This is a genomic window from Neobacillus niacini NBRC 15566, from assembly GCF_001591505.1.
GTDB classification, from domain to species: Bacteria; Bacillota; Bacilli; order Bacillales; family Cytobacillaceae; genus Neobacillus; species Neobacillus niacini.
In genome coordinates this window covers 1-57671 of record NZ_BCVA01000020.1, presented here as the reverse complement: position 1 = coordinate 57671, position 57671 = coordinate 1, and the positions used below count along the sequence as shown (strand labels likewise).

The 57671-nt window shown below is 37.5% G+C and carries 58 protein-coding genes (1 of these 58 running past the window's edge); 5 read left to right on the top strand and 53 right to left on the bottom strand.

Annotated features, from left to right (window positions below):
* The 6 genes from BANA01_RS15595 to BANA01_RS15570 all read right to left on the bottom strand — a co-directional run.
* On the bottom strand, positions 1-2608 hold the 5' portion of the coding sequence (locus tag BANA01_RS15595) for an AAA family ATPase (protein ID WP_034673890.1). The gene continues 530 nt to the left of window position 1, outside the view; only the first 2608 of its 3138 coding nucleotides appear in the window; it begins with the start codon at positions 2606-2608; the stop codon falls past the left edge of the window.
* Positions 2605-3750, bottom strand: coding sequence for an exonuclease SbcCD subunit D (locus BANA01_RS15590; protein ID WP_034673892.1), 1146 nt, complete (start codon positions 3748-3750; stop codon positions 2605-2607). Before BANA01_RS15590 ends, BANA01_RS15595 begins: the two co-directional genes overlap by 4 nt.
* A 360-nt stretch (positions 3751-4110) precedes the next feature.
* Complete coding sequence (locus BANA01_RS15585) at positions 4111-4311, bottom strand: cold-shock protein (RefSeq protein WP_007083969.1); 201 nt, start codon at positions 4309-4311, stop codon at positions 4111-4113.
* 250 nt (positions 4312-4561) lie between these two features.
* Positions 4562-6376, bottom strand: coding sequence for a TIGR04190 family B12-binding domain/radical SAM domain protein (locus BANA01_RS15580; RefSeq protein WP_063253721.1), 1815 nt, complete (start codon positions 6374-6376; stop codon positions 4562-4564).
* 147 nt (positions 6377-6523) lie between these two features.
* Positions 6524-6880: an ArsR/SmtB family transcription factor gene (locus BANA01_RS15575; RefSeq protein ID WP_063253720.1), complete on the bottom strand. Its 357-nt coding sequence runs from the start codon at positions 6878-6880 to the stop codon at positions 6524-6526.
* A 22-nt stretch (positions 6881-6902) separates the two neighbouring features.
* Entirely contained in the window at positions 6903-8651 is a 1749-nt protein-coding gene (locus BANA01_RS15570) for a SulP family inorganic anion transporter (protein ID WP_082799546.1), read from the bottom strand.
* A 330-nt stretch (positions 8652-8981) separates the two neighbouring features.
* Here BANA01_RS15570 and BANA01_RS15565 point away from each other — a divergent pair, with 330 nt between their 5' ends.
* Entirely contained in the window at positions 8982-9773 is a 792-nt protein-coding gene (locus tag BANA01_RS15565; protein ID WP_034673888.1) for a TIGR00266 family protein, read from the top strand.
* A gap of 52 nt (positions 9774-9825) precedes the next feature.
* Here BANA01_RS15565 and BANA01_RS15560 read toward each other — a convergent pair whose 3' ends face one another.
* The 7 genes from BANA01_RS15560 to BANA01_RS29925 form a co-directional block, all read right to left on the bottom strand.
* Positions 9826-11376: an ATP-binding protein gene (locus BANA01_RS15560; protein ID WP_063253719.1), complete on the bottom strand. Its 1551-nt coding sequence runs from the start codon at positions 11374-11376 to the stop codon at positions 9826-9828.
* 212 nt (positions 11377-11588) lie between these two features.
* Complete coding sequence (locus tag BANA01_RS15555; protein WP_034673875.1) at positions 11589-12188, bottom strand: short chain dehydrogenase; 600 nt, start codon at positions 12186-12188, stop codon at positions 11589-11591.
* A 124-nt stretch (positions 12189-12312) separates the two neighbouring features.
* The gene (locus tag BANA01_RS15550) at positions 12313-12804 is read right to left on the bottom strand and encodes a DinB family protein (RefSeq protein WP_082799545.1); all 492 of its coding nucleotides are present in this window, start codon (positions 12802-12804) and stop codon (positions 12313-12315) included.
* Between the two features lie 61 nt (positions 12805-12865).
* Positions 12866-14326, bottom strand: a complete 1461-nt coding sequence (locus BANA01_RS15545; RefSeq protein ID WP_034673878.1) for a DUF4153 domain-containing protein — start codon at positions 14324-14326, stop codon at positions 12866-12868.
* Positions 14327-14396: 70 nt separating this feature from the next.
* Complete coding sequence (locus BANA01_RS15540) at positions 14397-15035, bottom strand: HAAS signaling domain-containing protein (RefSeq protein ID WP_034673880.1); 639 nt, start codon at positions 15033-15035, stop codon at positions 14397-14399.
* Entirely contained in the window at positions 15016-15363 is a 348-nt protein-coding gene (locus BANA01_RS15535; protein WP_034673883.1) for a PadR family transcriptional regulator, read from the bottom strand. The genes BANA01_RS15540 and BANA01_RS15535 overlap by 20 nt, the downstream gene beginning before the upstream one ends.
* A gap of 108 nt (positions 15364-15471) precedes the next feature.
* Positions 15472-15639, bottom strand: a complete 168-nt coding sequence (locus tag BANA01_RS29925) for a hypothetical protein (RefSeq protein WP_169803701.1) — start codon at positions 15637-15639, stop codon at positions 15472-15474.
* A gap of 119 nt (positions 15640-15758) precedes the next feature.
* Here BANA01_RS29925 and BANA01_RS15530 point away from each other — a divergent pair, with 119 nt between their 5' ends.
* From BANA01_RS15530 to BANA01_RS15520, 3 genes are all read left to right on the top strand, one after another.
* Complete coding sequence (locus tag BANA01_RS15530) at positions 15759-15965, top strand: methionine aminopeptidase (RefSeq protein ID WP_034673885.1); 207 nt, start codon at positions 15759-15761, stop codon at positions 15963-15965.
* Positions 15966-16133: 168 nt separating this feature from the next.
* The gene (gene asnA / locus BANA01_RS15525; protein WP_063253718.1) at positions 16134-17147 is read left to right on the top strand and encodes an aspartate--ammonia ligase; all 1014 of its coding nucleotides are present in this window, start codon (positions 16134-16136) and stop codon (positions 17145-17147) included.
* Between the two features lie 81 nt (positions 17148-17228).
* Entirely contained in the window at positions 17229-17582 is a 354-nt protein-coding gene (locus tag BANA01_RS15520) for a hypothetical protein (RefSeq protein WP_063253717.1), read from the top strand.
* 58 nt (positions 17583-17640) lie between these two features.
* On the opposite strand, the gene aspA is transcribed toward BANA01_RS15520, so the two are convergent.
* The 38 genes from aspA to BANA01_RS29550 all read right to left on the bottom strand — a co-directional run bounded on the left by aspA (position 17641) and on the right by BANA01_RS29550 (position 55716).
* The gene (gene aspA, locus BANA01_RS15515) at positions 17641-19065 is read right to left on the bottom strand and encodes an aspartate ammonia-lyase (RefSeq protein WP_063253716.1); all 1425 of its coding nucleotides are present in this window, start codon (positions 19063-19065) and stop codon (positions 17641-17643) included.
* Positions 19066-19218: 153 nt separating this feature from the next.
* A complete protein-coding gene (locus BANA01_RS15510; RefSeq protein ID WP_063253715.1) occupies positions 19219-19830 on the bottom strand; it encodes a nucleotidyltransferase family protein in 612 nt (203 codons plus the stop codon).
* On the bottom strand, positions 19823-20875 hold the full coding sequence (locus BANA01_RS15505; protein WP_063253714.1) for an XdhC family protein: 1053 nt from the start codon (positions 20873-20875) through the stop codon (positions 19823-19825). The genes BANA01_RS15510 and BANA01_RS15505 overlap by 8 nt, the downstream gene beginning before the upstream one ends.
* A gap of 112 nt (positions 20876-20987) precedes the next feature.
* Positions 20988-22229, bottom strand: coding sequence for an MFS transporter (locus BANA01_RS15500; RefSeq protein WP_063253713.1), 1242 nt, complete (start codon positions 22227-22229; stop codon positions 20988-20990).
* A 4-nt stretch (positions 22230-22233) separates the two neighbouring features.
* Entirely contained in the window at positions 22234-23466 is a 1233-nt protein-coding gene (locus BANA01_RS15495) for a benzoate/H(+) symporter BenE family transporter (RefSeq protein ID WP_082799544.1), read from the bottom strand.
* Positions 23467-23558: 92 nt separating this feature from the next.
* The gene (locus tag BANA01_RS15490) at positions 23559-24806 is read right to left on the bottom strand and encodes an ABC transporter substrate-binding protein (protein ID WP_063253712.1); all 1248 of its coding nucleotides are present in this window, start codon (positions 24804-24806) and stop codon (positions 23559-23561) included.
* 13 nt (positions 24807-24819) lie between these two features.
* Positions 24820-25524, bottom strand: coding sequence for an ABC transporter ATP-binding protein (locus tag BANA01_RS15485; protein ID WP_063253711.1), 705 nt, complete (start codon positions 25522-25524; stop codon positions 24820-24822).
* 1 nt (position 25525) lies between these two features.
* Positions 25526-26275, bottom strand: a complete 750-nt coding sequence (locus BANA01_RS15480; protein ID WP_063253710.1) for an ABC transporter ATP-binding protein — start codon at positions 26273-26275, stop codon at positions 25526-25528.
* The gene (locus BANA01_RS15475; protein WP_063253709.1) at positions 26250-27239 is read right to left on the bottom strand and encodes a branched-chain amino acid ABC transporter permease; all 990 of its coding nucleotides are present in this window, start codon (positions 27237-27239) and stop codon (positions 26250-26252) included. The genes BANA01_RS15480 and BANA01_RS15475 overlap by 26 nt, the downstream gene beginning before the upstream one ends.
* Positions 27240-28094, bottom strand: a complete 855-nt coding sequence (locus BANA01_RS15470) for a branched-chain amino acid ABC transporter permease (protein ID WP_063253708.1) — start codon at positions 28092-28094, stop codon at positions 27240-27242.
* A 170-nt stretch (positions 28095-28264) separates the two neighbouring features.
* Positions 28265-30634: a xanthine dehydrogenase family protein molybdopterin-binding subunit gene (locus BANA01_RS15465; RefSeq protein WP_063253707.1), complete on the bottom strand. Its 2370-nt coding sequence runs from the start codon at positions 30632-30634 to the stop codon at positions 28265-28267.
* A gap of 19 nt (positions 30635-30653) precedes the next feature.
* Positions 30654-31130, bottom strand: coding sequence for a (2Fe-2S)-binding protein (locus BANA01_RS15460; protein ID WP_063253706.1), 477 nt, complete (start codon positions 31128-31130; stop codon positions 30654-30656).
* Positions 31127-32008 (bottom strand): FAD binding domain-containing protein, encoded by an 882-nt coding sequence (locus BANA01_RS15455; protein ID WP_063253705.1) that lies wholly within the window; start codon positions 32006-32008, stop codon positions 31127-31129. The genes BANA01_RS15460 and BANA01_RS15455 overlap by 4 nt, the downstream gene beginning before the upstream one ends.
* Positions 32009-32048: 40 nt before the next feature.
* Positions 32049-32804 (bottom strand): maleate cis-trans isomerase family protein, encoded by a 756-nt coding sequence (locus tag BANA01_RS15450; protein ID WP_063253704.1) that lies wholly within the window; start codon positions 32802-32804, stop codon positions 32049-32051.
* Positions 32805-32912: 108 nt separating this feature from the next.
* Positions 32913-33368, bottom strand: coding sequence for an SRPBCC family protein (locus tag BANA01_RS15445; RefSeq protein ID WP_063253703.1), 456 nt, complete (start codon positions 33366-33368; stop codon positions 32913-32915).
* Between the two features lie 167 nt (positions 33369-33535).
* The gene (locus BANA01_RS15440) at positions 33536-34516 is read right to left on the bottom strand and encodes a CobW family GTP-binding protein (RefSeq protein WP_063253702.1); all 981 of its coding nucleotides are present in this window, start codon (positions 34514-34516) and stop codon (positions 33536-33538) included.
* 16 nt (positions 34517-34532) lie between these two features.
* Entirely contained in the window at positions 34533-35015 is a 483-nt protein-coding gene (locus BANA01_RS15435; RefSeq protein ID WP_063253701.1) for an aromatic-ring-hydroxylating dioxygenase subunit beta, read from the bottom strand.
* Positions 35016-35037: 22 nt separating this feature from the next.
* Complete coding sequence (locus BANA01_RS15430) at positions 35038-36204, bottom strand: aromatic ring-hydroxylating oxygenase subunit alpha (RefSeq protein WP_063253700.1); 1167 nt, start codon at positions 36202-36204, stop codon at positions 35038-35040.
* Entirely contained in the window at positions 36201-37298 is a 1098-nt protein-coding gene (locus tag BANA01_RS15425) for a zinc-dependent alcohol dehydrogenase (protein WP_063253699.1), read from the bottom strand. The genes BANA01_RS15430 and BANA01_RS15425 overlap by 4 nt, the downstream gene beginning before the upstream one ends.
* A 55-nt stretch (positions 37299-37353) precedes the next feature.
* Positions 37354-37578: a hypothetical protein gene (locus tag BANA01_RS15420; protein ID WP_063253698.1), complete on the bottom strand. Its 225-nt coding sequence runs from the start codon at positions 37576-37578 to the stop codon at positions 37354-37356.
* Between the two features lie 127 nt (positions 37579-37705).
* A complete protein-coding gene (locus BANA01_RS15415; RefSeq protein ID WP_063253697.1) occupies positions 37706-38515 on the bottom strand; it encodes a DUF3891 family protein in 810 nt (269 codons plus the stop codon).
* An 11-nt stretch (positions 38516-38526) separates the two neighbouring features.
* Positions 38527-39222: an isochorismatase family protein gene (locus BANA01_RS15410; RefSeq protein ID WP_063253696.1), complete on the bottom strand. Its 696-nt coding sequence runs from the start codon at positions 39220-39222 to the stop codon at positions 38527-38529.
* A gap of 15 nt (positions 39223-39237) precedes the next feature.
* A complete protein-coding gene (locus BANA01_RS15405) occupies positions 39238-39606 on the bottom strand; it encodes a DsrE family protein (RefSeq protein ID WP_063253695.1) in 369 nt (122 codons plus the stop codon).
* 20 nt (positions 39607-39626) lie between these two features.
* Positions 39627-40223: a TetR/AcrR family transcriptional regulator gene (locus BANA01_RS15400; protein ID WP_063253694.1), complete on the bottom strand. Its 597-nt coding sequence runs from the start codon at positions 40221-40223 to the stop codon at positions 39627-39629.
* 232 nt (positions 40224-40455) lie between these two features.
* Positions 40456-41340: a YitT family protein gene (locus BANA01_RS15395; RefSeq protein ID WP_034674303.1), complete on the bottom strand. Its 885-nt coding sequence runs from the start codon at positions 41338-41340 to the stop codon at positions 40456-40458.
* A 176-nt stretch (positions 41341-41516) separates the two neighbouring features.
* Positions 41517-42464 (bottom strand): 5-oxoprolinase subunit C family protein, encoded by a 948-nt coding sequence (locus tag BANA01_RS15390; protein ID WP_235847161.1) that lies wholly within the window; start codon positions 42462-42464, stop codon positions 41517-41519.
* Positions 42461-43225, bottom strand: coding sequence for a LamB/YcsF family protein (locus BANA01_RS15385; RefSeq protein WP_034674305.1), 765 nt, complete (start codon positions 43223-43225; stop codon positions 42461-42463). The genes BANA01_RS15390 and BANA01_RS15385 overlap by 4 nt, the downstream gene beginning before the upstream one ends.
* The gene (pxpB, locus tag BANA01_RS15380) at positions 43222-43956 is read right to left on the bottom strand and encodes a 5-oxoprolinase subunit PxpB (protein ID WP_063253693.1); all 735 of its coding nucleotides are present in this window, start codon (positions 43954-43956) and stop codon (positions 43222-43224) included. The genes BANA01_RS15385 and pxpB overlap by 4 nt, the downstream gene beginning before the upstream one ends.
* A gap of 112 nt (positions 43957-44068) precedes the next feature.
* Positions 44069-45403: a Na+/H+ antiporter NhaC family protein gene (locus BANA01_RS15375; RefSeq protein WP_034674295.1), complete on the bottom strand. Its 1335-nt coding sequence runs from the start codon at positions 45401-45403 to the stop codon at positions 44069-44071.
* A gap of 144 nt (positions 45404-45547) precedes the next feature.
* Positions 45548-46177, bottom strand: a complete 630-nt coding sequence (locus tag BANA01_RS15370; RefSeq protein WP_052106330.1) for a TVP38/TMEM64 family protein — start codon at positions 46175-46177, stop codon at positions 45548-45550.
* A gap of 150 nt (positions 46178-46327) precedes the next feature.
* Positions 46328-48115 (bottom strand): oligoendopeptidase F, encoded by a 1788-nt coding sequence (gene pepF / locus BANA01_RS15365; protein WP_034674299.1) that lies wholly within the window; start codon positions 48113-48115, stop codon positions 46328-46330.
* A 130-nt stretch (positions 48116-48245) separates the two neighbouring features.
* A complete protein-coding gene (locus BANA01_RS15360) occupies positions 48246-48530 on the bottom strand; it encodes a hypothetical protein (RefSeq protein WP_034674301.1) in 285 nt (94 codons plus the stop codon).
* A 156-nt stretch (positions 48531-48686) separates the two neighbouring features.
* On the bottom strand, positions 48687-50618 hold the full coding sequence (gene ltaS / locus BANA01_RS15355) for a lipoteichoic acid synthase (protein ID WP_063253692.1): 1932 nt from the start codon (positions 50616-50618) through the stop codon (positions 48687-48689).
* Between the two features lie 201 nt (positions 50619-50819).
* Positions 50820-52700, bottom strand: coding sequence for an AlwI family type II restriction endonuclease (locus BANA01_RS15350; RefSeq protein WP_063253691.1), 1881 nt, complete (start codon positions 52698-52700; stop codon positions 50820-50822).
* 83 nt (positions 52701-52783) lie between these two features.
* Positions 52784-53689 (bottom strand): DNA adenine methylase, encoded by a 906-nt coding sequence (locus BANA01_RS15345; RefSeq protein ID WP_063253690.1) that lies wholly within the window; start codon positions 53687-53689, stop codon positions 52784-52786.
* 8 nt (positions 53690-53697) lie between these two features.
* Positions 53698-54777 carry a DNA adenine methylase gene (locus BANA01_RS15340; RefSeq protein WP_235847160.1) on the bottom strand — a complete coding sequence of 360 codons (1080 nt, stop codon included), beginning with the start codon at positions 54775-54777 and terminating at the stop codon, positions 53698-53700.
* Between the two features lie 86 nt (positions 54778-54863).
* On the bottom strand, positions 54864-55493 hold the full coding sequence (locus BANA01_RS15335; protein ID WP_034674318.1) for a LysE family transporter: 630 nt from the start codon (positions 55491-55493) through the stop codon (positions 54864-54866).
* Positions 55494-55542: 49 nt separating this feature from the next.
* Entirely contained in the window at positions 55543-55716 is a 174-nt protein-coding gene (locus BANA01_RS29550; RefSeq protein ID WP_157411803.1) for a hypothetical protein, read from the bottom strand.
* A 227-nt stretch (positions 55717-55943) separates the two neighbouring features.
* Between BANA01_RS29550 and BANA01_RS15330 the strand changes: the two genes are divergently transcribed.
* Complete coding sequence (locus BANA01_RS15330) at positions 55944-56456, top strand: DUF3231 family protein (RefSeq protein WP_034674288.1); 513 nt, start codon at positions 55944-55946, stop codon at positions 56454-56456.
* A 49-nt stretch (positions 56457-56505) separates the two neighbouring features.
* Here the strand turns inward: BANA01_RS15330 and BANA01_RS15325 are convergent, their stop codons facing one another.
* Together BANA01_RS15325 and BANA01_RS15320 are read right to left on the bottom strand one after the other, a co-directional pair.
* Complete coding sequence (locus tag BANA01_RS15325) at positions 56506-57363, bottom strand: manganese catalase family protein (RefSeq protein ID WP_034674290.1); 858 nt, start codon at positions 57361-57363, stop codon at positions 56506-56508.
* A 57-nt stretch (positions 57364-57420) separates the two neighbouring features.
* A complete protein-coding gene (locus BANA01_RS15320; protein WP_034674291.1) occupies positions 57421-57600 on the bottom strand; it encodes a hypothetical protein in 180 nt (59 codons plus the stop codon).
* Positions 57601-57671: the final 71 nt, after the last annotated feature.

Below are 57671 nucleotides of genomic sequence, written 5' to 3'. Positions count from 1 at the left end.
GTCCAATCAGCTGATACCGTTCCTCTAATACCTTCATTTCCTCATTGATTTTTTTAACTTTGTGAAAGATATCAAGGTTGTCCCGCCTCTTAACAAATAGATCTGTCCGTTGATTGTTTAGCTCTACAATTTCAAGTGCAAGCTTCTCTAATAATGCCTTTAACCCCTCAACATTAGGCGTCTTAACATCTTGTAAAAGCACAGTTAATTCAGTTAAACGGTCTGAAACAGAGCGTAACTCTTCACGATAACTGCGAATTTCACCTTCAAGAATCTGGATTTCCTTCTCAGTTTTCTTAGATGAATGATAGAGACTGTAATTTTCAAATCCTTGTTCTGCAAGTTTCGTAACAAATATTTCTCTCTCCGCTTTAAGCTCATTTTCTTTACTAGAATGGTGTTTAACTGCGTCTTGCAATCTGGCAGTTTCAGCGGATTGTTTCTCTTTTACTGCTTGTAATTGCTTTTGAGCCTCTTCTAGTCTTTTCACTAACATTTCATGCCTGTTTTTTGATGTTTTTAACGCCTCTTCGTATGCTGCCTGTGTTCGAAGGTTCTCTGGGATTACCTTCATCATCCTGGTTAGGTTCGTGTTCTTCTCCGTAAATTGTACAGTCATTTCAGTTACATGAACTGAAAGCTGTTGTATAGCACTTTTTAAACCTGATTTTTCAGAATCGCTTTTCTCAATGTGCTTATTAATCTGATCAAGCATTTTGAATTGTTCATTCAGCACTTTTTGGGCATTCTGTAGATTATTCTTGGCAACAAGAATCTCTGATTTTATTGCATGCAAATCGGTCTCATTAAAGTCAACACGATTGGAACGAATTTCTTTTAAAAGCTCCTCACAATTTTCCCGTTGTGTCTTTTCAATCGATTGACTTTCAAAAAAGAGTGACTCTGCTGCAGCTTTTTCTTTTTCCAATAGAACCGCATGTTGTTTAGCGGCTTTAAGATCTTCTTCATTTGGGATTAGTGCCTCGTCCGCTGAAGCTGGTGCTGGATGGTGCTCCGAACCACATACTGGACATGCTTCACCATTTGAAAGTCGTGCTGCTAACAGTGACGCTTGTCCATGCAGCCATTTATTCTCCAATTCTTCCACCAGTGCCTTGGCATCCAAATACCTAGCACTTAAATTTTCATATTTTCCAGCTTTCACTTTTAGATCCTTTAATGCATGTTGATGGCGTCCAAGGAAGCTTTCGTATTTTTCCATACGTTCTAACTCAGTTTGCATTTTTTCTAGCTGACGTTCATTTTCTATAAACTTCAGCTGGCCCTTTTCAATTTCTGCCTTTTTGTCAAGAAGTTTTTTCACCTTGTCTTCCAGACCCTGAAGATTATTTTCAGATTCTACTTGTTTTTTCTTTGCAGCTTCTAAAGAAGCTTCAACTGCCGCTGACTCCTTTACCAAAGCAGCAAAAGAATAAACATCGTCCTTCATATTAAGTAGTTGGTTAATCATTTCAAGTGCTTTTTGGCGCTCCCCTTCACGCTCGTATTCAGCTTGATACTGTTGTTCATACTGTTTGGAGAGAACCTCAAGTTTCTCGATTTCACTTTGTATTGAAGTAACATTTCCCTTTAATTGGTCCAACTCTCGCTTTAACCGGTGGCATAGTTCCTCTTGTTGGGCCAATAGTGCTGCTTTATGCGCAAGTTGCACTTGTTTTTCTTTTTCTACAAAAGTATCTGCTTGTGATTCAAGTTTACTTTTTTCCTCTTTTAAGGCTTCTCTTGTTTGGATTTGTTGTAGGATGGATTCTGCTTCAAATAGCTTGCCTTTTAAGATATCTTGTTCCTGTTCCTTTTCTTTCAAGGAGACGGCTAATTTTTCAAGCAGTTTTTCCATATCATTGATTTCTTCCTGTAAAAGAGGCATGAGGATTATATCATTTACACTGTCTGCTTCTAAATATCCTCTTAGCTCGTCATTGGTTACAGCTTGAATCCGGCGAAGATTTTCATTTCTCGTTTGAACCTGCATTTCAACCGAATTTTTTAACTCTGTAGATTCAGACTTCAGCTTTTCTTCGACCATCTTATAAATCTGTGTATGGAACAAGCGCTGTAAAATTACTTCTTTATCCTTACTATCAGATGTTAACAGTTTCCGAAATTCCCCTTGAGGAATCATTAAAATCTGACGGAACTGATTGCTGTCAATCAGCATAATTTCTTTAATTTTTTCTTCCACATCATTGATTTTTGTAGCGAGTAATTTCTTTTCTCCGTTCTCATCCCAGCTATATAATTCAGCCTTTGCTGGTAACGTTGTGTACCCTTCGCCCTTTTCTTTTTTCTTGGGCTGCTGCGGGAGTCGGGTGATTGAATAAACTTTGTTCCGGATAGCGAAATCGAGTGAGACCTCTGTGACCAAATCTGCTCGTGCAAATTGGCTTCTTAGTTCGGGGCCGTTACGGTCCTCGCCACTTGCTTTTCCATATATCGCATAACTAATAGCGTCAAATATTGTAGTCTTACCCGCCCCTGTTTTACCAGAGATGACAAACATTGTGCGATTTCCCAGTTGCGTGAAATCAATAGTCTCTATATCCGCATATGGACCAAAAGCCTGCATGGTTAGTTTTAATGGTCTCACTTAACTGCCTCCTCTCGTAACACTTTTTCAATCACGTCTGTCATTACTTCCTTTTTATCGGAGGAAAATTCAGCTGTTGTCATTTCCGTATAAAATTGCTCAAATAAGTCTAGCTCAGATTTTTTCTCATTTCGTGTGATATTGATAGACTGTTTTTTCTTCATGTCCGTTATATCTATTTTCCTTTCCAGGTGTAAGACGTTCGGATACACTTGGCGTAATTTATTGATTGGGTCAAGCAATGCACCTTCATCTAACAAGGTGATTTTCAAATAATCATGCAAACGTTGTTTTTCATAATAGAAAGGATCTAATAACTCATCTAGATGTCCTTCTAGTTCACGCATGTCATGTGTAGGATTCAGTGACCGATAACGGTGCGAAAAATTCCCTTTTTCATCCATTTCGATTATAGAAATCGATTTATTTTGTTTGGCTTCTGAAAAGGAGTACTTTAAAAGGGAGCCTGAATATTTAACTTTGTCGTGTTTGATGGCATCAGGGCTGTGAAGATGTCCAAGGGCTGTATAGGAAAATGGTTCAAAAACTTCAGCTCCTACACACCCTGATCCTCCAACAGATAAAACTCGTTCGGAGTCAGATGTCTGCCCCCCTAGCACAAATGCATGTCCTACCAGGACGTTGGGTTCATTAGGATTTAGGTTCTGCTCCATTTTTCCAATCAATGCCTTCATCGCGTCCTGATGGGAATGAATGGAATCATCCTCAAGCAGCTGCCGTACCATTCCAGGTTCTGCAAAAGGCACTAAATAAAAATTAACGCCGTTAACCTGTACCGGCTTAAAACTATTCGTTAGCTTACCAGATAAGTAGAAATGGCTGTGCTTATACCATGAGCTTCCAAATGACAGTCTTTCAGCACTGTCATGGTTGCCAGCAATCGCAACCACTGGCGTCTTCAACTCGACATTGATTTTAAATAAGATTTCATCTAATAGTTCAACGGCATCAGTTGGCGGTACTGAACGGTCATATAAATCGCCGGCAATAACGACAGCATCCGGCTTTTCCTCTGCGACTATTTCAACAAATTGATTTAATGCTTCCCGCTGGTTTTCTGTCATGTATACACCATGCACTAACTTTCCTAAGTGCCAGTCAGCTGTATGGATAAATTTCATGTAATCACCCCATCTTTATTCACTCATAAATACTATTATAGCAAAATACCATCTTTTGTGAGATTGGAAAACGTAGAAATAACAGGTAATACTGGGTGGAGGATTTTAATTTTAGCTGTGTTAGACTAGGCTGTTGATTTCCGCTACAGGCGCTACGCTTTCCGCGGGCTCGCCCGTGAGCCTCCTCAGCCGTTACCGACCCGCGGGGTCTCACTCAGCTCGTACATCCCGCAGGAGTCGAGCGCCTTCCGCTCAATCAACAGGTTCTTAAATCAGTAGTTTCCTTTAACACAGCCTAATTTATAACGCAAAAAACAGCCCGACTCTTTGGTCGGGCTGTTAAATCATTGGCTTCATGTATTACTTTTTAGTTACGTTAGCAGCTTGTGGTCCACGAGCACCTTCAACAACTTCGAAAGATACTTCTTGACCTTCTTCTAGAGTTTTGAAACCTTCTGTTTGGATAGCAGAATAGTGAACGAATACGTCGTTACCGTCTTCAGCTTCGATGAATCCGAAACCTTTTTCAGAGTTAAACCATTTTACTTTACCGTTTTTCATGTGAAAAAATCCTCCTATTGGCTTAGATCAAGCCATGTGTAAAATTCACCAAATTACAACGTGATAGCTTTACTTCCACTTTCTTATCCAAACTTCAGTTAAAACTTGAACAAGCTTTGTAACATAAATCTAATCTCGTGCAACGGCTGACTAAAATTTAACATTTTTTAGCTGTTCAGTCAATAAAGTATTATAGACAAAAGCCTACAAAATTCGGGGTTTGTAAGGCATTTACAACCAAATTCTCAGCTTACTTTTCGTGATGATTACCGCTCGAATTCGTGACCATAACTTGATTTCTATCAATCTTGCCAATTTTACATTTAATGTCTTTGGCGATGTCTTTAATGAGTAATTCTAAGCCAATGTAAGTTAGCGATGGGAAATTTGCAAACAGCTTTTTAACCTCCCATTTCAGTTCATTTTCACCGCAAATACTGTGACGGTTGATTTTTTCTACTTCATCCTTAATAATGGCAAGTTGTTTTTGTTTTTCAGCATTAGGTAACTGCTCAATCGCGTCAAGTCTGTTAAGAAACTCTACAGACTTTTCAATTTTCAGCCTCACCTCATCATGAACATCTTTTGAAATAATATGATTCTTGCATTTAAATTCATTTAACTTAAGGGCAGAATCATAGGTTGCTTTTACGATTTCCTCTCTCGTCATACTATTTGTTTCATAGCTAAGCATATTTTTCCAGGATGGCTGCTGCATAGCTGCACGGAAATCTTCAAGTTTATGGCAAAATTTCTTATAACCATATTTCTCTGGATTTTCAAAGGCAGGACTGCCCGGATCTAGGAATGGTGAAAGTGGCGCGACAAAATAAGATATTCGAGAATCCTCGCCGCATACTTTGTGAATATTTTCACAAAATTCGACATTTCTCATCGCACTTTCATAACTTTGATTAGGGATCCCTGTCATGAAAAACAAGTCAATTTTCGCACAGCCATGCTTTAATGCATATTGGAGCATTTCTATCACCTTAGCATTTGTACATGGCAGTTTTCCATTATATCTGCGAATGTCCTCATCCTCAGATTCAAGTGTAAGCTCAATACTATACTTAGGTATGGCCTTATTTAATCTTTCAAAAAATTTCTCATCCGCGTAATTAAACAATTCAAACACAATCTCATTCTTCAGCTTCATGTTTGCTAAACCATCAAGGAATTCATCAACGTACTCCTTACCACCCTGCCTTATATCGTTCAATAGAAAAATAGGTGCCCGTGTAAACCTTTGAATCAAGGCAATATCTTCAAGCATTCTCTTTGGCGACCGCATTACCAGCTTTTTTCGATTACAGTTTAACTCATATGCGTCCTTAGACCCCCCGCAGATTAAACAGTTATAGGTACATCCCTTTGAGGTTAAGATGGCTGTATTCGGATACTGAATCCACCCTTTATAAGGCAGTGGATCTAGTAGATTAAAGTACTTAAAGACAGAACCTATGATGTAGCGGTATCCGGGTAAATTAAACTCATCAAGACTGTCCGGTACATAGGTAAGCTCATTATAATAATATTGATTTTTCCGCTTCCAGGTTAGATTAGGTATACCTGCAAATCCCGATACATCCTTTTTCTCGAGCTTATTGAGTAGCATGAGTATTATTTTTTCAGTGGTGTCACCACGAACCACAAAATCGATACAAGGATATTCAATTAATTCCTTATGGAAATAGGTGCTAGATAATCCCCCGAACATAACAGGTATATCTGGGTGATATTTCTTAATGATTTTAGCTAATTCCACACTTCCATGTGCATGCGGAAGCCAATGTAGATCAATTCCAAATGCTTTTGCTTTAATATTTCGTATTTTCTTTTCAACATTAAAATTAGGATTTAACAACATCCGATTTGCAATATTGACGATCTTCACCTTCAATCCAAATCTTTCTAAATAATCACCAATACTAGTCAACCCAATTGGATACATTTCAAATACAGGTGATGATGGAACGACATCGCTGATTGGACCGGTAAATAGCATTTTTTTTCTGAAGTCATAAACGGTTGGCGGATGCAGCAGTACCAAGTCGTAAATCATTTGATCACTTCCTAAATTTTCTTAAATTTGATTACACCTTTATCGTAATATAAGAAACAAGGAAAATGTTGGGTTAATTATTACAATTAATTGATAATTACGAAAACATCATTAACCTAGAGTTAAACGTAAAAAAGCCGAAGAATATTATTTCTTCGGCATAGTCATTACTTCTTCATCTTCGTCTCTAAACTTATCTAAAATCGTAATCGTGTCAACTAAATGATTATTAAAAATCTGACGAGCCACTGCTAGTAATTCAACGATCATGGGGTCTTTAAGCGTATAAATGACTTTATTCCCTTCCTTTGTGCCAGTGACAATGTTTTTTGCTCTTAAAACTGTTAACTGCTGAGAAACAGCAGAGCCTTCACTGCCAACCAAGGTTTGAATTTCATTAACATTTTTATCCCCTTCAGCTAACAGTTCTAATATGCGGATTCTCAAAGGATGTGCAAGGGCTTTGAAAAATTCCGCCTTAAATTGCTGCATTTCAAGATTCAATCGATTCACTTCCTCATTTCATCTAGTAAGTAGCCGAGAGCTTCTGTTTGCTGCTATCCATAACTTCGGAAGCCGAAAGCTTCTTACATTCTTTAAAGGCGAAGTGTTTACAACCAAGACATTTATTTTGCTCCAGCTGTGATAATGCAAATTGAATAGCGTCACCTGTGTGTGCAAAGAAATGTTCCTGACCAATAACTTCATATAAGCCGGTACTTACCAAAACATTTTTTGGTTGTTCATTAATTCCAGATATGATAACTATACCATTTTTTGAAAAATGGGACACAATACTAGCCAAATTGGCCTCTCCCGTTGTATCCATAAATGGAACCCTGCTCATCCGCAATAACAGAATCTTAGGCCGGTAGTTAATGGTATTCATAATGGATGTTTCAAACGTCTGGGCAGCTCCAAAAAATAATGGACCTTCTACATTATAGATACTTATCTGAGGACAATCATGTGATTCTGATACAATCTGCGGCTCGACCTTTGCATGTTTATGCTGCAAGTTTGGCAATGCCTTTGCAGTAGTCATTAGATTGCTCATTCTCATTGTAAATAGAACCGCAGCCATCACCAATCCGACTTCCACTGCCGTTGTTAAATTAACAAAAACCGTTAATAAAAAGGTAACAACTAATACCAATGAATCAGTAGATTTTGTTTTTAAAATATAGGCAAATACTTTCCTCTCACTCATATTCCATGCAACCACCATTAATATAGGTGCCATGCTTGCCAGCGGTATATATGAGGCAAATGGAGCAAAAAACAGTAACACGAGTAAAACGACTACCCCATGAATAATACCAGACAACGGCGAAACCGCGCCATTTTTTATATTAGTAGCGGTTCTAGCAATGGCACCTGTTGCTGGAATACCTCCAAACAGCGGAGTAACCATATTGGCAATCCCCTGACCAATTAGTTCCTTGTTACTGTTATGCTTGCTGTTTGTCATTCCATCTGCGACAACGGCTGACAGCAAAGATTCTATCCCACCGAGCATGGCAATCACAAACGCTGGCTTTATAAGGGTAATAATCATCTCTACGCTTAAATCAGGTATATGCAGTTTTGGCAAAGTACTAGGAATTTCCCCATAAGCTGTTCCAATCGTTGCTACCTGATTGGGAAAGAACAGAGTTGCGATCATTGTTGAAACCACTAAGCCAATTAATGGTCCTGGAACCTTTGGAGCAATTTTTGGAGTCAAAATAATCGTTGCTAAACAAATGACTGCCGTTAAAATACTTAAAAGGTTAATACTGTCCAAGTGGATAATAATTTCTTTTAAATTATTAATAAATTCTTCATGTTTCTTAATACCTGTCAACCCTAAGAAACTAGCAATCTGCCCGGTAAAAATGGTGATAGCTATTCCTGTTGTAAATCCAATTGTTACTGGTCTTGGAATGAACTTAATTAACGATCCAAGTTTAAAGATTCCCATTAGGAGCAACATGATCCCCGCTAAGAAACCTGCTATTAACAGATTTTCATATCCGTACGTCATGACAATTCCAAATAGGATAGGGATAAATGCACCTGTTGGACCGCCAATTTGATACTTTGATCCTCCAAAAAGGGATATGAGAATCCCGGCAACAATTGTGGTGTAGATTCCATATTCCGGTTTCACCCCTGAAGCAATTGCGAAAGCCATTCCAAGAGGTATCGCAATTACACCGACAATAAGTCCTGACAGGACATCTTTTGGTACATTACTTAAGGAATATTGATGGAATCTTTTGTCACTAAACATACGAACCCTTCTTATCATTTTAAATTTGTATATCTGATTATTTGAATATATAGGAATACCAAATAATAATCAAGATTTTTGTTTTAAATAATTTTCCAGTTGCGTTGTCCGCACCTTTTGTGCTATATTAATTGAGCGATGAGCTGAGTTGTGTAAGTCGAGAAACATTCCTTTATGGAGCGCACTATGTGGAGTGTGGTTTTTCGCCTCAATACGCAAAAAGACGTCTTGCTATATGCAGACGTCTTTTTTATTTGTTTTTGGTAAAATTAGCACTTTTTTCCTATTTCTATTAAAATAGATTTATAAAGAATTAGGAGGGATATTAGCATGAATAACCATGAAATTGATTACAAAATTTATGGCGATGATATGCAGTTCGTAGAAGTAGAACTCGATCCTCAAGAGACGGTTATTGCCGAAGCAGGAAGCTTCATGATGATGGAAGATGACATACATATGGAAACGATTTTTGGAGATGGATCTGGCAATTCTAGCGGCGGCTTGATGGGTAAATTATTTAGTGCGGGTAAGCGGGTTATTACTGGAGAAAGCTTATTCATGACTGCCTTTACCAATCAAGGTCATGGTAAAAAACACGTATCCTTTGCCTCTCCATATCCTGGTAAAATCATACCAATGGACCTAAGTGAACTCGGCGGCAAGATTATTTGCCAAAAGGACGCCTTTCTCGCGGCTGCCAAAGGGGTTACGGTTGGAATTGAATTTCAACGGAAAATTGGTGCTGGATTCTTCGGCGGTGAAGGCTTTATTATGCAAAAGCTTGAAGGCGATGGACTAGCTTTTGTTCATGCCGGTGGAACTATTACCAAAAAAGAACTCCTTCCTGGTCAGACCTTAAGAGTGGACACCGGCTGCTTAGTAGCTATGACCAGTGAAGTCGATTATAATATCGAAATGGTGAAAGGCGTTAAGACTGCGCTTTTCGGAGGCGAAGGTTTATTTTTCGCGACACTAAGAGGTCCTGGTTCAGTTTGGATTCAGTCCCTGCCATTTAGCAGATTAGCTAGTCGTGTCTTTGCAGCTGCCCCACACCGTGGCGGCGGGAAAGATGAAGGCAGCATCGCAAGAGGAATTTTTGATATTTTCAATGGTGATTAAATTTACAAGTACAAAAGGAAAAGGGCAGAATTCATTGCCCTTCTCCCACTTTTTAGAGGTTTTTTTCCCCAAGGTAATCAGAAATGGCCACCTGTAAGGTTCCCTTTAACTCAGCAACGTGCTCAAAAGAAATCCCGGAGTTAATAACGAGCTTTACAATTTCCGGCCGTAGTCCAGTTATAACCGTCTTACAGCCCATCATGGAGACACCATTAATAATGCGAACAAGATGCTGGATGACTTCAATTTCCATCACTACTGCACCGGAAAGATCTAATATTAACGTATGAATATGTGAATGACCTATATCCGCGATTAATTTATCTTCAATCGTACTAGCTCTAAACCCATCAATTGAACCGATTAACGGGAGAATGCTGATATCGCGTGAAATTGGAATAATCGGTACAGAAAGATTCTCTACAAGTTTTCTCTGAGCATCTAACAATTCATCCTTGTACCTGCTATATTGGATAAAAAATGAATTCAAAAATTGATCAAATTGTCGATTGATGTTTTTTTCCAATGTGAAATAAAACTCTGAAGAATGATCGTTATTTTTATTAATGTCAAAATTATAGAGAAAATCCCACACTGTTCGTCTGATCGCTTGTATCCATTCCAATTTAAAAGCAATGGTTAATGAATATTTAGCCCACGCCATTCCTTCCTGCTTTGCGAAAGAGATTAATTCATGTTCCCTTTCGTCTACAATCAATAACACGAGTTTATGGGCATTGCTTAATAGATTGATATTACCAATTCTATGTATTTCATCAATCTTATCCTTCACATTTATAGCTTCTTCTAGTAGTCTATCCTCAAAAATATCTTTATTTGCAAGAAAATATTCCTTTATAGATAACGTTTCCTCATAGGTTAAATTCAACTTTTTTACACCTCTATTTTTAGGGTCATTTCTCACAGGTATTCTTAAGGTAAATTTTGTTCCTTGATTTACTTCACTTTCGACATTTATTCTGCCGCCATGCTGGTATATAGTAGAAAACACTTGGGTTAACCCCATCCCTGTACCGAGGTCCTTAGTTGAAAAAAACGGGGTACCCAATAAGGATAATTTTTCATTAGGGATTCCAACCCCCGTATCTTCTATACACACCACTACTTCATTTCCCTCAGCGAAATGGCTGATCATTAAGGAACCAGAATCACTCATGGATTCCAAAGCATTTTTTATTAGATTGAAGATTGCCTTTTTAAACTGACTTTTTTTACCATAAATCGGAGTATTTGTATCATAATAACTTGTATTTATATGAATATCATATATTTTATCTTGAAATAAATTTAAGGTAGATTCCAATTCAACTGCAATTAGAAAAGATTGTGGCTGCTCGTCTTCCTGGTCTGGTTTAGAAACTTGAAGAAGATCATTCAGTGTTGTTAACGCATTTTCTAATTCAAACTGAGCTATGTTAATGTACTCAGGATTACTTTCATGCTCTAGTAATTGCAAAAACCCTTTAACAGCGGTTAATGGATTACGAACTTCATGGGCAATCCCTGCTGCAATTTGGCCAACCGAGGCCAATTGTGTTAAATGCTTTTCGCTTTGACATGGGGCTGGATATAAACCTTTCACCGAAACAACCCTTTCTTTTAGAGTGTTTTTAAAATTATTTAGCCTCTCTAAAAACAGATATTACCAAAATATTCGAAAAATAGATAGGTAATAAAATACTAGACTATTACCAAATATAGGAAAATATCCTGCAAACCTTTGTAAAAAGTACTATTTTACAAATAATTTAGATTAAAAAAAGGAAATCCTTTAGATTCCCTTAAAAATAATTACTAATAAACAGTATATGTTTGCCCAGTTTGATTTCCTTCAACACTTTTTCGATAAGCTAATGCTACTCTGCTTGCTGGCACAGGATTGAAGCCAGGAAAATACGGGCCATACTTTTCTATCGACTCTTTCAATACAGTGGGACTTACGTTGTTAATTCGAACACCACGAGGCAGCTCAATAGCTGATGACTTTACAAATCCTTGAATTGCTCCATTTGCCATGGCTGATGAGGTCCCCCCGACAATAGGGTCATCCATTAATATCCCAGTTGTTAACGTAAAACTTCCACCATTATTCACATGATTAATACCAAGCAGGACCAAGTTGATTTGCCCTTTTAATTTACTTAAAATAGTTATCTCATTTTTTTCAGGTGTTAAATCCTGAAATGGTCCAAAGTATGAATTACCTGCTGTACAAACTACCGCATCTATTTTCCCTGCCGATTCAAACATACTAGTAATACTTTCTGGATTGGAAAGATCAACAAAGATGTTTGTATTATTTCGTCCGGCCGTAATAATTTCATGGCTAGTTTCTAATTCCCTCTTTACTGCACTTCCAATTGTTCCTGTTGCACCGATGATTAAAACCCTCATTCGTAACCTCCTAATTCGAAAGATTTAGCATTATCCTCTATATCTTGTATATTTATATGTTCTTTCAAAAATGACAATTTGGGAGATTTAGAATAAAAAGTAAGCTAAAACGGACTCTACTTATTTAGCTTAACCCTTGTTCTTTCCTCCATGAACCTTGCATTTTACGAATAGTAACGATTTGCCCGATATGATAAGCGTTATGAAGTGTGATACTCGATAATGATTCTAACCATGTTTCCTTCGATTGTTCGCTAATGTATTCATCAAACTTTGTATCTTCACTTTTCTGAAGCGTTTCTATCCAATCAGTCATTACCTGATTAAATTGTTGTAAGACTTGCTCCCATTCATAATCTTTTAAATAGCTAAAAGTGCTATCATTATTACCTTCCATTTTAGGGTTTTCACTGTTTTTAAAACGGTTCAAGAACCGTTGATTCCAAAAAAACAAATGACTAATAATTTCCCAAATAGAATTCTCACAATCAGACTTTTTCCAAAGGGCCTGCTCAGGAGTTAATCCGGCCACTGCTTTTTCAAACGAAACAAACCAATGGCTCTTTTTTTGACAACAAAGGAATTGTTCGAGTAATACATCTTTGCGATTCATCATGCATTTCTCCTCAAAAAAATTTTTATACTCTTTTAATTTCGACTAAATCAATTGATAACCTTTATTCCAAATGTAATTTTTTTAGTTCCTCATTTGCCTGCATACTTTTTAGGTTATAGGATTGCCATGGGATATTGTTCAGATTTGCTTCGTTTTTCCTATCAAACAAAATATTTCCTAAGTCCGGTAGCTGAGGATTTTTTTCATATAACTGGATTAACCCGAGGATGCCTGTGGAAGATAAACTATTTAGATAATGAATATCAATCTTCCCACTTTGTTCGTAGCGTTCAATGTTCTTTGTTACGATAATTTGCTCAACATTAATGACGTTCATCAGGGTGTAATAAAGCAAGCCACTAATAAAATAAAAGTGAAACAAGGACAGTTTTTCGATCCAAATTTTAATGAATGTATACATAAATATGACAGCAAGAAAAATCATAAACGAGTGGGCCATAACCCTGATAAAAGTAAAGCCATAGGCTTCTTCATACATGCCTAACCGCAAGAAAGCTGAACTCAACAGCACGGCACTGGCAAAAACAAGGGTAGTAAGCATAACTTGCATAAATCTCTTTATAAAACCGGCCGACCTATCGGCAAAGGTTAAAACGAGAATTGTAATCGTAAGGTTAATGAGCGTTACAAATAATAGTTCGAAAAAACCTTTTCTAGCATATTCCGCATAAGTGAAATCCCCAAGCAATGTCCCACTAAAGAAGTATTTAAATTGGACAACAGTAAAGAGAACATATACAGCATTTATCAATACGAGGAACGTACTCGTCATAATGGCATCTAGTTTAAACCATTGTTTATCAGCATTTTGAATAACAGCATTGATTTGTTTTTGGATAAGAGTTTGTAAGAAGCTAAAGAAGGCAAAGGTAAAGAACAAAACAACAAATATTCTACCTATAATTTCACCGTCAAGCACCTCAAACCACTGTGGAATGTCCCCCATCATTCTTTCAAACTGTGTATCTGCTGACATTAGTAACATTAAAACTACAAACAAGACCGGTACGGAAATCAGAATGCCAATACCGACTTTTTTCCATACTTGAAACTTGCTTTCCTCTATACCTTGTTTCAAAAACCTCCCAATAAATGAAGCGAAAAAGAAATTATATTTTAAAGCAGCAGTCAACTTTGAGAAAATATAAGTAATAAAGGCTGGTTTGTTCCAATATATACTTTTTTGGCTTGTAATCACGACAAGATGAAATAATACAAGTCCTGGAATCACTAAGATATTCAAAGCATAAAAGTAAATATTATCGTTAATAAAATATCCTCCTGCTAGCAGCCATATACAGATGAGAACAAGATATCCGAACCGCTGGTGAGAATAAGAAAATCGTCTAAATCGGTAAAAAAACAACGCGTAAAAAGCGGTCAAAAACACCAAATAAGATATCCCGATCTCAGCTCGAAAGAATGATTCTTCCGCAATAATTCCCACCACCATACACATGACTAAAAAGAACCAATCAGTCTTACCAAATTTCAATTCCATTGACCTAATACCTCCTCATAGAAATTCTATATACATAGTTTTTCTATGTATATAGGTAAAAAAAAGCTGCTCATATCGAAGCCTTTCTCCCCCATCGATATCCTAACCAACTAATCGGATATAGCAGGATGGTAAAAATGATACAAGCAATAATAAACGTTTTTGTTAATAATGGTTCAAACCAAGCGTGGGGAATAATTTCAAATACAGTTAAAATCATTAATATCAGATTTGGTATTAATGAAAGTAAAAAAGTCTTTTTTAACAAGTTCCTTCCTCCGTGGCCAAATCCTTTCCCAATTTCGTAGCCAAGCAACGCCCAAAAGAACATATAAATCAAGGCAATTAAGGTGGGGATCGCTGTTAACTGACTCCAAATGACAGAAAGCCAATTCCATTGAAAAAGATTATGAAAAAGAGTTAATAGGCTGCCTCCCCCAAAAAAAAGAATATTCATAAAAATAAAAAGCCATTTCATATTACTCGGAGTAACAGAAAGTTCCTGTTTCCACATGACTGCGATTTCACGAGGACTACCCAACCTCGAAATAATACGTTCGCTCAGCTCATTTTCATCACTACATTCATAAGATTCAAGCAGTATTTCTTCAATATGTGTTTCATATTCCAGTAGAATACTTTTCTTATCTTCATGGTTTCCAAGCTGGTTATCTAGTTCTTCTAGAAACTTATTCTTCGGCCGTTCCATGTTTTGGTCTCCCTATTACCTTGTTCATCACCTTTACAAAAGCCTGCCATTCACGGGTTTTTTCATTTAAGACTTCTCTTCCTGCATTCGTAATCTTGTAATATTTACGTGCAGGCCCCTTCTCCTGCTCCTGCCAATAACATGCTATGTACTCTTGTTTTTCAAGCTTGTGTAATGCCGGATATAATGTACCTTCTTTAACGCTTAAGCCATTATCACTTCGCTGTTCTAATTCTTTAACCAATTCATAACCATACATATCCCTTTCAATTAGCAATTGGAGCAAAATTAAGGATGTACTTCCCTTTACCAATTCACGATTAAACATTTTCTCACCTACCTAGAATTATTAGGTACATAGAAATTCTACACTAACTAAATAAATTTGTAAAATAAAAAAGTGACGATTAATTCCTATCATCGCCACCACTCATTACTATTTCTTTATCTTTGTCTGTTTTTGGATAAATTCGTTACGTTCTCCGCCATCAGAAAGCTCTTCTGAGAACTCATGGTTGACACTTTGGTCACGGTGCTCAAAAGGTCTTACAACTCTTGCGGGGATATTATTATTAGGCGCAGCTTGTTCATTCCAATCACTCATTTTATCTTATCACCTCTTACCTATAGTTTTTGAATGATGATAAAAAACATACCGATTCACATCTTGCATAAATATTCCATTTTTTCATCATACTAACTAAAAACAGCGAGGTGAAAAACATGGGTCTAATTAACTCCTTTAACCAATGGCGGGAAACAAGATATCAAAATCATGTTTCACATATGAAGAATCAGGACAAATGTCCTGATTGTTATGGGAGAGGCTTTACTGTTTATCCATATAATGAATTTGCTTATTATAACTCAGTAGAGTGCCCAGGCTGTCAAGGCAGTGGAGCTTACTCAGATTGGGATCAATTAAGATAATGAAAAAATCTCTTCACCAAGTTAAACGGTGGAGAGATTTTTTTTTCTAAACCAGTGGTAAGACAAACCTAACTTTGCTATAATTTCAGAATATTCGTTTCGTAAAACATTGAATGTATAAATACTCAACGTTCATTATTAAAGTTTTTCACCGGAGGTTTTAATTTTATGTCAAATTCATTATCTACACAAAATGCTTACTCTTCAATATTAAATCTATTGCAAACCGAAATTGCAATTAAACAAACGAAAGATTTCTTTGAAAGCACCTTAGCAAATGCGCTAAATTTAACACGAGTATCAGCCCCTATTCTTCTGAAGTCTGGAAAAGGTTTAAATGATGACTTAAATGGTGTGGAAAGAATGGTATCCTTTGAGGCGATAGATATTAAGAATACCAATATTGAAATCGTTCAATCATTAGCTAAGTGGAAAAGAATGGCTTTAGCAAGATATGGATTTGACTTAGGTGCTGGCCTTTATACAGATATGAATGCCATAAGAAGAGATGAAGTTTTAGATCACTTGCATTCCATTTATGTTGATCAATGGGATTGGGAAAAAATTATATCCAAAGAACAACGCAGCATCGAGACGTTAAAATCGGAAGTTCAAAAGATCTACCAAGTCTTTAAAAATACAGAAAAACATTTAAACGAACTTTATCCTGTACTAACGCCTGTCCTGCCTGAAGACATTCATTTTATTACCACACAGGAACTTGAAAACATGTACCCGGCGCTAACATCCAAAGAACGAGAAGACATGATTGCTAAAGAGTATGGTGCCGTGTTTATCATGCAAATAGGCGGTCAGTTAATGTCAGGAGAAAAACACGATGGCCGTTCTCCAGATTATGATGATTGGTCATTAAACGGTGATATTATTTTCTGGTATCCTACTTTAGAGCAAGCAATCGAAGTTTCTTCAATGGGTATTCGTGTTGATGAAGAGGCGCTGAAAAAACAATTAAAGATTACTAACACTGAAGACAGAATGTCATTAGAATATCATCAAGCTGTTCTCAACCGTGAACTTCCCTATACCATTGGCGGAGGAATTGGACAGTCAAGAATATGTATGTTTTTTCTAAAAAAAGTTCATATAGGCGAGGTTCAAGTTTCAGTATGGAATGATCAAATCATTGAGGATTGCTCAAAAGCGAACATTACTTTATTGTAACTTTTCTTATCTCGAATAAAAAAGGACTTTCTGGAGATTTATAAAGATAGTATGCTTGTATCTTTCTCTGGGGGTGCTTTAATGTCTGTTTTTGTATACCAGACGTTTATTATCAAACAAGAAAAGTTTAAAGAGGCAATCGACAATTTAAGAGAGATAAAAAAGTTCAGAAATGATAATTATAACCATCATGTTGAAATACTCACACCGATATCTGGTGAAGATCACACCTACGCACTACTATCTACCTACGATGGATTGGGAGAAATGGAATTAGAAAATAAAAGGCTTTTTGATGATGAAGAATACTTAGAGCTAATAGGTCCTTTTTTTCTAGAAAACATCAAAGAAGGCAGTATGTATACGCAAATATATAGAGGGTTAAGTGATAAAAAGAGTGACAAACAAGACGATAAGAAGAAGAATGAGAAATAACAATAATACCCGCACGGTGAAAATCACTGTGCGGGTATCTGTTTATTTTAACTTACAATTAATCCCTATCCAGTAGTTCTTCTCCAGCAATTCCTGGTTTAGTCATTTCATAGACATTCAAAATAATATCCAATTCTTCTTCTGTTAAAACATCATATTGTAAACATAATTCACGGACAGATTTCCCCGTAATGACAGCTTCCCGAGCAATTCGTGCTGCCACTTCATAACCAAGATGCGGATTGACTGCCGTAATAATCCCCACACTCTTGTCTACATAATCTTTTAAGCGCTCTTCATTTGCTTCAATACCAGCTAAGCAATGATCTGTAAAGACACGGAATCCATTGTTCATAATACTAATGGATTGAAGCAGATTGAAGACTAATACAGGTTCCATAACATTTAATTCTAATTGACCAGCCTCGGAGGCAAGACAAATGGTGTGATCATTCCCAATGACTTGGAAAGCAATTTGATTAATTAGCTCAGGCATAACGGGGTTTACCTTACCTGGCATAATGGACGAACCTGGCTGCCGTGCAGGCAGACGAATTTCTCCAAGCCCCGCGCGTGGACCTGAAGCCATTAATCGTAGGTCATTGGCGATTTTCGACATATTCATCATACAAACTTTTAGTGCTGCTGAAACCTCGGTATAGGCATCCGTATTTTGTGTCGCGTCCACGAGATGCTCCGCATTTACAAGTGGGAAACCGCTAATTTCGGCGAGCTGTTTAACTACATCTTTAATATATTTTGGATCAGCATTTAATCCAGTTCCTACTGCAGTTGCTCCCATATTCACTTCCAATAAATGTTCTCGTGTATGCTTAATCCGGTTAATATCACGCGTAAGCACCCTTGAGTAGGCTTCAAACTCTTGTCCAAGACGAATAGGAACAGCGTCTTGAAGGTGCGTACGCCCCATTTTAATAACCTTCTCAAACTGGACAGCCTTTTGTTTAAAAACATTTCTCATATCATCCATGGTGACGAGAAGTTTCTCTAATAACGTTAAAGTAGAAATATGTATAGCTGTTGGAAATACATCATTAGTAGATTGTGACATATTTACGTGTGTGTTTGGACTTAAATGGAAGTAATCACCTTTTGCGTGACCAAGTAATTCAAGTCCACGGTTGGCAATGACTTCATTCATATTCATGTTCATCGAAGTACCCGCACCACCTTGGATTGGATCCACGATAAATTGGTCGTCCCACTTTCCTGCAATAATTTCATCGGCCGCTTTAATGATGACATTTGCAAGATCTTTGTACAACCGTGTTGTGTTCATATTCGCGATGGCCGCTGCTTTTTTTACCATTGCAAGCGCTTTAATTAGAGACCCATCAATGCGGTATCCCGTAATAGGAAAATTCTCTATTGCCCGAATGGTTTGAATCCCATAGTACACATCAAACGGTATTTCTTTTTCTCCTAGGAAATCCTTCTCGATTCTAATCTTGTTTGTTGACATCCCAATTCATCCTTTTCTTGTAAACTATCAGTTACATATCAAATGTAACATAAAACTGAGGTGAAATCCTATTTAAAAAAACAAATCGTTGATATACATTAAGAACACGACCCAAGTAGAGGTTTACACTTGGGTCGTTCCACGAATTTACCTTTATAAATTAGGAATGTTAGCAGTCATTCTTTGTTCCCCTATCCGATATTCTTCAGGTGTATCAATATCCATTCCCCAAAATGGATGATCAAATGTAAGGATTTTTGTTTCGCTTTTATAATTATTTATTATTGCTTTACCACCTTGATCACCCTCTAATTTTAGAAATTCATCATATAAACTTTTATCAATCAATATGGGGTGACCGAAATTGCCCTGATATTGTGGTCGGACAATACGTGTATCTTTACCAAATTCTTCAATCATTGATTGGACGACCAAATCAGGAACAAAAGGCTGATCTGCTAAAAAAATAAAGGCAGCATCTGTACAATCCTTGATGTTTTCAATTCCTATTTTTAATGACGAGGACATTCCTTGTTCATAGCCCCTATTATAAATATATTCCACACCAACTAAATCCGAGGATGCAGTTTGAAACGCCTGCAAATGTTGACCGGCTATTAAACAAATTGGCTGCAGGTGGTTTCTAATGGCTTGTTCAAGCGGATATCGAAAAAGTGGTTTTCCGTTTAGGGGCAGTAAAAGTTTAGGATGCCCCATTCGTTTAGACAATCCAGCAGCAAGAATGATGGCTCCTATCCTAGGCATGAATCTTCAATTTCCCTTTTAGTGATTTCCCTCCACGATTGGATCGGACCGCCATCATTTCAGAAACAATACTTATTGCCACTTCCTCCATCGTTTCTGCACCTATATCCAGACCAACAGGTGAAAAAATGTCTTCTCCAATGGTTAAATCCGCTCCTATATTCACTAGCATTTCATGTGTTCGGGATACAGGCCCTAAAACACCAATGTATTTAGGGTTACTTTTTAGAGCTAGATTGAGGGCCTCTTCATCACGACTCTGCAAATGATTCATAATAACCCACCATGCATTTTTTACGTTTTCTGGGTTTATATTTTCCGGCAGTTCAACTAGATGATGTGCAGCAGGGAAATACCGTTCTTTATTAAATTCACTGCGCGGATCTAGAACAGTTACCGAAAACCCTGCTTTTGCAGCAAATTCAACGACTGGTATTGCATCCTTTCCAGCGCCTGCTACGATTAATTTTTGGCTTGGGCGTATTGCATCAACCACGAATGTACGCCCTTCCCATTTAATAATTTCCGCTCGTTTTTGTGATTTAATGCTCTTTCTTGCACCTTCGTACACGACAGAAGGAAGGTATTCGCTGTCACCAATGACATCTCCATATTTTGTAACAATTGCTTTAACTCCTGTTTGTATTTCAATAATTAAGGAAAATTCCTCTTCTTCGTTTAACAATTCGTCAGTCGATTTCCAAAATGGGTCCTCTCTTTTTATAGGAAGGATGAGAATTTCTAATGAACCTTTACAGCCAATTCCCAAACCCCAGATCTCGTTATCACTTAGGTCATAGTTTAAGGTCGCTGGTGTCCCTTTTTGAAGAGCTTTTTCTGCATAACCATAAATATCACCTTCTAAGCACCCGCCGCTGATTGTTCCCACTATTTCAGCATCTTCTGCCATCATCATCTTAGTACCTGGCATTCTGTATGCTGAGCCATTAACACCAATCAACATAACAATCGCAGCATTTTTATTCTTTTCCCATACAGCTTTAATCGAATTCATTATTGTACGAAATTCTTTTAATTGTGACATAAACGAGTTCCTCCCCTAATAAGGATTGCGTTATTGTAATGATATATTCTTTTGGGAATATTATCAATAATCTGTCAATTAATTAGGATTCATATTTCCTTAGATGGTTTGTTTAATCTAGTATCCGCATTGTCTGAATATTCCGTATAATAATAGCACTAGCAAATAGCAGTATAATACAAAGCCACAGTGTTGATATATAGTCTAATGAAAGGCTAAACAATAATCCTGGAATTAACGAACCGAATGCAGCTCCAAATTGATGAAAAAAGCTTACCATCCCAAAAGCAGAACCCATTCGATTGATTCCAAATAGTTTGGAACAAAGCATTGTAAAAGGAGCAATCGTTGCTATATCGGTAAAACCATATAAAAGTGCAAATGAAAATAAGACGAGGGGATGATTGATAAAAAGCAGCAGCAGTAACGCAATTACCCTTATTGAAAACAAAATACAAAGTAATGTTTTATTATTAAATTTATCGGTTATATACCCTACAATAATGGTTCCGACTATATTAGCAATTCCATAAACCATCATCGCATTACCTACTAGGATTCGTGAATAACCCCTCCCTTCCCCTAATGGAACCATATGTGTATAAACTAGGCCAACATCAGTAAAGCCACATACAAAATAGGTAATGCAAATCACCCAAGTAATTGGATAACGAAATATAGAGAAAATAGATTTACCTTTTATATTTTCATTTTGGATTGTTTTATTTTTTTCAATAACAGAATTATGCCCAGGCTGGTCTCGGAAAAAGAGGAAAAACAATGGGATGAGTAGTATGGCGTATATCCCGCCATACATCACAAACAGCCATTTCCATCCCATCTTCTCAATCAGAAGGATATTAAGTGGGGTATAAACCATAGGTCCTGCTGCCATTCCAAGAACCACAATACTAATCATTAGCCCCTTTTTTTCCTTAAACCAACGAACAATTGCAACAGATACAGTAATATTTGATGCAAACCCAAATCCAACAGAACCAATTAATCCATATAGAATAACGATATGCCAGATGTTTGTCGCAAAATAAGACCCTAATAAGCAGCAACTCATTAATGCCATGCTATACGTTAATACTTTCCGCGGACCAATTTTATCAGCAAGTCGTCCAGCGATGGCAATACTGATCCCGTATACAAATAGACTCGTAAAGGAAACCACACTTATCCATAAACGATTAACAGAAAATGTTTCTTCCCAAGGGGTTACATATGTTCCAAATGTACCGCGGATTCCTAAAGTAGCAAACATAGCAATAAAAGATAAAGCAACGATGAAATATCCATAATAAAATTTCGGTTTACTCTCTACCGCTGTAATAGCAGTCTTTCCCATAACTTCACCCCTTTTTGAGCTGTTTTTCCTTTTTGTTTTTTTCTATAAAGTTTGCAATGAAAGCTCCACCTGCTAACGCCCATACAGGTGCACTAATAAAAAATACACTTATATTTGACATCGCAATAACAAAGGTAAAGGTTACACTCATCATCATGGTTGACTTCGAAAAACTCTGTTTTAGGCTGGAACCCAATACTCCAAATAGAGCAAATCCTGCCAGCATTGATACAAAATCTCCTGGTAATGATTTAATAAATGGCACCGTCCACCAGGCAAAAATACCAAACAATAAGATTAAAACTCCTGATACCGCAGCGGCAATATATCTTTTTTCTCTCATACCGGTTTCCTCTCCTGAGCAAATAGCTGTCATCATTCCTGCAACATTAGCAGACTGGCCACCGAACAAACTTGCAAAGAAAGAAAAAATCCCGCTTAACGTTACGATTCTATTAATCGGAGGCTTATAATTGTTTTGCTCCAATGCTCCGATTCCAGGTGCTGCGTCATTGCTCAAGATTAATAAGGTAAGAGGCACTGAGACGGTAAGAGCTGTTAAGAGATTAAACTCTGGCAGTTGTAATTGAGGGATGACAAAACCAATCGTACTTTCAGCTGCTGAATCAAAATTATATGTTAGTAACAGAACAATAAATCCTGAGAAAACGGCAGCTATGACGGGAGGAACACGTAATTTCCACTTTGAAAACAAAAAATATGTAAGTAAAGCGGTTCCCCCAATTAGAGGAAGGTGTTGTATAGAAACGATTAATCTTACAACATAGCTTGTAATGATCCCTGCCATCATCGCTGCAATAATTTCCTTTGGAACATATTTCATAAATTTTGAGAATAACCCAAAAATGCCAACAAGAAAAATTAATAGACTTGAAATGATATAACCGCCGATTAATTGATTGTAAGGGACCTGTGAAGTTATCGTTGCTAAGAAGGCAACTCCAGTAATGGAGTGGGCACCAACAATGGGAATCCGATAATATAATGGCAGGATAACACTAAAAAGCCCTCCAAAAAAATAAACAGAAAACATCCAGAAAATAGTTTGAGCATCTGTAAAATTCCCATTTGCTGCTGCTTCTAATATAATAACGGGCGGCCCAGTGATTGCAAGTAACCCCGAAACAATTCCTGATGAAAGATTTTCTGGATGAATCGCTGCCGTTGATCGATGTGACGAAGGCAAATTTTGTGGGGGTAAACCACCCTTCCTCATTCTGTACACCTCCCAATATTTTAAATAAACAAAGAGGCAAATTAATAATCTTTGCCTCTTTGCTTCATTATTTTTTAACTATTCCGAAAACTCTATTCAAGAAAATCTGCAGTAAAAAACTCATTTTGTTTCCACTCACCAGCTTTAACTTCCATTAAAGCATAAGAAGCTAATACATTTCCGTGTTCATCAAAGTCAATAGGTCCTGATGCACCTTGGTAGTCAATATCGTTTCCTGCACGCAGTTCCTTAAGTCCTTCTTCGAATGTAGTAACTACCTTACCCGGAGGATTCGTAACTTCACGGATTTTTTTATTAATTGCACTGCCGGTTGCTTCACCAGCTGCTTCCATAGCTAAAGCAGAGGCAATTAAAAGGTCATACGTATTAGCATTATAGTATCCGCCAGATGGCTTAGCTTTAAACTTTGCTTCGTAGTTCTTGTTGAAACGTTTGAAGCCTTCATTATTTTCGTCTTCCATGGGAATAATGGTTTTAATTCCTTCCGCGATATCCTTTCCGATAACATCAATAAATTCTTGTACAGCAACATCTGGTGTTACATACCATTCCCAATTATAACCTCTTTGCTTTGCAGATTTAAAAATCGTTGGTGCAGTATCAATGCCGCCAGAATAATAAACTAATTTCGGATTGGCATCAGCAAGCTTTTTCAATTCGCCATTATACGTATTCTGACCAGTATTAAAGGTTACCTCAGCAAGAATCTTTCCGCCCAATCTTTCATATGTTTCTCTAAATCTCTCAACATCACTTTGTGCTCCTTCATAGTTACCTACCATAACGGCAATTTCTTTAACACCACTCTCAATTAATACCTTTGCACGAACCTCTCCAATCGTTGAATCAGAAGCGGCGGTTCGGAATGCAAAATTCCCTCCAACCTTATCAAGTTCTGTCGAACCAGCAAAAGCGGACATGATCGGCACTTTTGATTTTGGCGCTTCTTTCAATAAAGCAAGCATTGATTCCGTTTCAGGACCAATGGCTGCGACAGCCTTATCTGCATTGACCAGCTTTTGATAACCTTTAATTGAGCCTTCAACAGTAGAAGCTGTATCTACATCCACAATATTAATTTTCTTTCCATCCAGGATTCCACCTGCTGCGTTAATTTCATCTTTTGCCAATAAAATAGAATTGATATTCTCTTTTGTAAACGCACCGAGCCATCCAGTAAGCCCTGATAAAAATCCAACGTTAACATCACCGCCACTGCTTGAACCACTAGTACCTGAACTTCCTGTAGAGCTTGCGCAGCCGGTCATTACTGTTAATGCCGTACAAATAGAAATAGCAGCCATCGATACTTTTTTCATTTCCTTATCCCCCTTAGTGGCCCAAGAATAGTTCTTCGAAATTTTCTTCTTCCAAAAACTGTTTTCCAGTTCGTTCCATTTTAATGATTCCAGAATCCATTAAATAAACACGATCAGCATGCTTTAACACTTCTTTCGGATTTTCCTCAACGACCCATATTACAGTTGTCCCTTGATCACGAATTTCAACAATCATGTTGATTAACCCTTGAATAATTTGGGGAGCTAATCCGGTTATCGGCTCATCTAGAAGAAGAAATTTAGGGTTCACAATCAATGCACTTGCTAAAGCTAACATTTGTCGTTCTCCGCCGCTTAACGTTCCAGCTTTCTGATTAATCCGTTCTTTTAAGCGAGGAAACATCTCAAGCATTTCATCTATTTTTTTCTTAGGTTTTTTTAGCGTGTATGCACCCATTTCGAGATTTTCAAATACAGTTAATTCCGCAAAGACATTTTTTCGCTGTGGAACATATCCTAAGCCCATCTTTGAAATGTCACTTGGGGATACATTGTCAATCCTGTTCCCTTGAAACGAAATTGAACCGCTCATTACAGGAAGTAAACCGCTGATGGTATGCATTAAAGTTGTTTTCCCTGCACCATTAGAACCAATAATCCCCACCATCTCCCCTTGATTTACGTGAAGACTGAGACCATGTAAAATGGGTATTTTTCCATAACCAGAAACAACATTATTTACTTCAAGAAAACTCATACTAACTCGCCCCCAAGTATACAGATTTAACCTTATCATTATTGGAAATCTCTTGTGGAGTACCTGAAGCGATGAGCTCTCCATTAGCTAAACAATAGATCCTGTCACATATTCGATAAATAAAACCTAGATTATGGTCAATAACAAGAAACGTCATTCCTTCACTTCTAAGTCTTAAAATATGCTGAACCATTTTATCAAGCATGATCGGATTTACCCCTGAAGCTGGTTCATCCAGCAGCATGATTTTTGGATTTGCCATTAACTGGCGGCATAGCTCCAGCAATTTCAACTCAGCCGCACTTAAATTTTCAGCAAGTTCATTTCGTTTTTCATATAAGTTAAATTGCCGAAGCAGCCCGCAAACTTGATCATAATGCTCTTGCTCTTCGCGAATAATTTTCTTCTTTTTATAAAATATTGAGAATAATCCTTCAGAATCATTAGGAGGTACTACCATTAAGTTTTCAAGCAAACTTAGTTTGGGAAAACCAACTGGAGTCTGAAAAGTCCTTAATAATCCTTTTCCCACTACCGCTTCAGGAGTAGAAGTATCAATTTTTTCATCCAAGAAGTTGATTTCACCAGAATTGGAAGGTAAAAATAAACTAATCATATTAAAAAGGGTTGTTTTTCCTGCACCATTAGGACCGATTAGTCCAACAATTTCCCCTTTATTAACCTCCAATGTTACATTTTTAACGGCCTGAACGCCTCCAAAGTTTTTACTCAGCTCCTTGACTTGCAGCATTTTTCCCAACTCCCTTCGGTTCAAGGATTATCGTATTATCATGGAACTTAAATATCTTTTCTACTGATTTAAATTTTTCAGCAATTAATCCTTGTGGAAGGAAGCGTAGAACGAGAATCAGCATCATCCCGGACACAAATTGCCTCAATCCTGCTAATACAACACTGTATTCAGCTGGTACTGGAATAAAGCGTGTCGCTTCTTGAACAAGTATAAGAACAAAAGCACCGATTACAGCTCCGCGATTATTTCCTATCCCGCCTAGTACAAGTGCTGTCCAAACCGTAAACGTTATAGCAGAGGTAAACATATTTGGTGCAATGATAGACATATACCAAACATAAAAGCAGCCAACTAACCCAACCATAGAACTACTTAAGACAAACACTTTTAGCTTTGTAGCAAATATTTTCTTTCCTATCGATTGGGTTACGATTTCATTTTCCCGAATAGCCCTCATATAACGACCCATTGGAGAATCAGCCAGCCTTTGGGCAAAGAAATAAAATATAGCTAAACTTATAAGCACTAATCCTGTGAAAAATAGCATGTAATTGGCACCAGGAATGAGGTCCTGAAAAGGTTTATCCAACCCAAAAATTCCGATGTTTCCATTTGTTAACCATTCTTCATTTGCAGCAACAATTCTAATGATTTCAGCAAACGCAAACGTTGTAATTAGCAGGTACTCACTCTGTAAACGAAGTGAGGTATAGCCAATAAATAAACTTAATAACCCCGTAATAATCACCGAACCAATAACACCCGCGAACATTGGAAGTCCAAGTCCCTCAGGAGCATCGATTGTCAGCAATGTGTAGGAATAGGCACCAACTGCAAAATACCCGACAACCCCTAAATCCCAAAGCCCAAGTATTCCGCCATTAATATTTAATGCCACAGCCAGCATAGCGTAAATTCCGCCTAATGCAATGAGCCCTGATAAGAAAACTAGAATCTCCATTTAATGTGCACCACCCTTTGATAGTCCTTGAGGACGAATTAAAAGGACAAGTATAACAATAATGAATGCTATTGCTGTTCTGTATGACGTAGGGACTATCACGGTGCTAACATCCATACTCAATCCAATAATTAATGCAGCAAGCATCGTACCGTATAAATTCCCCATTCCTCCTACAATGACGACTGACATGATGATCAAAATCTGCTGCCAGCCTAACTCCATATTAAGCGTGCCCGACATGGCCAGTAGAATGCCGGCTAATCCTGCCAATCCCGATGATAGTAACCAAACATAATTCGATAGTTTTTTAGAATTTATTCCCCTTAATTGCGCCAAATCGCGATTTTCTGCCATCGCTCTGAAACCTTTGCCGTTTTTCGTTTTTGTTAAAATTAAATGAAGACCCACGACACACGCAACTGAGATCACAATAATAAACAATTCATGATACGAAAGAATCTGGCTGCCAAACACCTCAATCATATTACTGGTCTCAAGTCCAAAAGTTCGAATCTGCGGACCCACTATTGCCTGAACAATACCGTAAATTACCCACGAGAGACCAATGGATGTGAATAGTAACACTAGAATTCCACTTTTCCGTACTGGAAAATAGAAGACTTTTGCTAACAATAGCCCTAACACAGCTGTAGCGATGACGGAAAGAATCATTGCCAAGGCAAATGGAAAGTTAAGGACGCTTTTGAAGAGATAGGCCATATACGCACCTATTAAAAGCATTTGACCATGTGCTATATTTAAGAAGTTTTCTGTTTTCCAAACCATTGAAAAACCAATGGAAGCAATGATTAAGATACAACCAGTAATGATTCCATATATAACGTATTCCATCTTCAGCCTCCCTCTAATTTCTGCATACATGGATTTTTTTCTTTCCATTTAATTGTCAAGGGTCAGATCGTTCTTAGAATAATCTCACCCTTGATTAGATTTTTTTAATTTCACTGTGCTTATATTGTTTTTCTATTAAAAAAAATTCTAGAAAACTTTCTGGATTTTGCTTATTTTAGTACACTTTCTGTGCGTTCAGCTTCTTCTATTAAACTTCTTAATTTATTCGGGCTAATCGGGAGAGTGTTTATTTCTATTTTTAATGGTCTCATCGCATCACAAACAGCATTGGCGATTGCGGCTGGCGGGCTGATGGCACCACCTTCTCCCACTCCCTTAATCCCCATCGGATTGTGTGGAGAAAGATACTCTTGGTGACCCATTTCAACTTCAGGGACCTCCATGGCAGTAGGAATTAAATAATCCATATAAGTTCCGGTGACTAATTGACCGTTTTTATCGTAAATAATTTCTTCATATAGAGCACCACCAATCCCCTGTGCAACTCCGCCTTGAATTTGACCATCAACAATCTTAGGATTAATGACACGGCCACAATCATGAACAACAATATAACGTAAGATATCGACAAATCCTGTTTCCTTATCAACTTCCACAACTGCTACGTGGAAGCCAGATGAAAAAGTAACCGTTGGCGGTACAAAGTAATAGGTTGCACTCGAACCTGGTTCGATTCCTTTTGGAACCTTGCAGCGAGGGCCGGGTTTAGCAGCCTGAGCTATTTCTTGTAAGGTAACAAATTTGGATGGCGAATTTTTTAGATATACTTTGCCGCCATACATTTCTAGATCATCTATTGAAACTCCAAGCATTTCCCCTGTAATTAATAGAAACTTTTCTTTTAATTGTTTGGAAGCACCATGAACTGCTGATCCTGCCGTAACAGCCCCCCTGCTGGCAAATGTACCGACACCATATGGAAGCAGACTTGTATCTCCGGCCCGTACAGATACTTGCTCTGGACTTACACCGAACACATCGGCACAAATTTGCGAGAGAGTGGTTTCATGACTTTGACCGTGTGGACTAGAACCAACTCCAACCAAAATATGTCCAGTGGAATCAACTTTTACTGCTGCACCTTCAAACGGGCCAATCCCTGTTCCTTCAATGTAAGAGGATAAACCAATCCCAATATTTTTGTTTTGCTTCCTTGCCTCTTCTTGTTTTTGACGGAATTCATCATATCCAGCTATTTTCAATGCTTGTTGTAAAGATTTAACGTAGTCGCCATTTTCCAATATCATGTTTGCACCATCGCGGTAAAAAATACCTGTTTCATACGGCATTTGTTCAGGACGAACAAAATTTCTCAATGAAACTTCCACTGGGTCCAGATTTAACTTGTCAGCGATCATATAAATGATACGGTCCATTACATACACGGCCTCCGGTCTCCCTGCCCCACGATAAGGTACGTTAGGTGTCTTATTTGTTAAGACGATCCGGCCAGTAATGTCATAATTTGGTATGAGATACATTCCCCGCAAATGGGCAGCTGAGTTATAAGCACAACATAGCGCAAATGAGTTATGCGCTCCATTATCTAGGAGGAACTGATCTTTCAATCCAAGTATGGTTCCATCATTTCTAAAAGCCACTTCAACGTCATGTACCTGATCACGCGAATGTCTCGTGCTCTGCATATGCTCAAGACGATCTTCAATCCACTTAACAGGACGTTTATATTTCATCGCAAGATAAGGAATGATAATTTCCTCTGGATAGACCGCACATTTCGGCCCAAATCCGCCGCCAACATCTGGTGCTACAACACGTATATTTCCTTCGACCAGCCCAACTAGCTTTGAAAGATAGGAGCGAACCATAAAAGGTACTTGAGTAGATGACCAAACATCAAGTTGTTGATTTCGTTCTTGGTACTCAGCAATTACCCCTCTAGTCTCAAGCGGATTTCCCGATACTCTTGGAGTTTTTATTCTTGTTTTTAAAATGTGATTAGCCTGTCTAAAAGCATGGTCAATATCTCCAACCTTTACCTCGAAATATGATTGAATATTATTACCAAGCTCTGGATGGATAACGGGTGCTTCTTCCTTTATCGTTTCATAAGGATCGGTAACCACAGGCAAAGGCTCATAGTCGATCTTAATCAAAGCTAGTGCATCTTCAGCCACATACCGGTCTTCTGCTAATACAATGGCAACCGCTTGACCGACAAACGTTACTTTATCTTCTGCTAGCATTGGTTCAGGGTTTTTCTTAATCGTGGGTTTTATATCTGCTTCTAGCTGCGGAGGCAAGGTGAATTCTACAAATTCAGTGAAAGGTTTTACTTTTCCTTTTAAATCAGCAGCAACGATGACATCAAGGACACCCTCATAATTTTTTGCCCGTGAAAGTTCAATGTTTCTTATCCTTGCATGAGCATATGGGCTCCTCAGAATCGCTGCTTCGACCATATTTTCAATACGCATATCAGCTACAAACTTTCCAGAACCAGTGAGCAACCGATAATCTTCTTTTCTTTTTACATTTTGTCCTACAAATTGTTTCACGCTCAGGTCCCTCCTTTGATTAACATTTCAGTACATATGCATCTTTCACAGCTTTAATAATATTGCTGTATCCAGTACAACGGCAAAGGTTACCAGAGATCGCTTCGCGGATTTCGTCATCTGTTGGCAACTCAGGATGAGTTTCCATGAAATTTTTTACAGACATTAGAAAACCTGGCGTGCAAAATCCACATTGTAAAGCATGATTATTGGCAAATGCTTGTTGGATTGGATGGAAGGTACCATCTTCTTCAGCAAGTGATTCCACGGTCTCAACTTCTAAGCCATCTGCCTGGACAGCAAGCATTAAGCAGGAACGGACAGGCTCGCCATTTAGTAATATGGTACACGCTCCACACACACCATGTTCACAGCCTACATGAGTTCCGGTTAGACCAAGTTTATCCCGCAAAAAGTCTGATAAAAGCCATCGAGACTCAATCTCTTTTTCTATCACTTCACCATTTATTTTAATTTTGACATTACAATTGCTCATGCGAATACTCCTTCCCTGGCTCGGTCAATAGCTCTATTTAACGCCCTTTCTAGTAAAACACCTGATAAATATCGGCGGTATTCCTTCGAGCCGTGGATATCTCCTTCTGGATCTAAATCATCTAATTGAAGAGTAGCAGCTTCTTTAAGAATGGAATCGTCAGGCAGCTTTCCTATTAAAAATTCCTCTGCTGCTTCTGGGATAAAAGGAACTGAATTTGCACCACCTAATGCGATTTTTGCATCTGCTATGGTCCCATCATCATCAAGCTCGATGACAACGGCTACTTCAACTAAGGCAAAATCTCCGTGCCTCCTAGCAACCTCTTCAAACGCATATCCGCTCCCTTTTTTGATTTTTGGAAAACGAATTTCCTTAATGAGCTGATTGGGCTCGAGTGACGTTAATAAATAACTGAGGAAAAATTCTTCAGGGGATACGGTTATTTCTTCCTCACTAGACACCATAACGATTTCTCCTCTTAAGGCCGTTAATATGCATGGCAGCTCAGCTGATGGATCTGCATGGGCAATGCTTCCGCCAATTGTTCCCCTCGTTCTGATTTGATTATGTCCTACCCAGCGGATTCCTTCAGTCAGAAGCGGGCATTTTTCCTGAACCAATGCTGATTTTTCTACATCTACATGTCGAGTTATCCCGCCGATCACAATCGCATCTTCTTCTTCTTTTATTCCTTTCAATTCTTCTACTCTGCCAATATCTATTATGTAGCCAGGTGTTGAAAGCCTCATGTTTAATAAAGGAATTAAACTTTGGCCTCCAGACATAATCTTGGCATCGTCTCCATATTCAGCCAACATATCAAGAGCTTCTTGGAGATTATTAGGTCTTAGATAAGAGAACTTTGGCGGCTTCATTATGATGACCTCCTTTTTACTAGGTTCATTTTTTCTATTATTAATATTTTCCTGATAATAAGCTTCCAGCGTTAGGGACCGAGGTTTCTAGCTCCAATTGCTTTAATATTTTATAGACAGTTGAAGTGGCAGCAGTCAATACTGGCAATCCAAGCTCATCTTCGACCTTTTGAACTGCTGGAAGAGATGGCATTTGTACACATGCAGAAAGAACGATTGCATCGGCACCTTCTATATTTAGCCTTTTTGCAATCTCAGGAAGATTATTTGAATCTAATCTCCCAACTTCCAAATTATCCGAGACCTCAAGGCTGATCGAATCAATGACTTCGATTCCACTTTGTTCTAAATAATCAATTACCATCTGAGTTAGAGGTTTCATGTATGGGGTGATAATGGATACCTTTTTTGCATTTATAGTTTTTATACCCTCCACTAATGCTCCAGCACTGCTGATGACCGGGGCTGAACCACCGTTTTCAACCGTTGCACCATACAGCCTTTTTTCGGAGCTTATATGATAACCTGCGCCTTGGCACATGATTGCTACCAAACAAGCATAGGCGAGAACGTCACAGCGGGCATCAGATAGTTCCACCGCACATCTGTCACTTTCCACATCCATCTTTGATAATTCCTCTTTAGAGACATGCTTCATTCTCATTCTGCTAGAGTGAAAAGTGAAAGAAACTTCAGAAGATTCTTTCATTTTTGCGTGCAGCATATCCGGAATCTCAGTTTCCATAGTTGTATTAGAGCTTGGGACTATTAGTCCAACTCGATAATGTCTTGTCATTCTATAGTAACCACCTTTTTTGTAGTTTTAATCGGTAAGCTTTTATGGAGATTCAATTTTCTATAAGTGCTATATTTGAAGAGTATTATTCAATGTAAATGGCGGGATCTATGGGGATTCTACTGCTGTTGATGTAGCCGCTTTTTGAATATCTTTAAAAAACTTTCCGGCTAAAAATTTCGCTACTCCTCCTAGGACTCGGTTACCGACGCTTGCAATGGTGCCGCCTATTTCCGCGTCACAGTTCCATTCAAGTCTAGAACCGCCTTCTGTTTCGAATAATCGGCAATGCATTTTTGCTTCTACATGACCCGGAGTTCCACTCCCAGAGGCATGAAGAATATAATAATTTGGTTTATCTACACCTTCTATTTTTACTTTTCCAACATATTCTCCTTTAACTGCAGCCACGCCTAATTTTAAAACTACATCGTACTCACCATTTTCTTTTACGATTAATTCATGACAGCCAGGAATGACTTTTTTCAAAATTTCCTCATCTAGAAGTGAATTCCATAACTGATTTACATCCATTGAAAATTTTGCTTCTCCCTCAAGGTTCATCTATTCAAACACCCCTTTAATCTATTAATAATGTCAAACTAGTAATAATTAACTAGTCCTACTAATTTGATTATATATATTTCCGTATTTTCTGAATAATAAAAATAACGACATAATATGACAAAATCGATTAATACGAAAACGTTAAGTATTATTGCTGAATACATTTATCCATTTATTGTTAAAAGCTCTTCAACTGGCATTTTTACCAGTTGGGAAAACATTTCAAATGCTTGACTTGCATGTAAATCAACACCGATTAAAGTGATAAAAGGCTGGCTTTCATATTCCATAAAGACTTTCCAACTCAGCCTATTCCCAATAAATTGAACTAAATAAATGTTATTGTCTTCTTCTAAATAAACAAAACCTTTAGCCCTAATTAAATTAGGCTTTAGACAAAAGAAATACTCTTCTATGATGTTTTTAGTAACTTTAATTGGAACAGGAAGGGCAATGGTAGATAAATATTCATAAGAAGGCTGGTCTGCCTGCTGCTCAATATCCTCTGAAGCTTGTAAGGAATCTTTATCCTGTTTTTTTCCGGTTCTATTAATAGTAAGCAGTTGATCAAGACCGACTTGACTTTTAAACGTGAATTGGAGATCAGCTGAATCATTTAACTGTTCTATTAAAGTAACAATTTTGGATTTATCCAGGTTTTCTACCAGATCAATCTTATTTACGATAATGGAGTCAGCAGCACACAGCTGTCTGGCATAGGTGTTCCTCATATCGAAAGTCGTTATGTTTGAGATAGTTTCCGCGTCTACTAGCGAAACCACACTTTTCACGTATATGCGAGAAATTAATTCTTTTCTCAACATTTCATCCATGACTTCCTCTGGATTAGCAATGCCTGTTAATTCAATAAAAATTATGGTTGGATTTGTCTTTAAAAGTTGTTCAAAGCTATTTATCAATTCACTTTTTTTACTGCAGCAGACACATCCATCGTTTAGAGATTGAATAGGTACAGAACTTCTCCCGTTAATAATATGGCTGTCGACATCCATCTTTCCGAATTCATTCATGATTACTCCAAACGACATTTCCTTTTGCTTGGATTCCTCAAGCAAATTTAATAATAGAGTTGTCTTTCCACTACCTAAAAATCCACTTAAAATAATAACCGGTACTCTGCTCATAGATTTAGCACCAATCTTATAACAAGAAGCTCAAGTTTCCGATAAATTCGTTATTATTAATAAGTTCCACCTTTTTAGCTGCAATTTTCCATGAGTTACCGTTTTTTCTCAGATTGTGTTCGAATCTGCCAGAATAAATCGTTTGGATACTACGCCTTAATTCCACAATAATGAAATTAGAGCTTACGGTAATGGTTTGATCATCTTGATCTAGAACTCTAACATTTGAGATTAAGTGCCTCGTTCTTGATTGTGGCTCTTGACCGTATGCTAAACCACTTTGTAATCGCCAAACTCGTTCTCCCAATCTCTCTTTGTTATCGTATATGATAGATACATGTGTATTCGGATCATAGTGATCCTTATTTGACGGAATCCAATACCACGCGTCTTCGGTAAATAAATCCAGCCATTCGCTGAAATTCCCATCATTTAGATATGAGGCTTCATCTATAAGAAAAGCTTCAACATCCTTTCGGTCTATAAGAACCCCATTCATCTTCATGCCCCCAATCATCCTTTTATTCTTTGGTCATTAGTCGTCGCCATTCTTTGTATAATGCTCTTGCAGATACCTCGTCACTTGAAGTAGCAGTAATGATTCCATCTTCATCTATCTCTTCCCGGTTCATACCTCGACTGATTTCAAGCCATTCTGCTCCATTTGCCTTTGCATTCAGCCCCTCCATCACTCGATCAAATCCAACCTCGAGGTCATCTACGGTACCAAAACCAGCTGGGCCATAGAAACCTTCATGCTTTCTTAGCCTGCTGGCATTCTCCTCTACTGAAACACCTTTCAGCATGATTGGATACAGGCTGACATGAGTCTTGTTAACAGATATGGGTCTTGTTACACGAACTTGAGAACCAACAAAGCCGAGGTTAGGAAAAATAATTAAATTAAACGGTAATGCACCAATACCAAGGTCTCCATCTAATTCATATAAGGAGTGGCCATTCCCTAAGTCTCGTATTTTTTCGTTTTTGTGCATCTTTGAAAAATTAATTCTTTTTCCCGTTTTGTTTGCGACAAGGTTAAAGAAACTCCTATGGGTGACACTTAAATGATAAGGATCAATCGTATTTTCTACTTGCAGCTTCCAATTGCCATCAAAACTATATTTATGAACACCTGCATTTAAAGCAATCCCCTCTGGTCCTGTATTCACCACATAATCGATATATTTACGGGCATGCCCCAAATAGTCTTCGAGACTAGGAACATCCTCAGATAAACTAGCAAAGATAAAACCCTGGTACACTCCAACCTTTGGAACTTTGATTAACCCCATCTTACAGCGGTCAAATTTTTCATCATATCCATCTTGAAATGGCATTCCTGTCAAATCACCATTATTGGAATAGGTCCATCCATGATAGGCACAGCGGAAATAGTTGGCATTTCCTTGCTCCTGCTGGCAAACGGTTGCGGCCCTGTGTCTGCAGCGGTTTAAGACAACATGTATTTCATCACTGTCAGAGTCGCGGGTCACAATCACTGGATTAAAACCAATGAAGGTTGTCTTGTAGTCACCTGAATTAGCAATCTCACTTTCATGTGCTACATATACCCATGTATTTTCAAAGATATTCTTCATTTCTTTTTGAAAAATTTCTTCATCCTTATAGACATCACCGTGTATTGCGCCTTCTTTTACCAGATCAGAAATTTTCACTGTATTCACCTAGCTTCCTTTAAAGATTCGTTTACAACTGCAACATGAATGCACCCATCCTGACCATATGCATGCATCTTGACTGCTTTGGCTGCTTCTTCGATTGGAAAACTATGTGTAACCATCTTTTCAAGAGGATATTTTCTTGATTCTATTACGCGCAATGCGACTCCGACTGCTTTCTTTGGACGGCCAAGGACTCCTTTTACGGTCAGCAGCTTCCATGTGATTTTACTAGACATAAGATTTTGCGATAATTTTTCATCGGTCCCAGAGTGAACAATGGTAGCTCTGAGTCCTGCTAGATCTAATGCAGTTACGAGCTGCTGAGGGGCAGTTGCTGCGTTAATAACTGTATCTGCCATTTTCCCATCCGTTACCGCATGTACTTCTTTAACCAAGTCTTGAGTATCTGCAAAGAATGTGTGAGTCGCACCAAATTCTTTGGCTAATTTTAAACGATGTTCGTCTTTAGACATACCCGTAACAATGATTTTTCCTGCTCCAGCTTCTTTGGCCCCGATAACTGCGCCTAACCCCATTGGTCCTGGTCCTTGAATAAGAACGGTATCACCGACTTTCGTATTTCCTACTTCTTGAACCCAGTGGATACCATTAGATATTGGAATATATAATTGCAAAAGTTCTGGTGAAACATCCGCACTTGCCTTATGGACAATAGAATTAGGATGGAGATACATATATTCTGCAAATCCTCCCCATAAAGCCGTTTTCTCATTATCTATTCTCATTGCTCCATATCGTAAATCAAAACATTGTTGATAGTTACCGGTAAGACAATTATTACAGGCACCACATGGGATATACTCTTCAACGACTACTCGGTCACCTTCTTGTAACCCCCAGCGTGCGGCGGCCTTTTGACCTAAATTTGTTACCCTTCCAACTATTTCATGACCTATCACACATGGGAGTTGAAAAACCCCATTTCCACCGTTTAAATAAGCTTCACTGTCAAATCCACATACCCCGCAGGCTTCAACCTGGAGAAGGGCTTCGTTTTCTCCTGTTTCAGGGATAGGGAATTCCTTTATTTCTATTGTTTCCTTTTCTGTTAGTACAGCCGCTTTTACTTTATTCAAATGACTTTACCTCCTAGTTAAATCCTCTCTAGTCAACCCACTTTACTGAAAAGTCCTATATGTCGTCTGCTTCATCAATCCATCTTGTTTTTGAGGGATCTAAAAGATTCGTAAGTTCCTTGTGCGTACTCCATAATAAACTTTCTAATTCAAGGGGATCGAAGTAAGAAATTTTTCCTGTCCGGTTATCTTGAATTAATAGCCTATCTCCATTTGCTGACCTGTCTAGTTTTACAGTAACATGTGCAAATTCATTTTTAAGGACAAAGTCTTCGCTCAATTTCTTTCACCTGCATTCAATTGAAGTTAGTTAGTGCCCACTAACATCACGTTACGCTTATGCACATTATTTTTTAGTTATCTATATATTAGCAAAATTCAGATAATAAAAAACGTAGTTTGTTAGATTAACTAGCAACGATTCTCCATTGGATGTCTTCTTTTTCAGTACCTTCAATAATTTCCTTAGCTTCTTGATGAGTTTCATAATCACGATCTTCTATTCTTCTTCCAGGAACAGAAGTATCAAACTCATCAGCAAATGGGAATGGCTGAATAAGAATTTCTCCATTTCCTTTGGAATTTACGGTTAAGTGAACCGGTTCGCTTTCTCTTGTCATTCTTACTGGACCTAATGTAACTTCATTCTTTTCCGTCGGATTATTTAACCCCATGAATAACCCTAAGCGATCCATAACTTGAAAATACTCATACTGCATCCAAATGTTATCTTCAAATTCACTGCGTTTATGTTGTGCTTTCCAATACTGCTGCTTGATATCAATCCATTCCTTTTGGATTGTGTTAATCGTATCATTCATGAAGCCTCTCAAATCATCAGAAACCTTATACGTAAAGGTTGGATCATATCCAAATCTACTTGTATAAAGACCGATCCAGTGCATTCCCAGCATCATCCCTGCATACGGATCCTGTTTTAAGGTATTGCGATAGCCAATTTCGTAAAAACGAACATGTTCTGGTAAATTAACCTCTAAGAAGTTTGTTGGGCGTTTGGTAGATTCGTTAAATAATACATCATCATCAGGCTGCTTCCATCCAGCGTCATGTTTTTCAATTCCAAGACTAACAGATTCATGGTTTACTAACTTTTGAAACCGTTCATTTCCCCATAACCTAGATACTGTTCCCATTTGGATAGCATGTTCGTCCTGCCTAACCAACACTAATTTTCCTTCCTGCTTTGAGATAATCATCTATCTTCCCCCTATAGTTTAAGCGCTTCCAAATAGGATATAACCTGTTCTACAGGTATGACATCACCATACTTTTGTTGTATATCAAACAAGTTAATCGCATGAGTCGTTATACCACGATCAAATACACATTCTTCTGGAACCACAACTTTATAATTATTTGAAAAAGCGTCAACCACAGTTGCTCTAACACATCCGCTTGTTGTGCATCCAGTCACGATAACACTATCAACTCGCTGGGCTGTTAAAAGAGAAACTAATGGTGTTCCAAAAAACGCACTAGGTTTTTTCTTCGATAGGATCACTTCACCATTGACCGGGGATAATTCTTCAACTACTTTTGTCCCTTTTTCCCCTTCTAGTAACAGCGGGTGATCAAAAATTTGACCCTTAATGGCTACACGGTCATTATCACTGCTCTTGGACCCTTCGATAATGGTATAGATCACGGGAAGTCCCTTTTTACGGCAAGTTTCTAATACTCTTCTAATATATGGAATAGCCCCCCAACTTGCTGTTCCACAACTAGTTGGATATGTTTTAATCGCCTCTTCAATCTCCTCTGGTCCATCTCCGGTAAATCCATATTGCACATCAATAATCAAGAGTGCTGGTTTTTTCCCCAAGCCATACATAGATCCTAAACCAGCGCTAGAGTATATTTTAGAATCGCGTTCATCCAGGTATTTTTCCCAGATTCTAGCCATTCACCTTCACCTCTCTCACCCATAAGTTATCACCTTATCACATGCAGCGGTCATTTCGACTAGAACACTAGGAGACCCTAGTTCTACTTTTTTGCCTTGTAGATCTTCTTCTGTAATACCTCTTGCCCCGCAGGATACTTGGGATAGAACAATTCTTCCCCCTCGTTCGAGAATTTCATTAACAGAATTTCGTAACTCCGTTGCCGTTACTCCCACACCAAAAACAGTGTCAAGATTTTCTTCCTTTAGTAATTGGACTGCGCTTCCTGCAAGAAACATAGAGGCCTGATGACCATCTTTAAGAGCTGTTTTAGCAATTAGAAACGCCCTGTCTGCTTGGGTTGGTGCTTCTGGCCCGTGTGTTAAGTGAATTAATAAATGCATGTTATTATCCTCCTTTATTCCTATACCTTTTCATTTACCTCACTAGGAGTTAGGTGATCGATAAATACCTGAACACTTCCTTTTATTACATCCTCTTCTGAAAGGGATGTAATGATTTCTCCTGAGACAAATGAGCGAGATATAAAAAGCCCATAACTCATATAAAGAAAATTCATGGCAGTGAGTTCATAATCACAGTCTTTGATATGGTTTCTCTTATGCATTTCTTCTAAATATTTTTCAATTAATTCCTTTAATTGCCTTGGGTGCTTATTAACTTGTTCAAGCAGTCCTGGAACGTTATGACCTTCTTGAATAGCTATTTTTATGACATTTTTATTTTTTTTCATAATGGTGTGATAAGTCTCGGCAATCATCAATAAGTCTTTTTCTAGATTCCAAATTAACTTGTGTTCAAAAAGTTCCTTCATTTGAAAACTATAGTAATAACGGTCAATAGCTGCTTCTAATATCTTCTTTTTGCTAGGAAAATGTCTAAATAGAGTCATTTCACTCACAGCAGCTTTTTCAGCTATTTGTTTTGTTGTTGCTCCTTTAAATCCCTTTTTCGCAATCATATCGATGGCGACTTTCAAGATTTTTTCATCCGTGGTCATATTCCTTCTACCTACCTAACTATGTTTGTTAGTACTCACTAACTCTCTCCTAATATGAATGTTATAATAGTGACAAAAATGTGTCAATATATTTTCTGAATTATTTAAAATTTTTAAAAATTGTTGACATATATTCTGACTATATTTTACTCTTTTAAAACTCCTAACTTTTTAAAGGATTAAAAAAACCCAGAGAATTTATCCCCGAGTTTTATTGTTACTAATACGAATTTTAATGAATGTCCCTCTTCTTAAAACGTCCACCCCGAACTTCGGATATGTCAGCAATCGCCAAGAAGGCATTTGGGTCAATTTCCTCAACAATCGTTGTCAATTTCGATTCTTCAAGTCGAGTGATGATAGAGAAAATGACCTTTTTATGGTCACCGGTATAGGCTCCCTCACCCTTTAGATAAGTCACACCACGACCTAAACGAGCATTTACAGCATTTCCGATTTCCTCTGCTAAATCACTGATAATCCAAACCGATTTGGATTCCTCGAAGCCGTCAACCACTGTATCAATGGCTTTTGCAGCAATAACGTAAGCTAATACAGAGTACATCGCTCGATCAAAACTGAACACAAACCCGGCTGCTCCTAAAATAAAGATATTGATAAACATAATAATTTGACCAACGGAGAATGGTACCTTTTTGGTTATAACGAGAGAAAGTATCTCAGTCCCATCTAAAGCACCACCAAAGCGAATAACAATACCAACCCCGATTCCTAATATCATGCCCCCAAAAATGGTTGCAAGAAGAATATCATCGGTAAACGCTGGTACTGGGTGAAATAATGTTGTAAAAACCGATAAAACAATAATTCCATAAACAGTAGATATCGCAAATGTTTTACCCATCTGCTTGTAGCCTAAATAAACAAATGGCAAGTTTAACACGAATAGAAAGATACCAAGTTCAAGACCGGTTAAATGAGATAACATGATTGATATACCTGTTACCCCTCCATCTATAACCTTGTTAGGGACTAAAAAGATCTCTAGACCGACAGCCATTAATATAGCTCCGAGAGTAATGGATATCGCTCGAAAGATTTTTTTAGTAAGGGGGAGCTTTCGATGTTGTACTTTTCCGTTTACTAATTCTGTCACAAAATCACACCTTATAAAAAATTTATTAATAAAACCAAATTCGAGAATGAACGTTTCGAATAATTCTCTGACTAGGTTATTATTACCAATTCATGTAGCCTTCATGAATCAACTATTACTAATATTATACCATAAAATCTATTAAACCTGAATTATAGTTCATCTTTATTAAGGAATTACCCCCTTGATAACCTATATAAGGTGGTCATCATGTTCTTACCTTGAATTAGCAGGTTTTGAGCAGTTTGGAGTGAAACCTGCTTAAATCTTATCCTGGTACCCGGCTGCGCTTGAGCAAGAAGCGGGATATCTGCAGAAATAACAGTTCCGATTCTAGAATAACCTCCCGTTGTTTGGTGTTCAGCCATAAGAATGATAGGCTGCCCGCTTGCAGGGACTTGGATTCCACCTAAAGGAATGGCGTCTGATATAATATCTGCGGCCCCGCTATGCTCCATTTGTGGACCTGTTAATTGATACCCCATTCGGTTGGACTGGGTGGTTACGGAATATTCTTTCGTTAGAAATGTTTCGATACCTTTGGAAGTAAATTTATCAGTATGTGGACCAACTATTACTCTTACCGTTAATGGGTTCGTATATTTTGGAATAAGCTTGGTGTGCAGCTTTCTATTTCTTCTGGTGAAGGGATTCCCATAAAGAATATCCCCCTTTTTTATTGCCCTTCCTTCAAAACCTCCAAATTTTCCTGTTAGATACGTTGATTTACTATTAAGTACAATAGGTACATGAATTCCACCTGCAATGCTTATATACGTTCTTGCTCCCTCTTTCAGCTCTCCAAATGAGAGAATCTGCCCTTTTTTTATCACAATGCTTTTCCAAAGCGGGATCTCCTGCTCATTAATTTGTGGAGATAAATTCCCTCCACAAATGGCAATAGAGACATCATTTAAAGCCATTAAGACAGGTCCAATTAGCGGTGCTTCAAGTGCAGCCTCCCCTAAGTCGTTACCAACTAATACATTACCCACCTGCAATGAAAAAGGATCCATGGCACCTGAAATGCTAACCCCAAATTCACGAAATCCAAACCTTCCAAGGTCTTGTACAGTTGTTTGCAAACCGGGTTTTAACACTTTAAAGATTGGGGTCCTCATCATCTCGGCCAACTCTTCCTAATTTCTATATTTTCTTTTGTTAAGGCATGTTTTAATTCTGTTATAAAATTTAAAGCAGCAGGTTCATCACCATGAACACAGACTGTATCTGCAGTCATAGCAATATCAGTTCCGTCCGTTGTCGCAACTTTCCCTTCTCTTATCATTCGGATAATTCTCTGGGCTGCAATGTTCATATCATGAATCATGCTGTTTTCATCATTTCTAGAAGTCAACGATCCATCAGGTTGATAGGTTCGGTCTGCAAACACTTCCTGTGCAGTATTTAGACCTTTTGCTTTTCCAGCTTGGATAAGTTCACTACCGGATAGCCCAAAAAGGATTAACGTAGAATCAAAATCTGCTACAGCCTGAGCAATTGAATCTGCTATTAATCTAGATTTAGCAGCCATATTATACAAGGCTCCATGGGGTTTAACATGGACGAGCTTTACTCCTTCAGCTTTGGCAAATGCACTTAAGGCACCCATTTGATAGAGTGTGAGATTGTAGATTTCCCTAGTGGATACATTCATCTCCCTCCGGCCAAACCCCAATATATCCGGAAATCCAGGATGAGCACCAATATTTACATGATATTTTTTTGCCATTTGAATGGTCTCCATCATCACATTATGGTCCCCTGCATGATAGCCACAAGCAATATTTGCAGATGATATATGCTTCAAAACCTCTTTATCATTCCCAATTTTAAATAATCCATAGCTTTCTCCAAGATCACAATTGATGTCAATGTAACTCAAGTTATTTCCTCTCCCTTCATGTAAGTCGAAACTTTATAATTCTTTGAAGCAGCCCTTTCTTTAATGGCAAGAAACTCGCCCCAATCCACAGGGAAAAAGGATACATAATTGCCTGCAGACAAGAGTGACGGATTGTTTTTTTCGATATCAAATAATGTTATTGGGATTATACCGATAATTCTCCAGCCTGAAGGGACCTCAGAAGGATAAATTCCTGTTTGTCCGCCGCCAATTCCCACTGAACCTGCTGCAACCTTCGCTCTTGGTATTTCTAAACGAGGCGTTGATATTTTTTTATCTAATCCACCAAGATATGGAAAACCTGGTACAAAACCAATCATATGGACTAAATATTCTTGGTTAGAATGTAAGTGAATAACTTCTTGTTCACTAATGCGATTGTACTCTGCAACGAATTGTAAATCTGGACCAGTATTTCCTCCATAATAAACAGGAATCCTATAGACAATAGGGCTATACAGTTTTAATTCCTTTGCTGATTCCATTACAGAATAAACGATTTTCTCTAATTGGCGATACCTTATTTTGGAAGGATCATAAAAAATTGCAATCGTGGTAAACGTTGGGACACACTCAATAACACCATCAATCTTATAACTTGTAAAGTTATGTAAAAAGCGATTAATTTGGTGATGAGTACTCTCATCAATTTCATTACCAAATGAAATCCTGATCGCTGAATCTCCTAATGGTATGATTTCAACACTCATTTGTCTCACCTATTTTCAAACTATTTGCTAAATTACTTTATACTTTATTTAATGTGATCAAATAAAGCAACAAAAAACGCTCTGATCATTAAAAGACCAGAGCGTAATCGTTTTAGCTTACCTTTTCACCTACACGGTTGGCGGCAGTTTTTTCATCCATTTTTGTTGTAAAACGTGGAAATCCCGTTAAAATTGCCAATACTCCACAAACACCTATTAATATTGGGTAATAAGAATAAGTTAATATACTGACTGGAGATATACTTGCAACACCTGCAGCAACAAGTATTTGAGCACCGTAAGGGATTAACCCTTGTATGCTGCAGGAAAAAACATCCAGCAAACTTGCCGACCTGCGAGGATCAATTCCGAACTTACCGGCAATATTTTTCGCAAGTGGTCCAGCAATAATGATTGAAATCGTATTATTTGCAGTTGATAGATCTGTTAAGCTTACAAGTCCAGCAATGCCAAATTCAGCACCTTTTTTCGATTTAATCTTTCTTGTTACGAGATGAAGTAAGTAGTCAATCCCGCCATTATGCTTAATGACTTCCACCATACCAGCAATTAAAATTGCCATAAAGGAGATTTCGAACATGCCTGCTATACCATCGCTCATTTTTTGAATAACTTCCATAAGCGTATAGGTGCCATCGACAAACCCAATTAAACCAGCAAATACAATTCCTAATGTAAGGACAAAAAATACATTCACCCCTGCCAACGCAAAAATCAGCACACCCAGATAGGGCAGAATCTTGATCAAATCAAACGATTGCTGATTGATATTTGCTTGTTCGCCCATTGTTAATACCGAAAGGATGATACACGTAATAATGGCTGCTGGAAGGACAATAAGGAAATTCACCTTAAACTTATCTTTCATTTTTGTCCCCTGCGTCCTTACAGCCGCAATGGTCGTATCCGAAATAAATGACAAGTTATCACCAAACATTGCACCGCCGATAACGGCTGCCATGGATAGTGGAAGAGATATATCCGTTTGCCCGCTAATACCAACTCCAATTGGTGCCAGCGCTACAATTGTTCCCATACTAGTCCCCATTGACAAGGAAATAAAACATGCGATGACAAAAATTCCAACCATTAAGAGATTTTGAGGTACGATTGATAGTGCCAGATTGACAGTGGAATCAACTGCACCCATTCCCTTTGCAGTTTCGGAAAAAGCACCAGCTAGCAGGAAGATCAGCACCATTAACATAATATTGGACTCTCCTGCACCTCTTGTGAAAATTTCCACCTTCAGATTAAATGATTCTTTCCTATTCATTGTTAGTGCTACTGCTGCTGCGATCACAATCGCAACAAGGACTGGAAATTTATAAAAATCGCCCGAGATGATTCCGGACCCGATAAATAATACTAAAAATACTGCAAAAGGAATAAGCGCCCATGGATTCCCTTTTCTGCTTGTACTCATGGAAAACACTCCTCTCTATTTCTTCAAATAAAAAAACCTCTTCTTTCAAAAAAGAAAAAGAGGTTTTACTATCTAATTTTGCACGCAATTATTAGGGTACAATAATTTTTATCATTGTGCAAGGTGTGAAATTGAATTGTACAGTTAATTTACTTGCTTTCTTGTTTTCTGTTTTTTCCTAATACGATAAAAGACAACGACTCCAACTAGGACCAGTACAATCCCAAGAAGGATATTTTGCTCCGTATTGCCCTCCATTAAACCAGCAGGTATCAGTGATAACACAAAGAAGAAGATTAGATTACCAAATATAGTCCCCACCATAAAATGTTTAAATTTAATGGAACTTAAGCCACTGAGAATATTGATTAAGCTTGTTGGAACGAATGGGATAATACGGGCTTGGAAAACAAAGAGCAGCCCATTTTGCTCCATCTTTGATAATAATTCTGGATTCGTTTTTTTTTGCACCCAATCATTAAAAAAATACCTGCTTCCAAAAAACCAGATTCCTGCAGCAATAATACTTGTAAACCAACTCCACATTAGACCATTAAAGAACCCAAACAAAGCGTAGTTGATGGTGATGATGATAATGAGGGGAATAATTGTAAATGAATTTTGGATCACCATAATGATAAAAGTAAAGAAGAATTTTGAAAATGTAGTATCTTTTAGAGACATGATAATGGAATCTAAATCCCCGTTTCGAAGTAGCCGAAATGTTTCGGTATGATGAATAACTAAAAAAATGATCAATATTATTCCAATCATAGAAACTATTTTTTTCCAAATATTCATCACCTATTTTCATAGTAAGGTAATCTTGTAAGAGTAAAATATATTCCTATCCTTATCATACCATGCGAAAATAATCCGTGATAAAAAAAGATGTCACAAAAATCTGCGACATCTTTTTTAAGCTTATAGTAACGAAAATTCTTCTACAAGCTGGCTAAATTTTTTCATGGCATTTTCTATTGGCAGAGGTGTGGTTAAGTCGACTCCTGTCTTTTTTAACAGTTCAAGAGGATAATCACTGCTTCCACTCTTTAAGAAGTTAAGGTAGGCTTGTAATGTTTCCTTATCTCCATCCAATATTTTGGTTGCCAAATGTATGGCTGAGGCAAAACCTGTTGCGTACTTATACACGTAAAATGGACGATAGAAATGAGGAATTCTCGACCAGCCAAATTTCACTTCTTCATCAAACACCACAACATCCCCATTGTATTCTCTAAACAATGATTCATAAGTTTGATTAAATACCTCGACATTTAAAGGTGTACCCTTTTCTGCAAACTCGTGTGTGATTTTCTCGAATTCCGCAAACATTACTTGTGTGAAGAAGGTACCCTTAAATTGATCGATAAAATGATTCAATAAATGCTTCCGTACCTGAAGGTCCTTTTCAGTATTCAACAAATAATTAATCAATAAAATTTCATTGACCGTAGAAGCTACTTCTGCTACAAAAATACTGTAACGGGCAGTAATTTGTGGTTGGTGCTGTGAGCTTAACTTACTATGAACACCATGCCCGCACTCATGGGCGAGGGTAAATAAGCTATCTAAATCATCTTGATGATTTAATAAGATAAAGGGATGTACTCCGTATATTCCCAAATTATAGGCTCCAGACCTCTTGCCAGGAGTCTCACGGACATCGATATAACGCGCATCCTTGAATTCTTTGAGAATGGATATATATTCTTCCCCAAGTGGAGCCAGGGCTTTTACCATCGTCTCATAGGCTTCCTCGTACGGTATTACTTGTTTCACTCCCTCTACTAAAGGAACGGACATATCATACTGGCGCAATTCATCTAACTGTAGTTTTTCCTTGCGGATTTCAGAATACCTGTGCAGCGGAGCAATATTTTCTTTTGTGGCCTTAATTAGGTTCTCATAAACTTCCTTAGGCACCATATCACCGAATAATGCTTTTTCTAATGCGGAAGGATATTTTCTTATTTTTGCCATCGTAACGTTATTTTTTATCGCGGCAGACAGTGTGCTTGCAATGGAGTTTTTCAATTCAACATATGGTTTGTAATACGCTTTATATGCCTCTCTTCGTTTCTCACGATCTTCATCCTCGATTAGTTTCGAGTACATTCCTCTTGTCAGCTGAACCTTGTCACCGTTGTTATTGGTGACATCGCCAAATTTAATATCCGCATTGTTGATCATTCCAAAGGTTGTACTTGGAGCAGACAGAGCTTCCCCTAATTGTGATAATACTTCTTCCTGGTCTTTACTAAGAACGTGTGTTTTGTAGCGAAAGGATTCATACAAATCCTCCTCAAAGTACTTAAGACCCTCTTCTTTTGCAATATAACTGCTTAAGGTTTCTTTATCTAATCCTAATAAATACGGCATAAAAAACGAAGTTGAAGAGCTTACCTTCACACTAAGTCCTTTAGCACGATCTAATAATGATTGTGAACTTGCATCTCTTGTATCCTCATCCACTCTAAGCATACTGTAGGCATAGACATGATTAAAGGTATAGGATAACTCTTCTCTTTGTTTTAAGTATTCATATAGACTTTTACCGTCCGTTATCGCTCCATCAAATTGCTTTAGCTTTTCCGCCATGTTTTCAACAAGTTGAAGATCGTTTTCCCATTTGGAAATATCGGAATAAATATCAGCAAGATTCCATTTTTCATTACTAGGTACTTCTTGACGGGAATTATATGTAGTCATAGCGCCCTCCTTATTGGCTATCTTTATTAGTAAATATTCAATTCACTCTTGTTCTAGACCTCTCAAATCCAACAGCTTAGGAACGTTAAAAGCACCTAGGTCAGGTGCTTTTACTTTATCTTATTCACCCCTAAATTTCCAATGAAAGAAACTGATTAAATCGATGATTAGCATGACAATGTGGGCACTTGACAGTAATTTCGACATCAACAATTTGTAATGTTCCGTTGTTAGCCAAACTCTTTTTAAGGACAATGACTTGCTCCGTCACACTTTTACCTTTATAGATTGTTGATAAATCTTCTTGATTCCTTTCTCCACTAACGATTGCAGCATATTCAAAGTCACTGTTACACAGAATACAAGTATTCTTCCCAATTACTACACTATTTGCAGCTGCTAATTGTAAGTTCAAATGCCTCATCTCCCATCTGTCCTACATAGTTTCGACGTTCAAAATAGCGTTTCCTTCTTAAATTTATGTAAGCAAAAAAATTCACTTTTTGGACAATATTATAAAAATATCTAAAAAAGGCTGTTTAGGATTCCCTAAACAGCCTTTCAGATTATACTATTTTTTATTGTAATTGTATTGTGTTCGGTCAATTGGTGTAAAGTTTTCAGGATTATAGAAACGTAATAAGTCTCCATTTACTACCTTATCAGAAAGAGCCAGCTTATTTTCTACGATATTCTGAAGATTCTCTGCCTCTTCCAGCCTTGTTTCATCTATTTCCAAGCCGGTAGTGGAGTCATAGAACTTACCTCCGACTGCGGAAATAGTTGGGCTCATAAAGCTGCCATCACGGAAAGGTACAAGATCATCATGCTGTTCAGATAACAGGTCAGTACCGAACTGAACATAATCTTTTGTATCAATTCCTAACAAGTGAAGAAGTGTAGGCAGGATGTCAATTTGTCCACCGTATTCGTGGTTAACTCCACCCTCCATACCAGGTACGCGAATAAAGAATGGTACACGTTGTAATCCTGCGCTGTCAAAATCAGTAATTTCTTTTCCTAAAACTTTTTCCATTGCTTTATTATGATTTTCTGAAATACCATAATGGTCACCATACATCACAATAATAGAGTTATCGTATAGTCCAGATTCTTTGAGATAATCAAAGAATTGCTTTAATGCCTCATCCGCATAACGAGCTGTCTGGAAGTAGGTATCAACAGATTTATCACCTGTAGTATGTGGAGCAATCGTTGCTTCTTCTTCAGCCAGCGGGTAAGGATAATGATTTGAAACAGTAATAAACTTAGTATAAAAAGGCTGTGGTAATGATTCCAACATTGGGATCGATTCTTTAAAAAATGGCTTATCCATCAATCCATACTCTGCAAGATCATCCGGATTCATATTATAGAAATTTTCGTCAAAAAAGTGGCTATATCCAAACGATTTATAAATTTCATCACGATTCCAGAAACTTCCTGAATTTCCGTGAAAAACAGCAGACGTATATCCATGAGTTGCTAAAATTGCTGGTGCTGCTTGATACGTATTTAATCCTTTTGTTGTAAAAGCAGAACCCTGCGGTAATCCATATAATGAATTTTCAAGGATAAATTCTGCATCAGCTGTCTTACCTTGGGCAGTTTGATGGAAGAAATTATCAAAATAAAGCGTGTTTTGATCCTTTGTTAATGAATTAAGGAAAGGCGTTACTTCTTCTCCATTCAACTTATAATTAATAAGGAAATTCTGCATAGATTCTAGATGTAAATAAATCACGTTCATACCTTTTCCCGCCCCAAAGTATGCAGGGTTAGGCACAGCGTAATTAGATTTTGTATAGTTGATCACTTCAGTTATATCGTCACTATTAGCCATAACTCTCTGTGCTGATGCTTTTGTACTTTTTACCGCGTCATAGATTGTGTAGTTGTACATTCCTAAATATTTGACGATATAGTTACGGTCAAATCCTCTTGTTAACAACTGTGGACGATCACTTTCAGCTAGTCCAAGATTTCCACATGAAATTGCCAATGATAACGAGAATACAGCAGCTACTTTCCTGCGGTTCATATCTTTATACTCAACCTTCACCATTCGGAAAGCAAGTAATACAACTAAAACAATGATATCGATAAAGAATAAGAAATCATAAGGTCTTAAAAGTGTTACCACACTTCCACTAACATCCCCAAAGTTTTGGGTCTGAGTTAAAGTTGGCAGCGTAATAAAGTCATTAAAGAATCTGTAATAAACCACATTTGCAAATAATAGAAAAGATAAAAAGAAGTCAATCACAAGTAATGCAATATATTTTTTTCGTCCTTTAAATAATAAAGCAAAGCCTAAAAAAAGTAGGGATGATCCTAAAGGGTTCACAAATAAAAGAATTTTTTGTAATGTATTTTCGATTCCTAAGTCAAATTGAGTTAATTGCGCCAAATATGTTTTCATCCAAAGAAAGAAAACAGCTAAAAAGAAAAAGCCAATATATTTATTAAAAATTCCCTGACTCCTTTGAATTAAGTTATTCATTTTGTTGCACCTGCCTTTTAGCAAAATATCATTTATTTTTTTATGAGTTTAATAGATTTATAGTATCAAGTAAATATGAACAATCTATGAACATAATCGAAATAAAATAATTCAACACAAATGAGTATTATACGCACAATTTCTAAAAAGTCAAGTTTGATTGCATAGCAAAAAAGACATGTGATTAGCGCACATGTCTTCTTATTGATTACAAAAACTGTCTATATATTGATCAATGGTTGGTATCCATTGGGTTGAATCATCAATTTGCTGAACAGCGATATGGTGTAACGCTGAAAACAAATTCCATAAATCCTTTTGGGAAAATGAACTGCCAACATTTCTTATTTCAAAAATTTTATTGATGATTTTGGCATAGCTTTTTAGTGTTAAAGGAATAATCGCCAAGGTTTGACCCTCAAAAATAGGATATTTCACATTTCCAAAAAAAGTATTGATTGTATCTCTATGCAGTGAAGGCGCTAGAAATAGACCTATTGTCGGCTTTGTCGATTTCTTCGACAAATCTGCTACATGCCTCATGACTGGTTGGCCTTCGTTAATCCATTGATCATGACCTTGCATCATGGTCACTTCACCAACTAATTGAAAGTCCGGATAATCAGCCAATAAGTCTTCTACATTTCCTCTTGCTGTCCAAAGTGGTATTCCATCATCACCGACATTGTAATTAGGTTTGATAAAATTTGCATTTCCAATCGCAACTAAGCTTTCTGCAAATAACCATTCTAAACGTACAGATGGTTTTTGCACCTCTGGAAACTTACGAAAGCTTTGGGTTCTCCCGCTCATCTCTTCTATAGCAATCGAGATTTCTTTTAATTTTAAGAATTGGTCGTTCTTGAACATTTTTAAAGTTCTGGTTGACTGTCTAATCAATTGACGTAAAGATTGTACTGCGTCCGCTAACCTATTGATGTCGGTAAATTTTTCAATATAATCACTATTCCTGACAGCATCTGGCCTTATTTTAGCAATCGCATTTTGTATTCTTTCATGTTTTACATATAGATTATTATATTCAATCCCTAATTGACTAAACGTTTCCCATGGCAGATCTGGGGTTTGTGTGTCACTTAAGTAATTTATATAGTCATCCACATTTTTAAAATTATCAGCCTCTGCTGTGAATTCCTCTGAGATGAAGGCAGCTTCTCTTGTTCTACTAGGTGAGATATCAATATACCGGCCACCGCCACGCAAATAAAGGATCCCCGTTTCACGGAAGTACCTTATCGCAGAATCTGCATAATCACGAAGATTCGACTTTTTCGTTTTGAGGGATTCCTCGCTTTTTGTGTTGAATACCCTCTCAGTAAAATCATTAAAGAAACTTTGTTTGAATTCTTCTCTATCCATTCCGCCCATACTTTTTACCTTAAGTCTATAATCAATAATTTGCTCAATGGTATGAGCAATATTTTTTGCATTGACTAAAGTAGGAATATACATTTTCATTTCATCAAAGGAGATACCTACCGGACGCAAACCTAACTTTTCGGCTCTTTGATTGACCCCTGCTATGACTTTTACGGTTGCTACGAACGGCATAATATTAAAGCCATTTATTTCCGTTGGGTTATCAAGCTGCCATTTTAAGAACATCCTAAGGAACATATTCTCCGTGTTGATCCCTTGTGAAAATGCTTCTCCTAATGGAGTCAACGAGACCTTACCAAATTCATCTCTATTTCGTACAAAACCAAAGTTTGTAAGAGGAGAGAATGCTGTTCTTCCACGAAAGGCATAAATTTTAAATTGATCATCTTGATAGGTTTTATTTTTATAAAAGACGGTTGACATTAAATCGTTAACTTCTTCTTCCGATAAGATATAACTAAAATCTTCTTTTGGTAAAAAACTGCTCACACGCTTTTTCCACACAGGATCCTTACTGTTTGGCTGGTATAAGCCTCGACGAATGGTTTCAAAAAAGAAGTCTTTCTCAAATTCCTCGTCCCTTGTCCTTCCTTGCATAATCCGAACTATTTCTATGTATCCCTGCAACCGGTCAGGAGACCTCAATGTGGTATTGATACTCCAAACGCTATCCCTAACCATAAACACCCCTCCCTTACCCTTCCATTCTAATATAGCTTTTTACATCACAAGAAAAAAGATGTAAAAAAAAGAAGCGCTAATCCTCAATAATTCGTGATTAGCACTTCTCGCTCTAATGAGCCGGTCTGTTTTTTCTTTTGATAACTAGAATTACTGTAATTCATTTTTAGGTCATGTATGTGATAATTGCGCGCCCAATTTTCTAGTATTGTATTTTTCCGATCACTTTTTTCAAGAACATTTGATAGTGCAAACTTTACTTTACGGTAATTTAATGAATCCAATAGCTCTAATAAACTTCTTTCATGTTCTTCTGTCCAGCCATTTTGTTCATTATACGTGGCAGTTGTAATCAGATAGGGAGGATCGGCATAAAGAAAATCACCAGAGCCTAACTGATGGATAGATACCTCACGAAAATCCTTCTCGTGAAATTCAACGTCTCGGATTTGCATGGCTTGCATAAACTGAAACAGATTTTCCCTAACATTGTTATTAAAATCTCTTTTTCCAACTGGTATATTGTATCCGCCCAATTTGTTAAATCTTATTTGATTATTAAATCCAAAGATAATCAACGTGAAGAATTGTAAATCCATGGGAAATTTATTTATCGATTCATTATAATCTTTTCTTAATTGAAGATATTTTTCCTTATTATATAAACCCACTCCGTCGGCACTGTTTGCCTGATAGAAATCATAGCCTTTATTCATCGTATCACTTAATTCATAGTGAGCAACGATTTCTTCGATTCCAGAAACAACGTTTTCATAGGAATGGTTTTTCAGATAATTAAACAGAGATATCAATCGTCCATTGATGTCAAAAGCAAATGTTTTTTGTGAATCGATATTTACTGCAACATTCGCCCCCCCCGTAAAGAGGTCAATAAAAATATTAACGTTAGGCGGAAACAGGTTTGTCAGCTGCGGCAGGAGCTTATGTTTACCACCTGTATAGTTTAAAGGTGATTTAATAAATGTCATTTTTTCACCTATTGTCCAACATGACACACAAAAAGGCGTTCTTGATAATTATCTATATCTTTCAGCCCTGTTGTAAAATGCTTGTAGTCTTGTTCATAGCTAATGGTTTTACCGCGTTTTTCTAGTGATGAAATCATCTCATGATCAGATATCTTGGCGTTTGAACGGCCATCGCCCTTCTCAGCCATATTACTATAAGATACCACGATGAGTTTAGCATTTACGTGTTGAATTAAATCATCAAATGCTTCTGGAGCAGACTTTAAACAATATTTACTTTTGCCATATTGACGGTCTTCAGAACTAATTTTCCTTGCCACTCCTTCGAGTTCCGGCTTTTCCCACATGGCTAAATTTTCTAAAAGATGATAGGAATCAACATATTGTCTTGAATTATAGGGAGTATCTATATAAAGTATGTCTGTATTTATTTCTCTTACCAATTCATTCGCGTCGCGTTGATAGATTTTATTTAATCGATTGGTTTCATTCTCAGTCAAAGCCGGCATGAGCAATGTAATGGGGTTAAACATATCAAGGTTCTTACGGTATGCCTCGTAATGTCCCACCGTATTTGCAGCCTTGTCCAAAGCATACATAAGGGAGGTGAAAAGAATGGAGAATTCTCTGTTGTTCACTTTGCCTGTCTGCTTTAATTCTTCCATTTTGTCACGAACATATCCAACTTTCCGCGCGTTTTCTTTTGTGAAATATTTATCACCATAATTAATGGAAAAGTAGTTATCTTCCTTCACATCTGCTTCATTAAACGTTTGTAAGATAGAAGCTACTTTATTCTTATCAAATGGTTCCGGGGAGAAAAAGGTGTGATAACTGTGAATGTTAGAAAAAAGCAAATCATTTATAATTAGTTCCTTACCTGGTTTATTAAATCGATTTCCGACAACACCCGTTCCGCCAAATAAGTCTGTAAATGAGTGCCACTCTTGAATCGATTTATTGACCACATCTTCTATTAATGGAAGCAACTTTGTTTTCGCTCCTAAATATCTTCGACTGTGGATGGCAAACTCTTTTTTCTCTTCATTTTGCGTATTATTTACTTGGTTTTTGTTCTTTAAAATCATGTCAATCCCCTCTTGTTGTGTTTCCAATAAAGTTTTATTATATTCTATCACAGTACAGGGAGGAAGGTATTAATTTTATATTTTAACTAGAAGAGCGCATTTATCCCCTGATATCCAAAATATAAACCAAACAAAACGAGCGAAGCACCCGAAATGATTGAGATGGCAATTAAACTTTTAACAGTCAGTAACTTTCGAAATCCAGTTGTGAGTGCTGCAACAAATACGTCCCATATGGTCAATCCAAGGAAAATCATACTGCTATAAATTAACAATGATTCAGTCCCGGATGTTTGAGCTGTTTTGGCTAAGACAGAACCATATATCCCCAACCAAAATAAAACAGATAATGGACTTGTAATTGACATAATAAATCCTGTAAAGAAACACTTTATTAATGATTCTTTCTCCCTGCTATAGGTTAGGGTAATGGTATTTGCATTTTTCATACTTTCGACTCCTGAATAGATTAGGATAAATCCGCCGAATAACCATAAGAAAATTTGAATAATCGGGACACCCAAAAATTGAACCATCCCTAAATAAACGAGCAGCATAAAGAATCCATCAGCAACCATTGAACCTGCACCAACTACCCACGCATGCCAAAAGCCATTCTTTATCCCCTTATCTAAACGCGCAGAATTTACAGGACCTATTGGGGCTGCCAGCGTAAAGCCCAAAATTATGTAACTCACTAAAATGCTAATACTCAAAAAAACCACTCCACTCCACCTATATCTCAACTTGTACATTTTATGTAGATTATCCAGACTCATGTCCTAAAATTCTATATTCCTTTTTGACCCGATTACCGATTTTCATTTTTTCGGTCAAGTGGGTGCCTTCTATTTGACCCAATTTCTGATTTTCACTTTTTTCGGTCAAGTGGGTGCCTTCTACTTGACCCAATTTCCGATTTTCACTTTTTTCGGTCAAGTGGGAGGCCTCCATTTGACCCAATTTCCGATTTTCACTTTTTTCGGTCAAGTGGGAGCTTGTCGCAGTTAGTCGACCTGCGAAAGGCATAGATTTTGGCAAACATAAAATAGACGATAATGATAAAAAATTAATGAGAGGGTCTCGAAATGGAAACCCTATTGATGTGCTTCAAGAAAGGTGGCACTGTATTGAATAAATTTACCTACACACTAAGGAGGGCAACGATGGGAATTTTAAGCGGCAACCCTAAAGAAGAGCCTTTACACTATGGCGAAGCATTTGATTTATGGTCTTCATTGTTAGCAGGCAATGGGATGATTGCAGGATATCTAACCATGATAAACCATGCAGGTGATGATGACCTAAAGAAATTATTAATGGAAGCAACTGAACTTTGCCAACAAGAGAAAAAGCAATTGGAAGAGCTTTTAAAAGAAAATGGCATTGGCTTGCCACCTGCGCAGCCAGAACCACCTGAAGCTTGTTTAGAGGATATTCCAGTAGGTGCACGTATTCCGGACCCTGCTATTGCTGCCGGGTTATCTGCTGATATCGCTGCTGGATTAGTGTTATGCAGCCAAATAATCGGTAAATCAATTAGAGAAGACGTAGCGATGATGTATGGGCAAATCCATGCTCAAAAAGCTGCACTGGGAGCAAAAGTCCTTCGTTTAAATAAAGAAAAAGGCTGGCTGATTCCGCCACCATTACATCTAAATAAGCATGGCGATTGTTAATTTCACCACAAAAAAAGGATGAACACATCTGTGTCTCATCCTTTTTACTTTATCTATTTAAATCACTGATCCCAGGGCTATGCTCATTTGGCATTTCAGGCATTACCGGAACTGGATAACCTTGTGGCGGCGGCACTACTTGTAATGTTCCAGAATCTCTGCTTGGCGATTCACCTTGAAATATCGAACCTATCAATGTTTCATCAAGTCTGAAGTTAAATTGAGCATTATGGAAGCCCATTTCTACATACTTACGGCATTCTGGATACTTGTTTATGTCATAGTTCGGTACTGGGAAGATTTTCCCCCAATTCACACCTAATGTTTCAAGAGCCTTAGCGAAAGCGTTTTGGTGTGCATTATCGCGGACAATTAAGAAGGCTAAAGTTTCCCTAAACGTTTTATTAGAGCTCATTTCATAAATCCGTGTTTTTTGTAAGACACCGGTTGATTCTAATACAACATTATCCAATAAATCACTAATTAAGTTTCCATGACTATATACATAATTACCTGACCAAGGGTTTCCTCCAGCATCTACTGGAAGTGAACTTTGAGCTCCCATAATAAAATGATGAGGGTTAGCGTGTTCTTTTACCGCTTCTTCTAATGGAGCACCGTTACTACCTCCGGCTCCAACTGCCTCTTCACCGGACCCATTCAATAGTTGATTGATCGTTGTTTGAACAAGTTCAACATGGCTGATTTCCTCAAGGAAAATCCCTCTGATTAAATCACGGTATTGCTTTTGATTACCTCTAAAGTTTGAGCTTTGAAAGAAAAACTGCATCATTGTGCGCATTTCGCCGAATCTTCCGCCTAATGTTTCCTGAAGAACTTTTGCTGCCGCTGGATCCGGTTTATCTGGAACAATCATATTAATTAGGTCTTCTCTATAGAAATACAAAGTATTACCTCCAAGGTTTGAATTATTACTAAATTAGCTTACCCAAAGGTCCTTCCCTTATTCGAACTCGCCCTCTTTAGGGTCTTCTTGATAATGTTCATTTAAATACGTATTTTCAGTTGTGGCGAAGTTGACTGATAGCAAACTCATTTCCGGGTCCATCCCGTATAAGCCTTTAAAATCCTTGTCAACATTTTTCCCGCTTTGAAATTGTGGTTCTATCTTTTTTTCTTTCATGATTTAACATCCTTTCTCTTTTGATTGTGGTCCCACATAAACTCTATGATGAGGGACTAATCTCATTGGAA

Excerpts from the sequence above, each read along its gene's own strand:
- asnA (WP_063253718.1), top strand. The coding sequence starts at position 16,134 with ATGTCAAATTCATTATCTACACAAAATGCTTACTCTTCAATATTAAAT.
- BANA01_RS15535 (WP_034673883.1), bottom strand. The coding sequence starts at position 15,363 with ATGTTTAATCGTGAATTGGTAAAGGGAAGTACATCCTTAATTTTGCTC.
- BANA01_RS15500 (WP_063253713.1), bottom strand. The coding sequence starts at position 22,229 with ATGGGAAAGACTGCTATTACAGCGGTAGAGAGTAAACCGAAATTTTAT.
- BANA01_RS15400 (WP_063253694.1), bottom strand. The coding sequence starts at position 40,223 with ATGACCACGGATGAAAAAATCTTGAAAGTCGCCATCGATATGATTGCG.
- BANA01_RS15590 (WP_034673892.1), bottom strand. The coding sequence starts at position 3,750 with ATGAAATTTATCCATACAGCTGACTGGCACTTAGGAAAGTTAGTGCAT.
- BANA01_RS15340 (WP_235847160.1), bottom strand. The coding sequence starts at position 54,777 with ATGATTTTAAAGAACAAAAACCAAGTAAATAATACGCAAAATGAAGAG.
- pepF (WP_034674299.1), bottom strand. The coding sequence starts at position 48,115 with ATGACTACATATAATTCCCGTCAAGAAGTACCTAGTAATGAAAAATGG.
- BANA01_RS15410 (WP_063253696.1), bottom strand. The coding sequence starts at position 39,222 with ATGGCTAGAATCTGGGAAAAATACCTGGATGAACGCGATTCTAAAATA.
- aspA (WP_063253716.1), bottom strand. The coding sequence starts at position 19,065 with ATGTCAACAAACAAGATTAGAATCGAGAAGGATTTCCTAGGAGAAAAA.
- BANA01_RS15490 (WP_063253712.1), bottom strand. The coding sequence starts at position 24,806 with ATGAAAAAAGTATCGATGGCTGCTATTTCTATTTGTACGGCATTAACA.
- BANA01_RS15510 (WP_063253715.1), bottom strand. The coding sequence starts at position 19,830 with ATGCCTAGGATAGGAGCCATCATTCTTGCTGCTGGATTGTCTAAACGA.
- BANA01_RS15545 (WP_034673878.1), bottom strand. The coding sequence starts at position 14,326 with ATGGAATTGAAATTTGGTAAGACTGATTGGTTCTTTTTAGTCATGTGT.
- BANA01_RS15585 (WP_007083969.1), bottom strand. The coding sequence starts at position 4,311 with ATGAAAAACGGTAAAGTAAAATGGTTTAACTCTGAAAAAGGTTTCGGA.
- BANA01_RS15345 (WP_063253690.1), bottom strand. The coding sequence starts at position 53,689 with ATGACATTTATTAAATCACCTTTAAACTATACAGGTGGTAAACATAAG.
- BANA01_RS15415 (WP_063253697.1), bottom strand. The coding sequence starts at position 38,515 with ATGATTATCTCAAAGCAGGAAGGAAAATTAGTGTTGGTTAGGCAGGAC.
- BANA01_RS15565 (WP_034673888.1), top strand. The coding sequence starts at position 8,982 with ATGAATAACCATGAAATTGATTACAAAATTTATGGCGATGATATGCAG.
- ltaS (WP_063253692.1), bottom strand. The coding sequence starts at position 50,618 with ATGAATAACTTAATTCAAAGGAGTCAGGGAATTTTTAATAAATATATT.
- BANA01_RS15520 (WP_063253717.1), top strand. The coding sequence starts at position 17,229 with ATGTCTGTTTTTGTATACCAGACGTTTATTATCAAACAAGAAAAGTTT.
- BANA01_RS15455 (WP_063253705.1), bottom strand. The coding sequence starts at position 32,008 with ATGAAGCCGCCAAAGTTCTCTTATCTAAGACCTAATAATCTCCAAGAA.
- BANA01_RS15530 (WP_034673885.1), top strand. The coding sequence starts at position 15,759 with ATGGGTCTAATTAACTCCTTTAACCAATGGCGGGAAACAAGATATCAA.
- pxpB (WP_063253693.1), bottom strand. The coding sequence starts at position 43,956 with ATGAGTGTTGAAATCATACCATTAGGAGATTCAGCGATCAGGATTTCA.
- BANA01_RS15505 (WP_063253714.1), bottom strand. The coding sequence starts at position 20,875 with ATGTCACAATTAAAAGAATTTCGTACAATAATGAATTCGATTAAAGCT.
- BANA01_RS15370 (WP_052106330.1), bottom strand. The coding sequence starts at position 46,177 with ATGATTGGAATAATATTGATCATTTTTTTAGTTATTCATCATACCGAA.
- BANA01_RS29925 (WP_169803701.1), bottom strand. The coding sequence starts at position 15,639 with ATGAGTGATTGGAATGAACAAGCTGCGCCTAATAATAATATCCCCGCA.
- BANA01_RS15485 (WP_063253711.1), bottom strand. The coding sequence starts at position 25,524 with ATGAGTTTTCTTGAAGTAAATAATGTTGTTTCTGGTTATGGAAAAATA.
- BANA01_RS15440 (WP_063253702.1), bottom strand. The coding sequence starts at position 34,516 with ATGAGCAGAGTACCGGTTATTATTTTAAGTGGATTTTTAGGTAGTGGA.
- BANA01_RS15320 (WP_034674291.1), bottom strand. The coding sequence starts at position 57,600 with ATGAAAGAAAAAAAGATAGAACCACAATTTCAAAGCGGGAAAAATGTT.
- BANA01_RS15330 (WP_034674288.1), top strand. The coding sequence starts at position 55,944 with ATGGGAATTTTAAGCGGCAACCCTAAAGAAGAGCCTTTACACTATGGC.
- BANA01_RS15480 (WP_063253710.1), bottom strand. The coding sequence starts at position 26,275 with ATGCTGCAAGTCAAGGAGCTGAGTAAAAACTTTGGAGGCGTTCAGGCC.
- BANA01_RS15350 (WP_063253691.1), bottom strand. The coding sequence starts at position 52,700 with ATGGTTAGGGATAGCGTTTGGAGTATCAATACCACATTGAGGTCTCCT.
- BANA01_RS15460 (WP_063253706.1), bottom strand. The coding sequence starts at position 31,130 with ATGAGCAATTGTAATGTCAAAATTAAAATAAATGGTGAAGTGATAGAA.
- BANA01_RS15445 (WP_063253703.1), bottom strand. The coding sequence starts at position 33,368 with ATGAACCTTGAGGGAGAAGCAAAATTTTCAATGGATGTAAATCAGTTA.
- BANA01_RS15475 (WP_063253709.1), bottom strand. The coding sequence starts at position 27,239 with ATGGAGATTCTAGTTTTCTTATCAGGGCTCATTGCATTAGGCGGAATT.
- BANA01_RS15405 (WP_063253695.1), bottom strand. The coding sequence starts at position 39,606 with ATGCATTTATTAATTCACTTAACACACGGGCCAGAAGCACCAACCCAA.
- BANA01_RS15540 (WP_034673880.1), bottom strand. The coding sequence starts at position 15,035 with ATGGAACGGCCGAAGAATAAGTTTCTAGAAGAACTAGATAACCAGCTT.
- BANA01_RS15450 (WP_063253704.1), bottom strand. The coding sequence starts at position 32,804 with ATGACAAGACATTATCGAGTTGGACTAATAGTCCCAAGCTCTAATACA.
- BANA01_RS15375 (WP_034674295.1), bottom strand. The coding sequence starts at position 45,403 with ATGAGTACAAGCAGAAAAGGGAATCCATGGGCGCTTATTCCTTTTGCA.
- BANA01_RS15570 (WP_082799546.1), bottom strand. The coding sequence starts at position 8,651 with ATGTTTAGTGACAAAAGATTCCATCAATATTCCTTAAGTAATGTACCA.
- BANA01_RS15390 (WP_235847161.1), bottom strand. The coding sequence starts at position 42,464 with ATGATGAGGACCCCAATCTTTAAAGTGTTAAAACCCGGTTTGCAAACA.
- BANA01_RS15495 (WP_082799544.1), bottom strand. The coding sequence starts at position 23,466 with ATGAGGAAGGGTGGTTTACCCCCACAAAATTTGCCTTCGTCACATCGA.
- BANA01_RS15470 (WP_063253708.1), bottom strand. The coding sequence starts at position 28,094 with ATGGAATACGTTATATATGGAATCATTACTGGTTGTATCTTAATCATT.
- BANA01_RS15435 (WP_063253701.1), bottom strand. The coding sequence starts at position 35,015 with ATGAATGGGGTTCTTATAGACCGAAAGGATGTTGAAGCTTTTCTTATA.
- BANA01_RS15555 (WP_034673875.1), bottom strand. The coding sequence starts at position 12,188 with ATGAGGGTTTTAATCATCGGTGCAACAGGAACAATTGGAAGTGCAGTA.
- BANA01_RS15550 (WP_082799545.1), bottom strand. The coding sequence starts at position 12,804 with ATGATGAATCGCAAAGATGTATTACTCGAACAATTCCTTTGTTGTCAA.
- BANA01_RS15580 (WP_063253721.1), bottom strand. The coding sequence starts at position 6,376 with ATGATTTACGACTTGGTACTGCTGCATCCGCCAACCGTTTATGACTTC.